This is a genomic window from Mycobacterium sp. DL99 (assembly GCF_004762045.1).
Classification (GTDB): domain Bacteria; phylum Actinomycetota; class Actinomycetes; order Mycobacteriales; family Mycobacteriaceae; genus Mycobacterium.
In genome coordinates this window covers 4,875,407-4,931,630 of the sequence record NZ_SJOM01000007.1, presented here as the reverse complement: position 1 = coordinate 4,931,630, position 56,224 = coordinate 4,875,407, and the positions used below count along the sequence as shown (strand labels likewise).

Genomic DNA, 56,224 nt, shown 5'->3' with positions numbered 1-56,224 from the left:
TGCCTGGCGCTGATCGGCGCCGGCGTCGATGACTGGGGCGGTGTGTCACCGCTGACCCCCGACCACGTCAACCCGGAGCGGCCCTGGCCGGCGCTGGACGATCTGGCCGACGTCACTGCCGAGGCAGGTTACGACCTGGTGCAGCGGCTGACCGCGCAACCGCAGTACGTGCAGGCGGGTGCGGCATGGATCGATCCGCGGGTGCGCGGGCATGTCGATGCGCTGGCCGATCCCGACACCGGGTTCGCGCTCGACGTCAAACCCGTGGGCCTGCAGTGGCAAGAACCCGACGAAGCGGGTTCGCTGGGCCGCATCGATCTGCACTCCGCGATCGACTCCGAGGGCCGGCTCACCGAGACCCGCAGCGACCTGGACAGTGCATTCGGCGACTGGGAGTCGATCCGCGCCAAGGTGCACGAGCTCGCCGCCCGCGCGCCCGAACGAATCGACACCGACGTGCTGGCTGCGCTGCGCTCCGCCGAACGGGATCCGGGCGGCTGCAGCGACGACGAGTACCTCGCGCTGGCCACCGCGGACGGTCCGGCACTGGAAGCCGTTACCGCACTGGCGGATTCGTTGCGTCGCGATGTCGTCGGGGATGACGTCACGTTCGTCGTCAACCGCAACATAAACTTCACCAACATCTGCTACACCGGCTGCCGGTTCTGCGCGTTCGCGCAGCGTAAGGGTGACGCCGACGCGTACTCGCTGTCCACCGACGAGGTCGCCGACCGTGCCTGGGAGGCGCATGTCGCGGGTGCCACCGAGGTCTGCATGCAGGGCGGTATCGACCCGGAGCTTCCGGTCACCGGTTACGCCGATCTGGTGCGTGCCGTCAAGGCACGGGTGCCGTCGATGCACGTGCACGCGTTCAGCCCGATGGAGATCGCGAACGGCGTGACCCGCAGCGGGCTGTCCGTGCGGGAATGGCTGACAAGTCTGCGTGAGGCCGGTCTCGACACCATCCCGGGCACGGCCGCCGAGATCCTCGACGACGAGGTGCGCTGGGTGCTCACCAAGGGCAAGCTGCCGACGTCAGAGTGGATCAACGTGGTGACGACCGCGCACGAGGTGGGCCTGCGCTCGTCGTCGACGATGATGTACGGACACGTGGACACGCCCAAGCACTGGGTCGGGCACCTCAACGTGCTCCGTGGCATCCAGGACAAGACCGGCGGCTTCACCGAATTCGTGCCACTGCCGTTTGTGCACCAGTCCTCACCGCTGTATCTGGCCGGCGGCGCGCGTCCCGGGCCCACGCACCGCGACAACCGCGCAGTGCACGCCTTGGCACGGATCATGCTGCACGGCCGGATCCCGTCGATTCAGACCAGCTGGGTCAAACTCGGCGTCGAACGCACCCAGGTGATGCTGCGCGGCGGTGCCAACGATCTCGGCGGCACGTTGATGGAGGAGACCATCTCCCGGATGGCCGGCTCGGAGAACGGGTCAGCCAAGACGGTGGCCGAACTCGTCGCGATCGCCGAGGGCATCGGCCGCCCCGCCCGTCAACGCACCACGGATTACTCGCCCCTCGCTGCCTGACTCCCTTCCCGCCGTGGATGCGCTGGCAGTACCCACACCATCGCGCTCGCTAGGATCAGATCGGCCACTGGACCAGCCATGGCTGGCCCATAGCTGGGTTCGTTCGCAACTGACACGGTGGTGCACATGTCGAGCCAGGCTGGCAGCTCTGGGCTGCGGGGACGCGAACGTGATTGCGCGGTCCTGACGGAACTGGTCGCCGCAGCCGGCTCGGGTCAGGGCCAGGTACTGGTGCTGCGTGGTGAGGCGGGTATCGGTAAGACCGCGCTGCTGGATCATGTGGCCGAATTCGCTTCGGCCTCGGCGGGGTTCCGAGCATTGCGGGTCGCCGGGGTGCAGTCCGACCTGGACCTCGCCTATGCCGGCCTGCAACAGTTGTGCTCGCCGCTGATGGGCCACCTCGATGGGTTGCCGGGCCCGCAGCGGGACGCGCTTACCGTCGCCTTCGGCTATGGCACCGGACCGACGCCGGACCGGTTTCTGGTCGGGTTGGCGGTCCTGAGCCTGCTGGCGGCGGCCTCTGCCGACCAGTCGGTGCTGTGCATCGTCGATGACGCACAGTGGCTCGACCAGGTATCGGTGCAGACGCTGGGTTTCGTCGCACGACGGTTACTGGCCGAACGGGTCGCTCTCGTCTTCGCGATTCGCGACGGGCATTCGGAGATACTGGCCGGACTTCCCGAACTCATTGTCACCGGGCTGTCCGATGCCGACGCGCGAGCCCTGCTCGAATCGGTGATGCTCGGCGGTATCGACCCGTTGGTGCGGGACCGGATCGTCGCCGAGACCCGCGGTGTCCCACTGGCGATTCTCGATGTACCGCAGACCGTTTCGGCTACCGAGCTGGCGGGCGGCTTCTGGATCTCCGGCAAGCGTTCTTCCACCGCGGCCATCGAGGAGGGTTTCGTGCAGCGCATTCAGGCGCTGCCGGAGAGCACCCGGTGGCTGCTGCTCGTCGCAGCGGCCGAACCAGTGGGTGATCCCGCTCTGTTTCTGCGGGCCACGGCCTCGCTCGGCATCCCGGCCGACGCGCTGGGCCCGGCCGAGGCGGCCGGTCTCATCGAGTTCGGCACCCGGATGCGGTTCCTGCATCCGCTGATGCGTTCGGCCGCTTACCGCGCTGCCGAACTGGGCGAACGCAGGACCGCTCATCGAGCGTTGGCGGATGCGACCGATCCGAGCGATCACCCCGACCGTCGCGCATGGCATGCTGCCGCGGCGGCGACCGGACCCGACGACACGGTGGCCGCCGAGCTGGCCGCCTCGGCTGACCGCGCGCAGAGTAGGGGTGGAATCGCCTCGGCTGCAGCATTTTTGGAGCGCTCGACCGTGCTCACCCTAGACCCCGAGCTGCGCGGCTCTCGCGCGATCGCCGCGGCCCAGGCCAAGCGCGAAGCGGCGTCACCCGATGCGGCCTACGCACTGCTGGCGATCGCGGATTCGGCCTCGCTGTCCGCGCTGCAGCGAGCTCAGGTCGCACGCATGCGCGCGCAGATGGACTTCGTCCGCAGCCGGGCCGGCGCAGCGGGAGCTCCGAAGGTCGGCGATGCGGCTGCGCACCTTCTCGCCGTCGCGCGGACCCTCGATGGACTCGACGATGACCTGGCCCGCGAGACGTACCTGGAGGCGCTCACCGCTGCGATGTACGCCGGGCGTCTCGCTGACCCCGGCCTGCTGGCAGAGGTGGCCGCGGCCGGCGGAACAGCGGTCGGCCGGGTGGCGCGGCTCGAACGTCCGCACGACTTCCTGCTGCGGGGCATGTCGTCGCGGATCATGAACGGACCCGGTGCGGGATCCGCCGATCTGCGTGCGGCCCTTGAACTCTGGAACACCCACGCAGAACAGAGCCCGGGTCAATGGCTGTTCTGGCCGTTCCCCGTCGCCCAGGAATCGGCCGCGCATGAGATGTGGGACGACAAGGTATTGGAGCGGATCGCCACCGACACCGTGCGTCGGGCCCGGGAGGCGGGAGCGCTGGCCGCGCTGCCGCCCGCTCTCGGGTACCGGGCCGGCGTGCATTTCTATCGCGGCGAATTCGATGCAGCGACAAGGCTTATCGAAGAATCGAATGCCATCAACGCATCGATGGGTTATGTGCCGGTGCGCTACCACAGTTTGACGGTGGCAGCGTGGCGGGGCATGCACGACGAGGCCCTCGCCATCATCGCGGGAGCCGCCGCCGACGGGGCGGCCAGGGGCGAAGGACGGCTGCTCGGGCTTTGCGGCTTCAGCACCACGGTGCTCTACAACGGTCTCGGCCGCTACGAGGAGGCCCTGGCGGCGGCACAGACGGCCTGCGAATACGAGGACCTCGGGTTCTACAGTTGGTGCTTGTACGAACTCATCGAGGCGGCGGTGCATCTCGGTGACCGGGAGTCCGCCATCGCTGCGCTGCCGGCATTTCGGGAGCGGGCGGAAGCCAGCGGTACTGACTGGGGCCTTGGTGCACTGGCGGCGGCGCAGGCACTACTGGCCGACAACGAGAACGCCGAGGCCAGATTCGTCGAGGCGATCGAGCGATTGGAACGCGCCGATATCGCCTTGCACCTGTCGAGGGCCCGGCTGTCCTACGGGGAATGGCTGCGCCGGGTGAACCGCCGCACCGAGGCCCGGCGCCAACTCGCTGCAGCCCACGACATCTTCACCAAGATGGGCGCGCAGGGATTCGCCGAACGAGCCCGCCGGGAGTTGCTGGTGACCGGGGAGAAGGTCCGCAAACAACCGGTGGTATCTGGTGATCAGCTGACCTCGCAGGAGGCGCAGATCGCCGGCCTGGCCCGCGACGGGCTGACCAATCAGGAGATCGGCACACAGTTGTTCATCAGCAATCACACCGTGGAATGGCACCTGCGCAAGGTTTTCGTCAAGCTCGGCATCACCTCGCGCCGCCAATTGCGCACAGTGTCGTGGTCTGGATAGTTCTCGCCGCCCGGGGGCGTTCTACGGGAAAGACAGGTCATGTCGACCGTGTCTCAGCCCTCAGAAGGAGAGAACATGAGCTTGGATAGCATTGCGCACCTTGGTAATCGGGGTCTCGATGAGTTGGTCCCGTCGCGCTACGCGGTGCAGGTCGGCGACATCGAGGTGCTGGTGATCAGCGATGGGGTGCTGCCGATCACCGCTTCGACGTTGGCCACCAACGCCGAACCAAGCGAGCTGGCGGGCTGGCTCGGCGACAATTTCCTGCCGCCCGAGGTGGTCGACTGGCCGCTGAATGTGGTGGTGGTGCGCACCGGCGAACGAACCATTCTCGTCGACGCCGGACTGGGGCTGGAGTTTCCGGATTTCCCGCGGGCCGGCAATACCGTGCAGCGACTCGAGGCGGCCGGTGTCGATCTGACGTCGGTGACCGATGTGGTGCTCACCCACATGCACATGGACCACGTCGGCGGGCTGATCACCAAGGGCGTCAAGGAAAGACTGCGCCCAGACCTGCGGGTCCACGCCGCGACGGCAGAGGCCGAGTTCTGGGAGTCACCCGATTTCTCCCGCACTGTCATGCCGCAGCCGATCCCGGACGTGCTGCGCCGGGTCGCCACGCAGTTCCTCGACGAGTACCGCGGGCAGTTGCGAACGTTCGAGACGGAGTACGAGGTCGCACCGGGCGTGCTCATCAGCCGCACCGGCGGACACACCCCCGGACACAGCGTGGTCCGCCTGGACTCCCGCGGCGAGAAGCTGACGTTCGCCGGCGACGCTGTGTTCGCGCCAGGTTTCGACAACCCCGAGTGGCAAAACGGATTCGAACACGACCCTGAGGAGGCGGCCCGCGTCCGGGTCGATCTATTGCGGGAGCTGGCGGCGACCGGCGAGTCATTGGTGGCCACCCACCTGCCGTTCCCGTCGGTCTGCCGCGTTGCGGACGCCGGAGACGCGTTCCGCTGCGTTCCGGCTGTCTGGGACTACTGAACGCCTGTCGGATCGGGCTCTACGTGGCCGCCACCACGGATCGGACTACGGATTTTCAGGGGTCCGCGTAGGGCCCGTACAGGTGAGGCTGGATCCAGCCCGGAAACCAACTCTCACCTGGAGGTTCTCAACATGGATGTACTCGACGCCAACACGCCGGCGGCGCAACAGTGACGCTGACATCTGTCCCGGACACATCGGACACCGACGAATCCGACGCCGAGATGGCGGCGCGGTTCACCCGGGAGGCCGGCCCGCTGCGCGATGTGCTTCAACGCGGGGCCCGCCGGCTGACCCGAACCGAAGCCGACGCCGAGGATCTGTTGCAGGACACCCTGTTGCACGCTTATGCGGGCTTCCGCAAGTTCCAGGCGGGTACCAATCTGCGGGCGTGGTTGTTCCGGATCATGTACAACCGGTGGGTCAGCAACCACCGGGGTACGCAACGGCGGTTGGCCGAGATCGCGGTGGAGGACGTCACCGACCGTGATCTGGCTCGTGCTGCCGTGTACCGCTCCGGCAGTCTGCATTCCGCGGAGACCGAGGTGCTGGGCGCACTGCCCGATCCCAGTCTCACCGAGGCATTGGCCGAACTCCCCGACGGCTACCCGGCGGTGCTGTATTACGCCTGCGTCGAGGGATACACCTACGCCCAAACCGCCGCCATCCTGAACATCCCGGTCGGCACCGTGATGTCGCGAGCATCACGTGGGCGGCAGCGGTTACGGGAATCGTTGGCGCCGCCCGAACAACGTATCGCCTAGTCAAGGAGGCGCAGTGGAATTATCCCAGCAATGCGCGCTGGTCACCGGCGGCACCGCCGGTATCGGGCTGGCTTCGGCACGGCTTCTGGCCCAGGCTGGCGCGTCGGTCATGATCACCGGCCGTGATGCCGACCGCGGTGCCGCCGCGGCCGCCGGAATCGGACCGCGCGCCCGATTCATCCAGGCCGATCTGTCCGACATCCGCGCGGTGAACGAGCTTGTGAAGCAGGTAGGCACGGTCGACGTCCTGGTGAACAACGCAGCGAGCTTCCCGGCCGCGCTGACCGTCGACCAGGAAGTCTCGTCCTTCGAGCGGACGTATGGCACGAACGTCCGTGGACTCTATTTCCTCACCGCGGGGTTGGTGCCCGGGATGCTGCAGCAGGGACGGGGCAGCATCGTGAATGTGACCACCATGGTGGCGACGAAGGGTATCGCCGGAGCGTCGGCCTACAGCGCCTCCAAGGCGGCGGTGGAATCCCTGACTCGCACATGGGCGGTGGAATTCGGCCCAGCCGGGGTGCGGGCGAACAGCGTAGCTCCCGGACCGACCAGAACCGAAGGCGTGCAGGCGGAATGGGGCGAGTCCAACGAGGAGCTCGGTAGGTCGCTGCCGTTGGGCCGCACCGCGGACCCCGACGAGATCGCCCAGGCGGTCCTCTTCTTGGCCTCGCCACGTTCGAGTTTCGTCACCGGTTCGACATTGCACGTCGACGGTGGCGGGAGTGCCCTGTGAACCGTTCGGCCGGTACCGGATTGAGGAGCAGCCATGACGAAGAAATATGACCCGGCTTGGGAAGGCGCACTGACCGTGGTGCACGAGGTGGTGCCTCCGTTCCTTCCCCACGGGGCACATGCGATGACGGTGGTCATCGAGTATCCGCCGGGCAGCGCAGGTGCACCCCCGCACAAACATCCCGGTGGCCCCGCGTTCGGCTACATGCTTGAGGGGGAGATGCTCTTCGAGCTGGAGGGTGAACCGCCCCGTGTCATCCGCGCGGGGGAGGCGTTCTGGGAGCCCGGCGGCGATGTCATCCACTACTCGGATGCCAACCACCGCGACGACATCCGCAGCAGGTTCCTGGTCACCATGTTGTGCGTACCAGGGCAACCGATGCTGACCCTCGTCGACGACGAAGAGCTCGCCGCGCGGGCGCACCTGCGCGTGGTCGCCGAAACCGAAGGGTGACGGCCCGTCGGCAGGAGGGCCTGGCGTATCGGCGGACGTGCCATGCGCCGAGGCGATTGCCAAGGGTATCGGCCGGCCGGCCCGTCAACGAACCACGGATTACTCGCCCCGCGCTGCGTGAGTAATGCCACGGGCGATCCCGCTGTACCGTGAGCGTGCGTGTCTGTCGGTGGACGCGGACTACGACAGTGCGCTCGCGCGGGTCAGGCAATTTACGTCGTGCCCGTCGCCGGCGATTCCCGAGTCTGTCAACCGCCCACTGAGGATCTCGCAGGCCAGGCTCCCGGCATCGCCGATGATCGGGTCCGCACCCACCATCTGGTCGCCGACCCCGCTACTGAACAACGTCGCCTGGCCGCCGCAATGCGTGCCGGTCAGCAGAGTGCCCGCCGGACCCGAGGGCGCTGTGATGTCGATGCAGTTCGCGCCGGTCCATCTGACCACGGTCGTGTAGCCGCCTCCAGCTGTGGTGGCGGGGACGGCCGGAACCGGTGCGGCCGGGCCGGTCGCGGCCGGACCGCTGCCATTCCCGTCGTAGAGCGGGAGCCCTCCGCCGCCGGATGCCGACCCTCCTCCGGTCTCGCACGCGACGCCGTCGCCGTCCCGGTCCAGTTTCGTGCTGTAACCGGGTTGGCCCGCATAGAGGGGAGCGGCGCCGGCGGCTCGGGCCGCTGCGCAATTCGGGTAGGCGTTGGCGATCGGCGCCGCGAGGAGTGAGCTTGTTGCTGCGGCAGACATCAGGATGAGGGCGAGTAGGCGCATACCAGTGGTTCCGATCTTCAAATTGACAACTACGCAAATTGCTGACCACCGCATGATGCGCCGCCGGACTCAAGATCGAGAAGAAATCCGCGAAAATCGGGAATTGAATCGGACCACGGTCCGGTTAGTGTTTGGTGAAGGTGCCGGACCGACCGGCTCTCGAACCAAGGAGACACCATGACCGTCGCAGTAGCCACCGACCTGACCGCAGGCACCTGGGCCATCGACCCCGTGCATTCGTCGATCAACTTTTCGGTTCGTCACCTGATGGTGAGCAAGGTCCGCGGCAGCTTCGAGGCGTTCAGCGGCGCCGTCACGGTTGCCGAAGACGGCACCCCGTCGGTCAACGCCACCATCGACGTCACCTCGATCAACACCCGCAACGAGCAGCGCGACGCCCACGTGCGGTCCGCAGACTTCTTCGACGCCGAGAACCACCCGACCGCCACCTTCGTCTCGACCGGTGTGCGTCCCGACGGCGACGACTACATCGTCGACGGCGACTTCACCCTCAAGGGCGTGACCAAGCCGGTCTCGCTGAAGCTCGAGTACAACGGCGTCAACCCGGGTATGGGACAGGGTGCAGTCGCGGGCTTCGAGGCCTCGGTGGTGTTGAACCGCAAGGATTTCGGCATCGACATCGACATGCCGCTGGAGACCGGTGGCACCGTCGTCGGCGACAAGATCACCGTCACCCTGGAGATCGAAGCCCTCAAGCAGGCCTGATCCCGTGCCTTGTCGCGCTGGAGTGGCGCCGGCCAACTGCGCCACTCCAGCGCGACAACGGCGAGCTACAGGCGAGCAGCCAACTCCGTGCCCTGCTTGATGGCCCGCTTGGCATCGAGTTCGGCTGCGACAGCGGCGCCCCCGATGATGTGGGGCTCGATCCCGGCGGTGCGCAACGCATCCTCAAGATCGCGCACCGACTCCTGCCCGGCGCAGATCACCACGTTGTCGACGGGCAGCACCCGTCGGTCGCGGCGCTCGGTACCGAAGCTGATGTGCAAACCCTCATCATCGATGAGCTCATAATTCACCCCGGAAAGCTGTTGTACCCCTTTGGCTTTCAGTGACGCGCGATGAACCCAGCCACTGGTCTTGCCGAGGTTGCGGCCCTGTGCGCCCTTGGTGCGCTGCAGCAGATACACCTCGCGGACCGCGGGGGCCGGCAATGCAGTGGTGAGTGCGCCGCGGGTTTCCTGGGGATCGGCCGCACCCCACTCGGCCTTCCACTCCTTGAGATTCAACGTCGGCGACTCGTCGGTTGTCAGGAATTCACTGACGTCAAAACCGATTCCGCCCGCGCCGATCACCGCCACCGACTTGCCCACCGGCGCACCGGCGATGGCCTGGGCGTAGGTGAGGACCTTCGGATGGTCGATGCCGGGAATGGCGGGAAGCCGCGGCGTCACCCCGCTGGCCAGGACCACGTCGTCGAAGCCGGACAGGTCGTCCACCCCGGCCCGGACCCCCAGTCGCACGTCGACCTCGAGCTTGTCGAGCATGGTGGTGTAGTACCGGATGGTCTCGTTGAACTCTTCCTTGCCGGGAATCCTTCTGGCCAGGTCGAATTGCCCGCCGATCGCCGACCCCGCCTCGAACAGGGTCACCCGGTGGCCGCGCTGGGCGGCGCTGACGGCGGCGGACAGTCCGGCCGGCCCGGCGCCGACGACGGCGACGGACCGGGCGCGGCGCGTCGGGCTGAGCACCAGCGAGGTTTCCCGCCCGGCCCGCGGGTTGAGCAGGCACGAAACCTTCTTGTGTACGAAGGCGTGATCGAGGCAGGCCTGATTGCAGGCGATGCAGGTGTTGATCTCATCGACGCGCTCCTCGGCGGCCTTGAGCACCCAGTCCGGATCGCTGAGGAAGGGCCGGGCCATCGAGATCAACCGCACGTGAGTCTCGGCCAAAGTCTGTTCGGCGGTCTGCGGCATGTTGATCCGATTGGACGCCACCACCGGGATGGAGATGTGCTCGGCCACCGCGCTACTGATGTCGACGAACGCGCTGTTGGGCACCGAGGTGACGATCGTGGGCACCCGTGCCTCGTGCCAGCCGAACCCGGAGTTGACCATCGTCGCTCCGGCCGCCTCGACTTCGGTTGCCAATGCGATGATTTCGTCCCAGCTCTGACCGTCCTCGACATAATCGGCCATCGACATCCGGTAGCAGATGATGAAATCGGAGCCCACCGCCTCGCGCACGCGGCGCACGATCTCGACCGGGAAGCGGCGACGTCTCTCCGGGGTGCCGCCCCACGCGTCGGTGCGCTTGTTGGTGCGCGGGGCCAGGAACTGGTTGAGCAGATAGCCCTCGCTGCCCATGATCTCGACTCCGTCATAACCCGCCTCGCGGGCCAGCAGCGCGCAGCGGACGAAATCGTCGATGGTGCCCTCGATATCGCGCAGCGCGCGTGGCCGGAACGGGTTGATGGGGGCCTTGATCGCGGAGGCGCTCACCGAAAGTGGATGGTAGGCATAGCGTCCGGCGTGCAGGATCTGCAACAGGATCTTGCCGTCGGCCTCGTGCACGGCGCCGGTGATCCGGCGATGCCGCCGTGCTTCTGACGAGGACACCAATTGCGAGGCGAACGGCAGCAGCCAACCAGTTTTGTTCGGGGCATAGCCGCCGGTGATGATCAGGCCGACGCCGCCGCGGGCCCGCTCGGCGAAGTACTCGGCCAGCTTCGCGGTATCACTCGCGCGATCTTCCAGGCCGGTGTGCATCGAGCCCATCACCACCCGGTTGCGCAGGGTGGTGAAGCCAAGGTCCAGCGGTGACAAAAGGTTCGGATACGCCAAGCCCATGTCGGCAGGGTAGGTGGGACCGTCGGTCCTATGCAACTAGTTGAATGACATTGCCGGGGGTCCGAGTAATTGTGGTGGCGACTAGGCGAGGTGTATCTGCAACGTTTAGTATCTGTTACCACGAGCCACCCTTAAATGGTGACGCGTGAAGTTAGGGCACACTGAGACGAGCGTCCAAGTATGGGCAACGCATACTGTGACGTCGACTCATCAGAGTCCCGAACACCGAGCCCAGCAGCCCACTGGACAGGAGAGACATCAGTGACGTACGTCATTGCCGAACCCTGCGTCGACGTCAAAGACAAGGCATGTATCGAGGAGTGCCCTGTCGATTGCATCTACGAGGGTGCACGCATGCTGTACATCCACCCCGACGAGTGTGTGGACTGCGGCGCATGTGAGCCGGTCTGCCCGGTCGAGGCCATCTACTACGAAGATGACGTCCCGGACCAGTGGAGCAGCTACACGCAGGTCAACGCCGACTTCTTCTCCGAGTTGGGCTCACCCGGCGGTGCCTCCAAGGTCGGCCTGACCGACAATGACCCGCAGGCGATCAAGGACCTGCCGGCCAAGGCCGAGGACTGAGCACGGTCGAACCCGGCTTCGAGACTGACGTGGTGCGACAGCGTCGTTCGGCGGTATTGCCAGAGTTCCCATGGGACACGCTGGCCGACGTCACGGCTCTGGCCCGTTCTCACCCCGATGGAATCGTCGACCTTTCGGTAGGCACTCCGGTTGATCCGGTGGCGCCGGTGATCCGGGATGCGCTGGCCGCCGCCAGTTCCGCTCCGGGCTATCCGACGACAGCCGGCACCCCGGCACTTCGTGGCTCCGCCGAAGCGGCGCTGCGACGCCGGTACGGCATCACCGACCTGGCGCCGGATGCGGTCCTGCCGGTGATCGGCACCAAGGAGCTGATCGCCTGGCTGCCGACGCTGTTGGCGATCGGTCCCGGCGACACCGTCGTCGTGCCCGAACTGGCCTACCCCACCTATGAGGTGGGCGCCCTGCTCGCCGGGGCGCAGGTCCTGCGGGCCGACTCGTTGACCCAGCTCGGGCCACAGCGTCCCGCGCTGATCTACCTGAACTCACCCAGCAACCCCACCGGCCGCGTGCTCGGGGTGGACCACCTGCGCAAGGTGGTGTCCTGGGCCCGTGACCGCGGCGTGCTGATCGCCTCTGACGAGTGCTACCTCGGCCTGAGCTGGGAAGCCGAGCCGTTCAGCGTGCTGCACCCGTCGGTCTGCGACGGTGACCACACCGGGCTGCTGGCCGTGCACTCCCTGTCCAAGACTTCCTCGCTGGCCGGCTACCGCGCCGGGTTCGTCGCGGGCGACCCTGCCGTGGTGGCCGAACTGCTCGCGGTGCGCAAGCACGCCGGGATGATCGTGCCGACGCCGGTGCAGGCCGCGATGGTGGCCGCGCTCGACGACGACGAGCACGAGGCCGTCCAACGCGAGCGGTACGCGAATCGTCGTGCGGTTCTGCTGCCCGCCCTGCAGGCGGCCGGATTCACCGTGGAGCACTCCGAGGCGGGCCTGTACCTGTGGGCCACCCGCGGCGAGCCCTGCCGCGACACCGTGAAGTGGTTGGCCGAGCGCGGGATCCTCGCTGCGCCGGGCGAGTTCTACGGTCCGGCCGGCGCCCAGTACGTGCGGGTCGCGCTGACTGCGACCGACGAGCGCATCGCCGCCGCGGTCCAGCGGTTGGCCGCCTGAACCCTCGCGAGAGAAACCTCAGTCGAGCAACCCGAGCGACATCGCCGTGGTGACCGCCGCCGTGCGGTCGGACACCCCCAGCTTGTGGAACGCGCGCAGCAGGTGCGTCTTCACCGTGGCCTCGCTGATGTGCAGGGCGCGGCCGATATCGGCATTGGTGGCACCCGTGCCCACCAGCGCCAGCACCTCCGCCTCGCGCGCCGACAGCGTCACCGACGGTGCACGCACCGCATGCACCAATCGGTCGGCGACGCCCGGGGCGAGCACCGTCTTGCCGCGCGCGGCGTCGCGAACTGCGCGAGCCAACTCGGCCCGCGACGCGTCCTTGAGCAGATAGCCGGTCGCGCCTGCCTCCACGGCGCGAAGGATGTCGGTGTCGCTTTCGTAGGTCGTGACGACGACGATGTGCGTCGACGGATTGTCGGCCAGGATTCGCGCGGTCGCGGTGACGCCGTCGATCCCGGGCATCCGCAGATCCATCAGGATGACGTCGGGCCGCAGCGTGTGGGCCAGCCTGATCGCCTCGGCCCCGGAGCCGGCCTCGCCGATCACGGTCAGGTCGTCCTCGGCGTCGATCATGCCGCGCAGCCCTTCACGGACCACGGGGTGGTCATCGACCAACAGAACCGTCGTCATGCCGGCACCGCCACGACGACCCGCACCCCGCCGCCCTCCGGCGCGGAAACCGTCAACGTGCCGCCGACCTGATCCAGCCGGGCCCGCATGCCGCGCAGGCCGAACCCGTCGACGTGATCGGTCTGTAGACCGATGCCGTTGTCGGACAAGGAAAGTCGTACTCCGTCCGCGGCCTTCTGCAGCCGCACGTGGAGCTTGCTGGCGTGGGCATGCCGGCGCACGTTCGCCATCGCTTCCTGCGCGCTGCGCAGCAGCACCACATCGGTGGCCATGCCCAGCTGCGGCAGGTCGTCGTCGATACGTACGTCGACGGCGATGCCGGTCTCGGCGGCGAGCCCCTCGGCCTGACGGCGCAGCGCGGCGGACAGGGTGCCCTCCTCCAACGCCGCGGGGGTCAGCCGGGTCACCATCGTGCGGGCCTCGGCCAGGTTGTCCCGCGCGGTGCTGCGGATCAGCTCGACGTGGCGGGTGGCGGCGGCCGGATCGCTCTCACTCTCGGCCTGCACGGCCTGAGCCAGCGCCACGATGCTGGTGAACCCCTGGGCCAGGGTGTCGTGGATTTCCCGGGCCAGCCGCTCCCGCTCCGCGGCAACCCCGGCCTCGCGGGACAGCTGAGCCAGCTGGGCCCGGCTCGCCGCCAACTCAGCGACCGTGTCGGCCAACTGCTGCCGCTGCCGCGTGGTCGTCATGATCGTCGTGCCGATGATCGGGGCCGCCACCGCGCCTACCAGCGTCACCGCGGCCACCGCGGGCAGACTCGGCCACCCCAGCCCGTGGATCGCCACGGCAAGGCCCAACGGCGCCAGGGTGACCACGAACGTCAGCGTCAGTGCCGCCGCCAGCGGCAGCGTGGCGAAGATCAGCGGGAAGAGTGCCGGAATCGCCGCGACGGCCGGCGCCGCGGCCAGCAGGGCGATCAGCCACAGGCCGATCATCACCGCCACGAACGTCGCGGTGCGTGCCCGCACCGGGCCGGTGATCGGATCCGCCTCATGAATGACGTTGCGTCCGAACACCAGAACGATCACGATCATCGCCGTGAGGGCGCCGCAAGCCACCGGTACGTTGCCGCCGAGTGTGTGCCGCAGCACCACGACCGCGACGATCGCCGCGATGCACAGCCCGCAGACGTAGGTCTCCCACATCCAATGCCAGTCCGACGGCTCGCCTACGGCCGGCCTCGACGTTGTGGGTTGACCGGTTTCGGTCATCTGCCGATGCTAACGGTCTGAGGCCACCCAGTTGCCGTGGAAGCCGTGTGGAACTCGGACCGGAATATGCACGGTGGCAACGGGTGCCAGGCTCGCGGCATCGAGCAGCACGAGATCGCTGCGGTTCTCGGCGCGGTTGTAGACGAATCCCATGACCACACCGTCGTTCTCGTCGGCGTCCGGACCGGACGGGACGAAAACGAACTCGCCGGGTTCGCGCCCCGGACCGAAGTCGACCCGATCGGTCGTGCCGTCACGCAGGTCGTGACGCAGGATGGCGGCCGGTGCCGCGTCCGGTTCCGATGGGAGGCTGACGGTGTAGCCATACCTGTGCTGCCGCCCCACGACGCGCTCGTCGACGCGGGGGAACTCCTGGGCGTCGTCGTCGAGTCGTTGCTCGGCCACCCGGCCGGTGCGAAGGTCAATGGTCCAGCGGTCCAACGTGATCGAATCGGTGAACAGCCGGTCGCCGGTGGTGAACACCGCCGGGTGCCGGACGACGTCGAGCACGATCTTCTCGCCGTCGGGCCCGGTCTGGTCGTAACCGTTGAGCGCGTGGAACACGTAGCACGGCGGCACGTCGAACCAGCGGATGCCGGTGGCCGAACCCTCGCGCGGCATCACCCCGAGACGGGCACCGTGCTCGGGTGCCCACCGGTAGGGCATCGTGGTCGTCGGAAGTGCGGCGCGTTCCGATCCGCGCATTGCCGCGCGCAATACGAAGTCCGGTGCCGCGTGCCGGGCGGCGAATCCGGTCAACAGTCGCGCCGCGGCCCGCGCCGGAGCGCTCTTGACCATGGTCGTCAGGTCCAGCAGCACCGGCAGGTCGTAGATCACCACGTACTTCTCAGTGAGCGTGAAGTCGTGCATCATCGTGTGCGCAGGCAAGGCGATGTCGACAGCGCGCCGGACCTTGCCGTCCACCCCGGTGACCGTGTAGGTCACCAGGTTGCCGCGCAGCGGGTTGTATGAGACGGCATGCAACTCACCGGTTTTCGGGTCGTGCTTGGGGTGGGCGGTGAATCCGCCGAACAGCGTGCCGCAGAAATCGGACGGGCCAACGGTGTCGAGTTCCTCGGTGAGTTCGTAGGGCCGCACGCCGGCCTCGGTGAGTACCAGGGTCTTGCCGGCGTGGCCGATGATGTTGGTGTTGGCGGGGAAATCGAATCCGCCCGCATGCGCGCCGCCGGCCCACTTCTCGCCGAGCTCGCGCGCCACCGAGCTCGACCGGATCCAGCGGTTGCGGTACCAGGTCGCCGCGCCGTCGCGCAGCCGGATCCCGTGCGCCATGCCGTCGCCCAGGAACCAGTGGTGGTGCCGCGGATCGGGAGCCCGCAGTGGGTTGGGTCCAGTGCGCAGATACCGCCCGTCGAGATAGTCCGGAATGGTTCCGGTAACCGTGAGGTCGGTGACGGTGACCTCGTCATGCACCGGCGCGAAGTTCCCGCTGAGATACGGATGCTCGGATTCCTGCTGAACCGCTTCGGTAGTCATACCCCTACCGTGCCCCTCCCGCCGCTTCGGCGCGACGACTTCACGGCTGATTCGTGTGTCAACCGAACGATGGACAGGGAGCGGTCAGCGCGGAGGAGCGACGGAGCACTCGACCGGGTCCGCCATCAGCCTCAGGTACGACGGCAAGCCGCTGTAATAGACCAGCATGTCGTGGTATTTCGGCAAGGTCGGGTCAGTTACCAACAAGTTGTCCGGGCGGCTGGGTGGCTTGCCCTTCAAACTGGGCGCGGACCCGGCCGTGATCTTGATTTCGACGTCGAGTTCCTCGGCGAGAGCTTGGAGTTCCTCGGGATTGGCAATGTGTCCGTCATCGGCCCACCTGATGGCCTCGTTGAACCGGGGCCTGACCTCAGAATCACACCGCTGCTCGGCGGCGGCATATAGGTCAGCTTGCTCCTTCTCCGCCCGTGCCTCGCTCTTCTCGCTGAAGTACTCACCGATACAGGCGATGCCCACGACCACGGCCACGACCGCGCCGATGATCCGTCCCGCCCCGTTGACCGCCACGTAGGTGTCCGACGGCTCGGTCTCATTGCGGAACTTCCATCCCTCATCGAGGTAGAAGGCAAGCTTCGGGCGCATGGCGAAGAACACCAGCACGGCGGCCAGAAGAAAAGACAGGATGCCCAGCCCCAGCATGGTTAACCCCTCGTCGAACGTGTCGCGTCAATCCTCAGGTGTCATCTTGGGGGACGAGAAGCACTGCCAATCGCACCAATTTCGGCCGCCTCACGCCGTCGCGCGCAGACTCAACGCGAGCAGCAGTCGCACATCGGCATCGTTGAGCGAGGCCCCCAACAGCTGCTCGACCCGGCGGATCCGGTAGCGCACGGTGTTGGGGTGTACGTGCAGATGCTGTGCCGCCGCAGCGACGTCACCGAAGCAGTCCAGGTACACGCCCAGGGTTTCGGCGAGGGTCGGCTCCTCGGCCCGCAACTGTTGCACCCGTGGATCGATCAGCCGCTCGTCGGCCGCGATCGCGGTGACGATCTCGTCGAGCAGCACGGTGGTGCGTGCCTCGGCCAGTGAAGTGACCGCGGCCAGTGTCCCGGGGTGGCGTTCGGCGGTGTCGAGCACCCGGTCCACGTCGGTGCGGGCAGCGGCGGCACCGGACAACCCGGCCACCGGGCTCGCGATGACGGCATGCAACTTCAGCCCCAATTCGGCCCGCAGAGCCGCCACGGTGCCGCGTACCCACGAAGTCACTGCCTTACCGGTACTGGGGAACAACACATAGACGCGCGAACCCACCGAGGCCATCTGTGCGTCATGGCGAAAAGCGCTGGCGCTCAACGCCAGAACATCAGCGAGCCGAGTGCCGGCAGTTCCGCCGTCGAAGCCGATCACCGCGGCTCGGCCGTCGACTGCCACCCCCAGTTCGCGGGCGATCAGGCCGATGTCGGACGCCTCGTCCGGCTCTCGCAAGCCCAGCAGTTCCTGCACCCGCACGGCATGCGTCGACGGGGCGGCGGCCAACCGGGCCATGATGCGTGCGGCCAGCACCGCGGCGCCGCGCAGCACCTCCTCGGAGTCGTCGGCGAGCGGGCGGCTGCCCTGCTGCACCCAGATGGTGCCGACAAACGCCGGGGCCCGGCGCTCGTCGACCGCGGGTGCGAAGATGCCGATCGCCAGCCGGGGGCGCAGTCCGAGTTCGGGACGCTCGGCCACCCGTACCGCCTCCGGCCGGGAGCGCAGCGCGTCGAAGATGCCCCACTGCGCGATCCAGGCCAGATGCTCCGGTGGCCCGGCCCGGCCGAGGATTGAGAGCCGCCGTAACTCGTCGGCCTCGTCGCTGGACGCCGAATAGGCCAGCACGTGTGACTGGGCGTCCTCGATGCTGACCATGCCGTGCGTGCGTTCGGCCACGGATTGGGCCAGGCTGAACAGATCGGTGCCCGAATCGTGCAGGCCGCCGTCACCGTGGTGCTCGAAGACATGGTTGACCAACCGGTAGAGCCGCTCCCAGCGGGCCCGCGGATCGACGGCGACCACCGCGGTGCCTGCGGCCACTGCACGGCTGACCACCGTCGCCGACGGCTCCTTGACGAAGATCGCGGTGGGTGCGCGGCGCGCACTCTGCTGCTCGACCCAGCGCAGCGCATCGTTCTCGGAGACGCCGAGCAGGAAGAACACGTCGGCGGCCCCCGCGGACGGTGCCAGGCCCAGCCGCACATCGTCGGAATCGATCAGCGCGGCCGAGGCCACCGGCAGATCCAGGCCGCGTGGTGCCTGCACCAGCCGGACCAGCGTGGCGTCCAGCGCCAACAGCAGTTGGCCCAGGCTGACACCCGTCGTCCGCATGTTGTCCGATTCTACTGCTGTACGCGGTTAGGCTTGTCTGATCGGACAAGTGTTGTGTGGGTCACGTCGGGGATTCTTGACTCATGGATGCCATCACCGACGTGCCCTCGCCGGCCAACGAGCCGGTCCACGACTACGCACCGGGCTCGGGCGAACGCGCCCGACTCATCACCGCGCTCGGCGACCTCGCCGGCGCCCCGATCGACCTGCCCCACGTCATCGGCGGCAAACAGACGATGGGCAGCGGCGCACGGATTGACGTCGTGCAGCCGCATCGCCACAGTGCGCCGCTGGGCACACTGACCAACGCCGAACACTCCGACGCGGGCGCGGCCATCGAAGCCGCCCTGGCCGCCAAACACGAGTGGGCGGCGATGCCGTTCGACGAACGCGCCGCGGTATTCCTACGGGCGGCCGACCTGCTGTCCGGACCGTGGCGCGAGAAGATCGCCGCCGCCACGATGCTCGGCCAGTCCAAGACCGCCTACCAGGCCGAGATCGACGCCCCCTGCGAGCTGATCGACTTCTGGCGGTTCAACGTCGAGTTCGCCCGCCAGATCCTGGCCCAGCAGCCGGTCAGCAGCCCCGGCGTCTGGAACCGCACCGACCACCGGCCGCTCGAGGGCTTCGTCTACGCCATCACCCCGTTCAACTTCACCGCGATCGCCGGCAACCTGCCCACCGCGCCCGCATTGATGGGCAACACCGTGGTGTGGAAACCCTCACCCACCCAAACCTTCGCGGCCTACCTGACCATGCAGCTCCTGGAGGTCGCCGGGCTGCCGCCCGGGGTGATCAACCTGGTGACCGGTGACGGAATCGCGGTTTCTGATGTGGCGCTGGCTGATCCGCGTCTGGCCGGCATCCACTTCACCGGGTCGACCGCCACGTTCCAGCACCTGTGGCGCGAGGTCGGCGCGAACATCGAGCGCTACCACACGTATCCACGGTTGGTCGGTGAGACCGGCGGCAAGGACTTCGTCGTCGCGCATGCCTCGGCCCGCCCGGATGTGCTGCGCACCGCTCTGATCCGCGGCGCCTTCGACTACCAGGGACAGAAGTGCTCAGCGGCCTCGCGGGCCTTCATTCCGCGGTCGGTGTGGCACGAGATGGGCGACGATTTCCTTTCGGCCACATCGGACCTCAAGTACGGCGATGTCACCGACCTGACCAATTACGGCGGAGCCGTGATCGATGAACGCGCCTTCGCCAAGAATGTCGCGGCGATCGAGCGGGCCAAGGGCGCCGCGGGCGTCACAATCGCCGCCGGCGGCGAATATGACGACAGCGAGGGCTATTTCGTGCGACCCACCGTGCTGTTGTCCGACGACCCAACCGACGAGGCGTTCTCCACGGAGTACTTCGGCCCGATCCTGGCCGTGCACGTCTATCCGGACGGGGAGTACGAGCGCATCCTCGACGTCGTGGACACCGGCGCCCGCTACGCCCTGACCGGCGCGGTGATCGCCGACGATCGCGCGGCGGTGCTCACCGCCGCCGACCGGTTGCGCAACGCGGCGGGCAACTTCTACGTCAATGACAAACCGACCGGGGCGGTCGTCGGCCAGCAGCCGTTCGGCGGATCACGGGCCTCGGGCACCAACGACAAGGCCGGCTCGGCGCTGAACCTGTTGCGCTGGACCTCGGCCCGCTCCATCAAGGAGACGTTCGTGCCGCCCACCAACCACACCTACCCGCACATGGAGGCCTGAGATGGGCGTGTTTCAGCGGGTTGCCCGCCCGACGATCCTGGCCGCATCGCACTCGTCGCGGCTGCGCCACACGGCCGAACGCCTCCCGATCACCCGAAAGGTGGTGGACCGCTTCGTCGCGGGGGAGACCGTGCCCGACGCGCTCGACACCGTTGGTGCGCTGCGGGATTCGGGCCGGTTCGTCACCGTCGACTACCTCGGCGAGGACACCGCGAGCAACGAGGACGCCGAACGTACCGTGCAGTCCTACCTGGCCCTGCTCGACGGGTTGGCACGCCGCGGTGACGGTGATGCGGCGGTGCGTCCGCTGGAAGTGTCGCTCAAGCTCTCGGCGCTCGGGCAGGCGCTGCCTCGCGACGGCGAGAAGATCGCCTACGAGAACGCGCACACCATCTGCGCCAAGGCCCGCGACGTGGGGGCCTGGGTGACCGTGGACGCCGAGGACCACACCACCACGGACTCGACCCTGTCGATCGTGCGTGACCTGCGCACCGAATTCGATTGGCTGGGAACGGTTCTGCAGGCCTATCTGCATCGCACCGAGGCGGATTGCCGCGAGTTCGCCGCGGCGGGGGCCCGGATCAGGCTCTGCAAGGGCGCCTACGACGAACCCGCCTCGGTGGCCTACCGCGACGCCGAGGAGGTCACCGGCTCCTACCTGCGGTGCCTACGGGTGCTGATGGCCGGGTCGGGCTACCCGATGGTGGCCTCACACGACCCGGTGATCATCGACGCGGTACCGGCACTGGCCTCTGAATTCGGCCGTGGCGTGGACGGTTTCGAGTACCAGATGCTCTACAACATCCGAGACGCCGAACAACGCCGGCTGGCCGAGGCGGGCAACCATGTGCGCGTGTACGTCCCGTTCGGCAACGAGTGGTACGGCTACTTCGTGCGGCGATTGGCCGAGCGGCCGGCCAACCTGATGTTCTTCCTGCGCGCCCTGGCCGAGCGGCACTGAGCCGGCCGCTATTTCAGCGTGTCGATCCGTGCCGAGAGCAGGTCGGTAAGGAGTTCGGTTTGCCGTGTCGTGAACCCGATTTCGCTGCAGCGATGAGGCCACTGTCGGGCCGCGTCAACGAGGTCGTCGGTCATCCGGGCCACCGCCCGGCTACGCAGCCCGAGCCGTTCGGCAGCATCGAGGAACCATGCCCGATCAAGACGGTTGGCACGGCCATACAGGCTCATGGCCATCGGATCCCGCCAACCGGTGTAGGGCTGCGTGGTCAGCAGGTCGTATGCCGGTGTTGGCCGCCAGAAGCCATCGGGGCAGTAGATCGACAAGTTCTTCCCGTGCAGGTCGCCGTTGCCGATCAACCACGAGAACATCACGATTCGCAACAACTCGAGGGTGGCAGCTGCCCGTGATCCGCCGCCGTGGGCGCAGGCGTCGGTGAGTGCATCGATCGCGGTCTCGGTGTGGATGCGGTATTTCGAGGCGGGATAGATCCCCGCGACCTGGCAGGCGTCCTCCTGCGCAATACGGAGGTCGCCCCGGCGGTCGAATCGTTCCACCAGCAGTGCACTGCGTCCCTCTGCGTCGTGCAGCAGATGTGTCTGCGCGGTTCTGAGTCCGCACGAGGCCGCCATCTGCATGAAGAAATGCTCGTTCTCGACCAGGCGGGGAAACCCGGTGGGCGGGTTGAGCTTGAGGATCGCGGGTCCCGAGGTTGTCGTCGCTGGAGTGGACCACATCGCCGCACTGACCTTGGGCTGAACTCCGGGCAACCCGACGGGGTCGTGCTCCAGCGATCCGGTGAGGCGTGCAAAGACCGCGCGAAAGTCATTGTTGTGCTTGGGGTCGAACATTGGCCCCGGCGTAGGCGGTGCCGTGCCGGCCGGCAGCACGCGCACGTTGCCGATGGTGTCGGCACCGATCGCGAGCAGCAAGGTGAAATGGTCGTCGGCCGATGTCTTCGTCGATGCGGTTACGATTCCGAGGCGCACCCCTTCGGGCAGGAGACCGGCGAAGAACGGCGGAACCGCACCGCCGTGTGTCACCAGTGGGTAGTCCGCATGGCGGGGCAGCGACCACGACACCGACCGGTCGCGGACCGCCTCGCCAGGTGCCGGTGCCGGACCGCGGTAGCCGAACACGACTTGGTCTCGGTCATCGCGGGTCAGGCTGGCAACCGCGTGATCGCCGAGATACACGTCGGCATGCGCGATTTCGCGTAGCGACTCAAAGTCGGTCATGTGGCGGTGACCTGAACCCGTAAGCCGAGGATGTCGGCGATTTCGATGACCGAGGCCAATTTGATTGAGCCGGTGCCATGTTCGAGGGCTTGAATGCTGTAGCGCGAGACGCCAGCGAGGTCGGCCAGCACCTGCTGGGTGAGCCCGAGCTGAATTCGCCTGGCCGCGAACGCCTCTCCCATCTGGGTGATGTCCGGCGTGGTGGATTTCAGGGTGGGCTTGGTCCGGCGCGGCTCGGGCATCTGCTTGCTCCTTATGCCAGGTAGTTCATGCATAAGGGAGGTGTGCGGGGCTGAGGTCTCCCCATCTTCCCTTATGCCTTATTTTTCAGGCATTAATGGCATGCTCCGGCTCAGCCGAGCATTTGTCAACCATTATGAGCGAAAATTCAGGCATAGTGCAACGTCAGCAGGGTCAACGCGGCGAGGCTCTGCGGCGCTGAGCCCCAACCTCAGCCGGGGGCCAGATCGTAGGCGATCTTGAACTTGTTGAGCAGATACGGCCCGGAGACCACCGGCTCGTAGCGCGGTGGATTGTCCGCAGTCGCGCAGGTGGGGATGCACTCGATCACCGCGTCGAAGTTGGGCTGGTGGAAGAACGGGAGGCTGAACCGCTCGGCTGTGGGTGCTCCGGTGCTCACCACGCGATGCACCGTGCTGACCCACCGGTCGTTGGTCCACCTGGCCAGTAGGTCTCCGATGTTGATGACGAACGCGCCCGGCACGACCGGCACGTCAAGCCACTCACCACGATCGTTGAGAACCTGTAGCCCGCTCTGGGAATCGTCCTGCAGCAGGATCGTGAGGTTGCCCCAGTCGCTGTGCTGGCTCAGCCGGATGTGGCCGGCCGGCTGATCGTCGGCCGGGTAGTGGTTGGCCATCAGGTTGGAGTTGTGCCGGTCGATCAAGGTGTCGAACCAGTCTTCGCGCAGGCCCAGGGCCAAGGCGAACAGCCGCGCCAATTCGGTGGCAAGGGAGGCCATCTCGTCGTAATAGCGTTGGTAGGCCGCGCGGAATCCTGGCACCTCGGGCCATCGCTCGGTGACGAACACGCGATCGTCGGGCCACCCGGGCCTGTCGAACCCCTCCGGATTACCTCGCGGAAAATACACGAATTTCTCGACGTGGTCCGGTGATTCGTGCTCAGCCGCGCGGTCGGCCCCATCGTTGGTGGCCGCCAGGCTGCCGGCACTGCTGAACCCTCGGGCCAGCGGATCGGCAGGATCCGACCCGACCTGTTCCTTCACCGCCTGCGGCAGCGAGAAGAACTCGCGTAGCGCGCGGTTGACGTCCTTGATCACGTCATCGGGTACCCCGTGGCCGACGAGTAGCAGGAACCCGCTGGTCTCGCAGCACCGGCCGATGGCATCGGCCACCGCCTGACGTTGACGCTGATCGCCGTTTTGCGCGCTGCTGATATCGATCAACGGGACGAAGCCATCGCGCAGGACGACTTGGTCGACTATCACCTCTGGTTGACTCACGCGGTCGACGCTAGAACCTCAACTTAAGTTGATGTCAACGCTGAATTCCGCTCTCGTGCAAAAGCAGATACGTCAATGCCGCCAAAGTCTGGGCATCGGTGATCTCACCGTCCCGGATCATCCGGTCCAGCTCCCCGCGGGAGAACCACGCGCTGTGCATGTCCTGTTCCTCGGGCTCGCGTTCGTGCTCACCCTCGGTGAGCCCGGTCGCCAGGAACACCCACCCCCGCTGGCTGCTCATCCCGGCAGCCACGTCGAGCTGGCCCAGACGTTCCATGCTCTCGGCGCGCAGCCCGGTCTCCTCACGAAGCTCCCGGTGGGCCAGCGCAGTCGGATCCAGATGTTGCTGTTCGGGTGCGGTGCCCTGCGGAAACTCCCAGCGCCGCAGCCCCAGCGGGTACCGGAACTGTTCAACGAGGTGAAACCGATCGTGAGCGGGGTCGTACGGGATCACCAGGGCATAGGTCGGCTTGTCGACCACGGCGTAGACGCCGGTGCTGCCGTCGGGCCGGACGATGTCGTCCTCGCGCAGCGTCAACCAGTTGTTCCGGTACACCTCGCGCGTCGCAGTCTGCCGGATCGTTCCCATCGTCTCCCTCATCCGTCCACGCGCAGGCGGACGTGTAGCCGCTGTGTTTCGACGTCGCCCTGGTCGATCTCATCGGCGAGCGTGGCGGCGAACTCGACCAGGTGGGCCACGTCGATGTCATGGGGCGCCGGTTGGTCGATGAGCGAAAGCCGTGCCGATGCGCGTCTCAACAGGGCCGCGGCCCCAGTCCGATTGCCGCGCTGCACATGGGTGATGCCCACGGCCAGCTGTGCCAATCCCTGCCAGAGCGCACGCTCGTGCTCCGGGCCGTTCTTCCACGCCGCTTCGAGTACTTCGTGAGCACCGAACGCCTGACCACGGTCGAGCAGATCCTGGGCGTACGCGAGAGTTTCAGCCGGTGAGAGCTCCAGGTCATCAGGAATCCGGTCGACGCCTTCACTGCCGTACGGCAACGGTCGGCCGAGTGCGTCACGCGGGCGGGTGCTGCGGGGCCGGCCGGAGTCATCGCGATCGCGCATAGCTGTGCCCATGGGCACCAGCCTCGCGCCAACTCCGCATCCTGTCGAGTGCGTGGGATCGACGGACGGCACGCCGGTAGCCTCACAAGAGTGTTGCTGGCCTCCCTGAACCCCGCGGCCGTCGCCGCCGGCGCCGAGCTCGCCGACGCCGTTTCCATCGACGGTGCTGTGTTGAGCCGCAGTGATCTCATCGGCGCGGCCACCTCGGTGGCCGAGCGCGTGGCTGTCGCGCAACGTGTCGCCGTCCTGGCGACACCGACCCCGACGACCGTCCTCGCCGTCATCGGATGCCTGATCGCCGGTGTGCCGGTGGTACCGGTACCTGCCGACGTCGGCGCGGCAGAGCGTCGGCACATCCTCGCCGACTCCGGTGCCCAGGCCTGGCTGGGGGAGCGGCCCGAGGAGACCGAGGGACTGCCGCACATCCCGGTGCGGCTGCACGCCCGGTCCTGGCACCGCTATCCCGAGCCGGCACCGAATTCGACCGCGATCATCATGTACACGTCCGGGACCACCGGAGCGCCCAAGGGCGTACCGATCAGCCGCCAGGCCATCGCCGACGACATCGACGCGCTGGCCGCGGCGTGGCAGTGGACCGCTGCCGACACCCTGGTGCACGGGCTGCCGCTGTTCCACGTGCACGGCCTGGTGCTGGGTCTGCTCGGCTCGCTGCGGATCGGAAACCGCTTCGTACACACCGGGAAACCGACACCGGCCGCGTACGCGCAGGCACAGGGCACGCTCTACTTCGGGGTGCCGACGGTGTGGTCGCGGGTGGTCAAGGACCTCGACTCGGCGCTGGCGCTGTCCACCGCACGGCTGCTCGTCTCCGGCAGCGCGCCGCTGCCGGTGCCGGTGTTCGACGAGCTGGTCCGACTGACCGGGCACGCGCCGGTGGAGCGCTACGGCAGCACCGAATCGCTGATCACCCTCAGCACCCGGGTCGACGGTGAGCGCAGGCCCGGCTGGGTCGGGCTGCCGCTGGCCGGAGTACAGACCCGGCTCGTCGACGACGACGGCGCGCCGGTGCCGCACGACGGCGAGACGATCGGACGGCTGCAGATCAAGGGCCCCATGGTGTTCGGTGGCTACCTCAACCGGCCCGAGGCCACCGCCGACGCCTTCGATTCCGACGGCTGGTACCGCACCGGCGACGTCGCGGTCATCGATGCCGACGGTATGCATCGCATCGTCGGGCGGGAGTCGGTGGACCTGATCAAATCGGGCGGGTACCGCATCGGCGCCGGTGAGATCGAGACCGTGCTGTTGGGTCATGACGGCGTCGACGAGGTGGCCGTGGTCGGGGTGCCCGACGACGATCTGGGGCAGCGCATCGTTGCGTTCGTTGTCGGCAATGCCGCACCCGATACGCTGATCGAGTATGTCGCCCAAGAACTTTCAGCGCACAAACGTCCTCGCGAAGTGCGGCTCGTGGACAGCCTGCCCCGCAACGCGATGGGCAAGGTGATGAAAAAGGAACTGGCGCAATGGGGTTGAGGTTCTCCGAGATCTGCATCGACGCACACGATCCCGAAGCGTTGGGCGCCTGGTGGTCGGAAGCGCTGGGCTGGCCCGCACATACCGATGCCGACGGCGACGTGCTGCTAACCCCGCCGCCGGGCGCCGGCCCGATCTGGCTGTTCACTGCCGTGCCGGAGGACAAGGTGGTCAAGAACCGTCTGCATCCGGACTTCACCCCCGACGATCAACAGGCCGAGGTGGACCGGTTGATCGGCCTCGGCGCCCGCCACGTCGACGTCGGCCAGGGTGACGAAACGTGGGTGGTGCTGGCCGACCCAGAGGGCAACGAGTTCTGCGTGCTCGCTGCCGAGTAGGCGCCGGTAACCACCGCGTACGTGCACGGAATGGCGGCAGCATGCGAGCTGTTGGAACCGCCTGGGGTATCTGGCAGAGGCGTATCGTCAGACATACAGGTTGTGAGTTGGTACGCCGTTTGGTGAATCTGGAACGGCAGGTCGTCAACGCCTCGCCTCGACTTGGGGCTGCGAAGACGAACAGGAGGAGACTCCACATGAGTCTGAAGAAAGTCGCAGGAACGGTAATGATCGCCGGTGCGCTCGGCCTTGGCTCACTCGGATTGGGTGCGGGTACGGCGCAGGCTGACCCTGGATGGGGCCCGAACATTCCATGGGTTCCGGGACCGGGTTGGGTCGATTGGAATCCTGGGGTCAACTGGGGCCCGCCCGGGCAGGTCAAGAAGTGGTGCCCGTGGCAGTCGCCGCCAGGTCACTGGGTCGGTGGCCCGCACGGGATTCCTTGCACCTAGGCTGCGCTGACCCTCGAATGTTGGCTTGTGTGCCGGTTTTTCGCGAAGTTTGACACACAAGCCGACATTCGGCGGCCGAATCTAGTTGGCGTGCAGCGCTTCGTTGAGCGTGATGCCGGTGCCGTCACGCTTGACCACCTCGACTGCGCCTGAAAGCGAGTTGCGGCGGAACAGCAGGTTGTTGGCCCCGGAGAGTTCGACGGCCTTGGTGGTCTGCCCGTCAGCGGTGGTCACCTTGGTGCCGCCGGTGACATAGAGCCCGGCCTCGATCACACAGTCATCGCCGAGCGAGATGCCCAGGCCGGCGTTGGCGCCCAGCAGGCAGCGCTTGCCCACCGAGATCACCTCTTTGCCGCCACCGGACAGGGTGCCCATGATCGACGCGCCGCCACCGATGTCGGAGCCGTCGTCCACGACGACACCGGCCGAGATCCGGCCCTCCACCATCGAGGTGCCCAGCGTGCCGGCGTTGAAGTTCACGAAGCCTTCGTGCATGACCGTCGTCCCAGCGGCCAGGTGCGCACCCAGGCGGACGCGGTCGGCGTCGGCGATCCGCACGCCCGACGGCAACACGTAGTCGACCATCCGCGGGAACTTGTCGACGCCGTACACCGCGACCGCGCCGCGGCGGCGCAGCTTGGCGCGCACGGTCTCGAAGCCCTCGACCGCGCACGGCCCGAAGTTCGTCCACACCACGTTGGCCAGCGCTCCGAAGATGCCGTCCATGTTTGCCTCGTGCGGCTTGGTCAGCCGGTGCGAGAGCAGGTGCAGCCGCAGGTAGGCGTCATGCGCGTCGGCCGGCTTGTCCGCGAGGTCGGTGATCGTGGTCCGCACCGCCACCACCTCGACACCGCGGTCGGCATCGGGGCAGGTCAGGCCCGCGAACTCAGCGGGGATGTCATCGCCGCTGAGCTTCACCGTGCCGGCATCGCCGGAGGCGCTCAGCTCGGGAGCGGGAAACCAGGTGTCCAGGACGGTCCCGTCGGCGGTGATGGTGGCCAGGCCGACGCCAGATGCTGCAGTCACGTTGGCCAAGGTTACTGGACTACCGTTGAGCATCGTGGGCCTGGATTTGACTGCTGATCCGATCGCGCTGACGGCTGCTTTGGTGGACATCCCCAGCGAGTCACGTCATGAGCAGCGCATTGCCGACGAGATCGAGGCCGCGCTACGTGCGCAGGCGCCGTGGTTCGAGGTGATCCGCAATGGTGACGCGGTGCTGGCCCGCACCCACCTGGGCCGCTCGTCGCGGGTGATGCTGGCCGGACACATCGACACCGTGCCCGCTGCCGACAACCTGCCCAGCCACATCAAGAATGGCGAGATGTGGGGCTGCGGCACCTCGGACATGAAGTCGGGTGACGCGGTGTTCCTGCACCTGGCAGCCACCATTGCCGAGCCGAGCCACGACATCACCCTGGTGATGTACGACTGCGAGGAGATCGAGTCCAGCGCCAACGGGCTGGGCCGCATCGAACGCGAGCTGCCGGACTGGCTACAGGCCGACGTCGCGATCCTCGGTGAACCGTCCGGCGGCTTCATCGAGGCGGGCTGCCAGGGCACGATCCGCGTCGTCGTCGGCGCCACCGGCACCCGCGCGCATTCCGCACGTTCCTGGCTGGGCGACAACGCCATTCACAAACTCGGTGCGGTACTTGACCGGCTCACGGCCTATCAGCCCCGCAATGTCGACATCGACGGGTGCGTCTACCGGGAAGGACTGTCGGCAGTACGTATCGACGGCGGCATCGCCGGCAATGTCATCCCCGACGCGGCATCGGTGACCGTCAACTTCCGGTTCGCCCCCGACCGCAGCGTCGAGCAGGCCCTCACCCACGTGCATGAGGTGTTCGATGGCCTCGACCTTGACATCGAATTGACCGACGCCGCCGCGGGCGCCCTGCCGGGGCTGGCCAAACCGGCCGCCGCCGCGCTGGTGGCCGCAGCTGGGGGACAGGTCCGCGCCAAGTACGGCTGGACGGATGTGTCCCGGTTCGCCGCGCTGGGGATACCCGCCGTCAACTACGGTCCGGGCGACCCCAACCTCGCCCACAAGGTCGACGAACGGGTCGAGATCGCCCAGATCACCGCGGTCACCGACATGCTGCGGCGCTACCTGACATGAGCACCGTCCGCGTCGACAGCTGGATCTGGGCCGTGCGCCTCACCAAGACCCGGTCCGCGGCGGCGGCCGCCTGCCGCGGCGGACACGTCCGGGTCAACAACGTGCCGGCCAAACCGGCGCAGCACGTGAGCCCCGGTGACGAGGTGCGGGTCCGGCTCGACGGACGTGAACGAATCGTGGAGGTCATCCGGCCCATCGCCAAGAGAGTCGGTGCCGCCATCGCATCGGAATGCCTGATCGACCGCAGCCCGCCACCGCCGCCCAAGGAGATGGTGGCGTCCGTTCCGGTCCGCGATCGAGGCGCCGGCCGACCCACGAAACGTGAACGGCGACAACTGGATCGATTGCGCGAGACGTTCTGAACCGTAAATCGGTTGCATGCATGCGTAGTATGGGTCTCGCATCTGCTGTCAACCAAGGTGGGCCGAAAACATGCTGGGAGACGACATCTCCGGGTGATCCCGAGAGTCGATTCGTTCCTGCCCCTCAATGCGGTGCCTGTTGCCCGCATCACTTTGGAGTACCAGCATGTCTATCGTCTGTTCCCATTTGTCGTTCTCCTGGCCCGATGACGTCGAGCTGTTCTCGGACCTGTCGTTTTCCATCGGGCCCGGCCGCACCGGCCTGGTCGCACCCAACGGCGCCGGAAAGAGCACGCTGCTCAAACTGATTGCCGGCGAGTACCGACCCTCCGCGGGCTCAGTGGTCGCCGATGGCGCCGTCGGCTACCTGCCCCAAAGCCTGCCGTTCACAGCCGATCTCACCGTGGCCGCGGTGTTGGGGATCGCTCCGGTGCTCGACGCACTGGCAGCGCTGGCCGATGGTGACGCCAGCGAGGAGGTGTTCACCGCCATCGGCGAGGACTGGGACATCGAGGAACGCTCCCGTGCCCAGTTGGACCGGCTCGGCCTGGATGACCTGGCGTTGGACCGCCGGTTGGGAACCTTGTCCGGCGGGGAAGTGGTGTCTTTGGGGCTGGCTGCCCAACTGCTGAAGCGGCCCAGTGTGCTGCTGCTCGACGAGCCCACCAACAACCTGGACAGCGAGGCCCGGCACCGCCTGTACGACGCGCTCGACAGCTACACCGGTTGCCTGCTGTTGGTCAGCCATGACCGGGTGCTGCTGGACCGGATGGATCAGATCGCCGAACTGTACCGCGGCGAAATCGTCTTCTACGGAGGCAATTTCACCGACTACCAGGAGACCGTGGAGGCTGCTCAACAGGTGGCCGAGGGCAATATCCGTAACGCCGAACAACAGCTCAAGCGGGAGAAGCGACAGATGCAGGAGGCCCGCGAGCGGGCCGCCCGACGCTCGTCGACCGCGGCGCGCAACCTCAAGGACGCCGGGCTGCCGAAGATCGTGGCGGGCAAGCTGAAACGCGATGCCCAGGAATCGGCGGCCCGCGCCGACGACGTACACGCTCGGAGAGTCGACGATGCCCGGAGCCGGCTCGACGAAGCTGAACGAGCGTTGCGTGACGACAAGGTGATTGCGTTGGATCTGCCCGACACCGTGGTGCCGGCCGGGCGCACGGTGTTCGCCGGAGACGGCTTGCAGATCAGCCGCGGCGGCCGGAAACTGTTCGCCGACAATGGGATCGACCTCTCCATCCGCGGGCCGGAACGTATCGCCCTGACCGGTCCCAACGGAGCCGGCAAGTCGACACTCTTACGCATCATCGACGGCACGCTGGAACCCGACTCGGGAACGGTGCAACGGGTTGACGGGCGTATCGCCTCGCTGTCGCAGCGCCTCGACCTGCTGGCTGAGGACCGCACGGTGGCCGAGAGCCTGGCTGCGGCTGCACCGAGCCTGTCGCACACCCGGCGCATGCATCTGTTGGCGCAGTTCCTGTTTCGCGGCGACCGGATCCACCTGCCGGTGGCCGCCCTGTCGGGCGGGGAGCGGTTACGGGCGACGCTGGCGTGCGTGCTTTATGCCGAACCCGCGCCCCAACTGCTGCTCCTGGATGAGCCGACCAACAACCTCGACCTGGTCAGTGTGGGACAACTGGAATCCGCGCTGAACGCCTACCGGGGGGCGTTCGTGGTGGTCAGCCACGATGAACGGTTCCTGGACGCCATCGGCATCGACCGGTGGCTGCGGCTGGATGGTGGAGAGTTGGCTACTGCCGTCGCGGGTTGATGTTGTGGATCTGGGTCGGCACAGTGCCGACGCCGTAGCCGTCCTCAGCTGCGGCACCGGCTGAGGCGCGATTGCCGAGTTGCTCGTAGCTGCGGTCAGCGGCGGCCCCGGCCTCGCCCACAGGAGCGCGATCACCGTCATGCTTGCGGGGCTCGGCGTCGTCCCTGCCGTCGTGCTTGGCGTCGGGCTGATCCGCTGGGCCGCCCCCAGCACCATCGCCGGGCCCCTGGTGGTCGGCGGCTTTGATGGCGTTCTCGGCTCCCGCGCCACCGGTGTCCGCGGCCGTGGCTGCAGCGTCCCCGCCGCCTCCGGCTGCCTGGGTAGCGGCTTCGACAATGCCCTGCACACCCTGCATGACTTGCTGTGGCGCCTGGGTCATCGCCTGGGTGAGGCCCTGCAGCGGCTGGGTGATCGACTGCGCCATCTGCGAAGCCATCTGGCCGAACTGGCCCAGCACCTGGCCCGCACCGCCCGCTCCTGCGCCCGCGGGATCGGCGCCGCCGCCGGCGCCGGACGCCGCGGAGCCTGCGCCCTCGAGCTGATCGGCCTGGGCCTTGAGCCGGCTGGCGGATTCCATATCGCCACGGGCATATGCCTGTGAGGCCTGGCCGAGCAATTCGGCCATCCTGCTCGCGGCAAACTGGGTGGCAGCTAAGGCGCCAGCACGGGACGACTGGGCACCGCCGTGCGAATTTTGGAACGGAAAGCCGATCTGGCCGTGGCTGGACGCGAGGTCCGACGGGCCGGAGAACGCATTCTTGAAGTTGTTCATGTCTTCACTGACGCTGCCGACGGTCCCTTGCAGGCCTGTGATGGCGGCCGTGTCGGCGACGAACTGGTTCATCGAGCCCCCTGGAGATCGTGCGGTCTAACTGCGCATCCTACGTTCGGCGCGGGTGGGTGCCGAGCGGGAAGTTCACTCGGCTTTTGGCAGTCACGGTCTGTGTAGACCTCACGCCGAGGCTTGGCGCGCCGCATCGTCCGCAGCGGCGAGCATCCCAACGTCGCGGTACCGAGCCGAAACCTCGGCCAGCGCCGCACCATCCCCGGCCGCCAACGCGCGGGCATGATCCAACGTCAGCTGCCCGAACACGCAGTCCAGATCCACCCTCGTCAGCGCGTCGACGGCCCGGGTGTCGCCCAGCCGCACGCCGTCGTGCAAGGCCCGCAGCATCACCGCGGATTGGCCGCCGCGCTCGGCGGCCTTGGCGGCCTCGCGCGCCGCGGTCACCGCGCCCACCGAATCCTTGCGGGCAGAGCAAGTCCAGGCTCGGGCCAGTGCCAACTCAGGTGCGAACAGCATCGACTTGAGCCCGTGCCGGGACTCCGCACGGGACAGTGCTTTTCCAGCCTCGACCGGCATGCCACGCTGACCGACGGCCTGCGCCAACAACATCCAGGCCAATGGTCCCCAGGAATACCCGGTCGGTGCCAGTGCGGCGGTTGCCTTGCGCAACAACGCAATCGCCTCGTCGAAACTGCCGCGGACCAGCAGCACGTCGGCCATCAACACCTCGCCGATGGCGCGGCCGGGCTGCAGCAGCTGGGTGAAATCGGTGATGCTCTTGGCCATTTCCTGCGCCTGGTCCAGCTGGCCGGTCATCATCAGCGCCGTGGTCTGGCCGAAGCCGCTGGTGAACCGCAACAGGCCCGGATGCCCTGCCGCGAGTGCACGGTGTGCCATCGCGTCCACCTGATCGAACTGGCCGATCCGCGCGCAACTCAGCGCTGCCGTCGACCCGGCCCAACCGACCGCGGTGTCATCGGCGGCAGGGGAGGCGAGTACTTCCAGTGCCAGTCCCAAAGCCCGTTGTGGCGCACCGGCATTCATCGCGAAAGTGGCCGCCAGCGCGTCGAGCGTGATCTGGGCCGTCGGTGTCGATACCCGGCGGCGGGTGGCGCGCAGGAACGCGGTGGCGCGTTCGGGCTCCGACAGCATCCAGAACTGATTGGCCGCCTGCGGCAGTGCCCACGCCATCAACTGGTCCTCGGTCAGGTCGGCGGGGTCGATCTGCGCCAGGACGGCATCGGCCTCACGGCCGCGGCCCTGCCAGGCCAACGCGTACGCCAGGGTGAGCAGCCCCTGGAATTCACCACCCGACGCCGTCGCGGCCCGCGCCAGTCGCTCACTCAATTCCAGGTCGCCCAGTCGAAGTGCCTCGCCGGCAGCGTCCACGAGTTCGGCCGCGGGCAGTGGGGAGTCGCTGTCGAGCGCCAGCACCGCCACCCGCAGCCGGTCCACCACACCGGGGCGGGGCGCCGCAGACAGCTGCTCGACCAGCGTGCTGCGCAGCCGCCGCAGGCCGGGCCCGCCGATCGTGGCGCGTATCGCGTTGAGAAACAGCGGATGCACACAACGCGCCACCGCCTCGTCGACGCACACGACGCCGCACTGTTGTGCCTCCTGCACCGCCTCGGTGCTGGTCAGGGCTGTCAGATCGGCAAGTGGCAGCGGATCGTGCACCGCCAGTTGACGCAATACGGCTCCCGCACCGTTGGGCAGATCGGCGAGAAACGTGGCCACCTGATCGGCCAGCCGGGCGTCATCGTGGCCCGGCGGGGAGATGTCGACACGACTCACCAAGCCGTCACCCCACAACGCCGCGACGTCATCGGGTGCCTGTGCCGCGGACGCGGTGACGATGAGTTTGGCCGCGCCGCTCACCGTGAGTTGGTACACCAGGGCTGCCGACAACCGGTCCAGCAGGTGCGCGTCGTCGACGACCAGCAACAGGTCGGACCCGAGCGCCTCGCGCGCGGATCGCAGCACTTCGGCGGTCTTGCCCGCCGAGGGGATATCGATCAGGTGCGCCACCGCGGCGAACGGGACCGCCGCAGCCGATTCGGTGCCGGCGATCCACACGACCCGGCGGAAATCGCTGGCGAGATGTTCGGCCGCGGTGCGGGCGACGGACGTCTTGCCCACACCGGCCGGGCCGAGAAGAGCCGCGCCGCGGCGCTCGTGCAGGCCGGCCTCCAGACCGTCGAGCACGCGGTCACGCGGTGCGATCACCCAGTCGACAGCCATCCACCGGATCCTATGGCGGGGGGTGGCCGTTCAACGCCGAATCGAGGTCCGGGTGCGCCGACACCGCGTCGTCCAGGCCGCATTCGGTGATGATCCGCCTGATGCTCTGCTGACGGATGACCAGCCGGACCGTGATCCCTTGCTGACGGCTGTCGACGGTCTGCTTGGCCAGGGCGACGAGTGCCCCACAGCTCATGAAGTCCAGGAATCCGGCGTCGACGATGAGCATCGAGGATTCGGGCGCGGCAGCTGCCGACTCGCTGAGCATGCGTTGCCAGGCGGATTCGTTGTGGGCATCGACCTGTCCGGAGACCTGAACGATGAGGCCTTCGGGTGTGGTGCGAGCCGTCCAGTGCAGCTCGTGATTCTGCTGGGTCGATTCCACGGTGAAACCGAGCATAACCGCCGAAGTTTACGTTGTAAACGCCCCTGTTCGGGTGCCTGGTCAGGAGCCTGACCACGTTTCGATGCGGTCGAGCAGGGCCTCCAACGCGTCCTCGAACTCGTCGGTGCTGTGGTCCTCGGCCAGCATCGATTGCAGCCGACGCAGGTTCGGGTAATCGGCCAGCGACGTATCGGGCCGTGGCTCGGTGTCGAGCACGGCCTCGTCGGGACTGAGTGCGACACCGCGGGCGGACACCTCGAGCAGCAACTGGCCCACCAGGAATGTGGTGTACGTCCGGTACGCGGCCACGGCGGCGTCATCGCTGAACCCGTAGGAGATCAGTGTCTCCAGGAACGTCTCCATCCAGCGCAGGCTGCGCAGCGGCGGCCGCACCCACGGGGCTTCCGGGGCCTCAGTTGCCACAAGTGGGAACACCTCGGGGTGTTCGATCGCGATCTGGCGCACGCCATGGCCGAGCCGGAGCAGGAAGTCCTGCCAACCATCCTCCTGGCGGCGGGCGGCGAGCTGATCGGCGTAGAGGCGGTCCACGATGTGGTTCACGATGCCGGTCAGCAGGTCACCCCGACTGTGCACATAGCGGTAGAGCGCCATCGCCTCGACACCGCAGGCCGTACCCAGCCGTCGCATGGTCAATTTCGTCAGACCGTCGCGATCGATCAGCCCGATCGCGGTGTCCAAGATGAACTCGCGGCTCAACCGTGTCGGTTGATCGACATCGTCAGTCACCAGGATCGTCCCTCCACGTTCCGTTCAGTCTCCCTGCGAGCCGGGGCTGAGTCCATCACCGGCGGACATTGCCCACCCGTCATCGGCGGTTCACCAGCACCCTCTAGTTTGTGTAGGTGTCCGGTGAAACTGACCGCGAGTTTGCGGTGTGTGTCTATTGCGCTTCGGGGCCTACCCATCCCGAGCTGCTGGCATTGGCCAGTGAGGTCGGGGTGGCGATCGCCAAGCGCGGATGGACGTTGATCTCCGGCGGCGGCAACGTCTCGGCCATGGGTGCGGTCGCCCGTGCGGCGCGCTCGGCGAACGGCCGCACGGTCGGCGTGATCCCCAAGGCGCTGGTGCATCGTGAACTCGCCGACGTGGACGCCGAAGAACTCGTGGTGACCGACACCATGCGGGAACGCAAGAAGGAGATGGAGGACCGCTCCGACGCGTTCATCGCCCTGCCCGGCGGCATCGGCACGTTGGAGGAGTTCTTCGAGGCCTGGACGGCGGGCTATCTGGGGATGCACGAGAAGCCCGTCGTGCTGCTGGACCCGTTCGGCCACTACGACGGATTGTTGAACTGGTTGCGTGGGCTCGTCGACTCCGGCTATGTGAGCAGCCAGGCCCTCGACCGGCTGATCGTTGTCGACGAGGTCGCCGCAGCGCTCGACGTGTGCGCGCCGCTTATGTAGAACCGGCGGTAACGCCCGGTTACCCGCGCGGCTATGGTGTTGCCCACACGAGGGCCATCTCGAGACCCACACAACGCGCAGGGGGAGACCGCATGACCGACCAGAAATCGGGCACCAGGAGCAGCGTCGGCCTACTCGACCTCGCCAGCCAGGTACCCGGTCTGCTGATGGACGCGCCGGTCATCGCGCGGGGCGTCCTCACCGGAATGATGGCCCGGCCGACGGCCAAGACCTCGATCGGCAAGGTGTTCCAGGAGCGGGCTGCCCAGTACGCCGACCGGGTTTTCCTCAAGTTCGGCGACGAGCGCATCACCTACCGCGAGGCCAACGAGACGGTCAACCGCTACGCGGCGGTGCTGGCGGCCAAGGGCGTCGGCCACGGTGACGTGGTCGGGGTGATGCTGCGCAACTCGCCCGACGCGGTGCTGCTGATGCTGGCGATCGTCAAATGCGGCGCGGTCACCGGCATGCTCAACTACAACCAGCGCGGCAAGGTCCTGGCCCACAGCATCGGGCTGCTCAATGCCACGGCAGTGGTCGCCGAGTCCGACCTGATCGAGCACATCAGCGAATGCGGGGCCGAGCCCAACGGCCTGATCACGGTCGAGGAGCTGCGTCGGCTCGCGGCCACCGCGCCGACCACCAACCCGGCCAGCGCGGCGGCCGTACTGGCCAAGGACAAGGCCTTCTACATCTTCACCTCGGGCACCACCGGCATGCCTAAGGCAAGCGTCATGAGCCACTACCGCTGGCTGCGGGCCCTGGCCGGATTCGGCGGCCTGGGACTGCGCCTGCACAGCGATGACACCCTGTACTGCTGCCTGCCGCTCTATCACAACAACGCCCTGACCGTCTCGATTGGATCGGCGCTGAACTCGGGGGCCGCACTGGCCCTGGGCAAGTCGTTCTCGGCATCCCGGTTCTGGGACGAGGTCATCGACTACGGCGCGACCGCGTTCGCCTACATCGGCGAGATCTGCGGCTACCTGCTCAACCAGCCGCCCAAGCCGACCGACCGGGCGCACAAGGTCCGCGTCATCGTCGGCAACGGGCTGCGGCCGGCCATCTGGGATGAGTTCACCCAGCGGTTCGGCATCCCGCGGGTCTGCGAGTTCTACGCCTCCAGCGAGGGCAACACCGCCTTTGTCAACGTCTTCAACGTCTCCAAGTCCACCGGCATCTGCCCGAGCCCCGTCGCATTCGTCGAGTACGACGCCGCCAGCGGCGAACCGGCCCGCGCCGCCGACGGCCGGCTGCGCAGGGTGAAACGTGGCGAGCCGGGGCTGGTGCTGTCCAAGATCAGCGCGCTGCAGCCGTTCGACGGGTACACCGATCCGTCGGCCAGTGAGAAGAAGCTGGTGCGCAACGCGTTCAAGGACGGCGACGTCTGGTTCAACACCGGCGACCTGATGCGTTCTCAGGGGCTGGGCCACGCCGCATTCGCCGACCGGCTCGGTGACACCTTCCGGTGGAAGGGCGAGAACGTGGCCACCACGGAGGTGGAGGCCGCGCTCGCCGGGGACCCGGTAGTCGACGAGTGCACGGTGTTCGGTGTCGAGGTGCCCGGTGCGGGCGGCCGCGCCGGCATGGCCGCCATTCAGCTCAAGGCCGACCACGAGTTCGACGGGAAGGCGATCGCCGACGCGTTCTACGGACACCTGCCGGCCTACGCCGTGCCGTTGTTCGTTCGCGTCGTCACCGAGCTGGCCCACACCTCGACGTTCAAGAGCCAGAAGGTGGACCTGCGCAAGCAGGGCTATGGATCGGAAATCAAGGACCCGGTGTACGTGCTGTCAGGCCGGGCGGACGGCTACGTGCCGTTCTACCCCGAGTACCCCGACGAAGTGACGGCCGGTCAGCGGCCCAAGTAGTAGACGCCAGGTTCCGCGCCGATTTCTACGCCTGGGTTGTCGATCGTGTCGGGCGACGACCAACAGGTAGAAACGGCGCGGAATCTGGCGCCAATGCTGCCGTGCATGCCGCACCAGGCACTATGGAGGCGTGTTGTCGACGTGCAATGGCCTGTTCTGCGGGCGCCCGGTCGCGGGTGACCGTGCGCTGATCATGGCGATCGTCAACCGGACGCCGGACTCGTTCTATGACCGCGGGGCCACCTTCACCGACGACGCGGCCAAGGCCGCAGCGCAGCGGGTGATCGACGAGGGCGCCGATGTGATCGACGTGGGCGGGGTCAAGGCCGGCCCGGGCAGCATGGTCGACGCCGAGGAGGAGATCGCCCGCGTCGTGCCGTTCATCGAATGGCTGCGCACCACCTATCCCGACCAGCTGATCAGCGTCGACACCTGGCGCGCCGCGGTGGCCAAACAGGCCTGTGCGGCCGGAGCCGACCTGATCAACGACACCTGGGCGGGCGCGGATCCCGGGCTGCCCGAGGTTGCCGCCGAATTCGGCGCCGGGCTGGTGTGCTCACACACCGGCGGCGCCGTGCCGCGCACCCGGCCGTTCCGGGTGAACTACGGGATCACCGAACGCGGTGTCGTCGACGACGTCATCGCCGAGGTGACCGCCGCGGCCGAACGGGCGGTAGCAACGGGTGTGCCGCGAGACCGGATCCTGATCGACCCAACCCATGATTTCGGTAAAAACACTCATCACGGTCTTAGTTTGTTGCGCCACGTAAAAGATCTTGTTAAGACCGGATGGCCAGTCCTGATGGCGCTGAGCAACAAGGATTTTGTCGGGGAGACTCTGGGTGTGGATCTGACCGAACGCCTGGAGGGCACCCTGGCCGCGACGGCGCTGGCCGCCGCAGATGGTGCCGCGATGTTCCGGGTACACGAGGTCGGACCCACGCGGCGCGTGCTGGAGATGGTCGCGTCGATCCAGGGAGTGCGGGCACCCGCACGAACAGTGAGGGGACTGGCATGACTGCACTGCCTGAACTGGATGTCACCGATGGAGTGGTGGGCCACCGCTGGCTGACCGACCACAGCTGGAACCGGCCGAGCTGGACCATCTCCGAACTGAAGGCCGCCAAAGCCGGCCGTACGGTCTCGGTGGTGCTGCCCGCCCTCAACGAGGAAGAAACCGTCGCCTCCGTCGTCGAGACCATCACCCCGCTGCTGGGCGGGCTGGTCGACGAGCTGATCGTGCTCGATTCGGGTTCCACCGACGACACCGAGATCCGCGCGGTCGCCGCGGGGGCCCGGGTGATCAGCCGTGAGGTCGCGCTGCCCGAAGTTGAGCCGCAGCCGGGCAAGGGCGAGGTGCTGTGGCGGTCGCTGGCTGCCACCACGGGCGACATCATCGCCTTCGTCGACTCCGACCTGATCGACCCCGATCCGATGTTCGTTCCCAAGCTGCTGGGCCCGCTGCTGACCACCGACGGTGTGCATCTGGTCAAGGGGTTCTACCGGCGGCCGCTCAAGGTCAGCGGCGCCGAGGACGCCAACGGCGGCGGCCGGGTCACCGAACTGGTGGCGCGCCCGCTGCTGGCCTCGCTGCGCCCCGAGCTGAACTGCGTGTTCCAGCCGCTGGGCGGCGAATACGCGGGTACCCGCGAGCTGCTGACCTCGGTGCCGTTCGCGCCCGGCTACGGCGTGGAGATCGGCCTGCTGGTCGACACCTACGACCAGCTCGGCCTGGATGCCATCGCGCAGGTGAACCTGGGCGTACGGGCGCATCGCAACCGGCCGCTGACCGAGCTGGCATCGATGAGCCGGCAGGTCATCGCGACCCTGCTGTCGCGCTGCGGGATCGCCGATTCGGGGGTGGGGCTGACGCAGTTCTACGCCGACGGGGACGACTTCACCCCGCGGGTGTCGTCGGTGTCGCTGGCCGACCGCCCGCCCATGGTGACCCTGCGCCCGCGCTAGGTGTCGTATGCGTGAGGCAGTATCGAGGACGTGACACTGATACTGCTGTACCTGGTGGTGCTGGTTCTGGTGGCCACGGTGCTGTTCGGTCTGGGCAGCGTCATCTTCGGCCGGGGTGAGACGCTGCCGCCTCTTCCGCGGGGGACGACCGCCACGGTCCTGCCTGCCTCGGGCGTCACCGGTGCTGATGTGGATGCCATCAAGTTCGCCCAGGTCGTACGCGGGTACAAGACCAGCGAGGTGGACTGGGTGCTGGATCGGCTGGGCCGCGAACTCGATGCGGTCCGTGGGGAACTGGCGGCAGTTCGCGCGGCCTACGGTGTGCCCGCCGACTTCGACGACGATGACGACGATGACGACGATGACCTGACTGTCGGCACCGCCGACGCCGAGGTGTCGGCCACCGCAGGCGAGGTCCGCACCCCGGAGGAGCCATGACCGACGACGGCCGGATCCGGTGCGGTTGGGCGGTCCAATCCAGTAGTGCCGCCGCGGGCGACACTCTGTACCGCGACTATCACGACACCGAGTGGGGCCGGCCGCTGCGGGATTCCGGCGCGCTGTTCGAGCGGATCAGCCTGGAGGCCTTCCAGAGCGGGCTGAGCTGGCTGACCATCCTGCGGAAGCGGGAGAACTTCCGCGCCGCATTCGACGGGTTCGACGCGGCCACGGTCGCGAAGTACACCGACGACGACGTCGAGCGGTTGATGGCCGACACCGGCATCGTGCGCAACCGGGCCAAGATCCTCGCGACCATCGCCAATGCCAGGGCAGTCACCGAGCTCGACGTCGATTTGGGTGAGCTGCTGTGGTCATTCGCCCCACCGGCCCGGCCGCGGCCCGCTGACCTGGCCCAAGTGCCTGCGGTGACCACCGAATCGACCGCCATGGCCAAGGAACTCAAGCGCCGGGGCTTCAAATTCGTCGGCCCCACCACGGCATATGCGTTGATGCAGGCCACCGGGATGGTCGATGACCACATCGCGGCCTGCTGGGTCCCGGCACAATAATTGTGACCGGTAAAACATGCCTTCGGTCGGTATCCGACGGGTCTTTGCACAACCATCGCCGCGGATAAGGAACAATAGGGGTAGTTCAGTAGCATTTCAACGCCGGGTGTCGCCAACGAGTGGGCGGCTTCGGCCCCAACCTGGCCCGCTGACGCGGGTCGGCGAAGTTGGAGGGAGCACTCGATGGCGGCGATGAAGCCCCGGACTGGTGACGGTCCACTGGAAGCAACCAAAGAGGGGCGAGGGATCGTGATGCGAGTACCGCTGGAAGGCGGTGGGCGCCTCGTTGTCGAACTGACTCCAGACGAGGCCGCTGCGCTGGGCGACGAACTCAAGGCCGTCACCAGCTGATCGACCTCGCAAGGTGTCCGCTCAGGCGGACACCTTGCGGTATATCTCCAGGGTCTGCTCAGCGATGTGCGCCCAGGAGAATTCTGCGATGCAGCGCTGGCGTCCTGCCTCGCCGTACTTCCTGGCGGTTTCCGGCTCGGCCACCAGTGAGTTGACCGCGTCGGCCAGCCGCATCTCGAAGAAGCGTGGGTCAGTCGCGTCGTAGTGCACGAGAAGCCCGGTCTGCCGGTCGGCGACGACCTCGGGGATGCCGCCGACGTCGGAGGCGACCACCGGCGTCGAGCAAGCCATCGCTTCCAAATTCACGATACCCAATGGCTCGTACACCGAGGGGCACACGAAAACCGTTGCAGCGGAGAGTATTTCGCGGATCTTGTTGATCGGCAGCATTTCGCGCACCCAGAACACGCCGGTGCGGGCCCGGGCCAGTTCGGCCACCGCCGAGGACACCTCCGCCGCGATCTCAGGGGTGTCGGGGGCGCCGGCACACAACACCAGCTGCACCTCGGGGCTGAACCGGTGGGCCGCGGCCACCAGGTGGGCCACGCCCTTCTGGCGGGTGATGCGCCCGACGAACGCCACGATCGGGCGGCTCATGTCCACCCCGAGCTCGGCGAGCACCGAGTCCTGGTCGGCCGGCGAAGTCGGGTACCAGACGTCGGTGTCGATCCCGTTGCGCACCACATGGACCCGGTTGGGATCGAGCGCCGGGTACGTGCGCAGCACGTCGTCACGCATACCGGAGCTCACGGCGATCACCGCGTCGGCCGCCTCGACCGCGGTGCGCTCCACCCACGAGGACACCCGGTAGCCCCCGCCGAGCTGTTCGGCCTTCCACGGGCGCAGAGGCTCCAGTGAATGCGCGGTCAGCACATGGGGGATGCCGTAGAGCAGACCGGTCAGGTGCCCGGCCATCCCGGCATACCAGGTGTGCGAGTGCACCACCGTGGCCGCCGCCGCGGAGTTGACCATGTTGAGGTCCGCCGACAATGTCGACAGCGCCGCGTTGGCCCCGCGCAGCGCAGGATCGGGCTGCGCCACGAAAGCCCCGTCCCGCGGGGCTCCCATGCAATGGACGTCGACTTCGCAGAGCTGACGCAACTGCGCGACAAGTTCGGTCACGTGCACACCGGCACCGCCGTACACCTCGGGTGGATATTCCCGAGTCATCATGGCCACCCGCATATCCGAGACGGTAGTAGGTCGCCGTGGGTCCAGCTACACGCCGCACACTTCTGTTGCCATTGGCTGGCCGCGGTGCTGGTTGGCGGATAGGTTTGGACGCATGAGGGAGTTGCCACATGTGCTGGGCATCGTTCTGGCCGGGGGAGAGGGCAAACGGCTGTATCCGCTGACGGCCGATCGCGCCAAGCCGGCAGTTCCCTTCGGCGGCGCCTACCGGCTGATCGACTTCGTGTTGTCCAATCTGGTGAACGCCCGATATCTACGGATCTGCGTTCTGACGCAATACAAGTCGCATTCATTGGACCGTCACATCAGCCAGAACTGGCGCCTGTCGGGCCTGGCCGGTGAGTACATCACCCCGGTGCCGGCCCAGCAGCGGCTCGGCCCGCGCTGGTACACCGGATCGGCGGATGCGATCTACCAGTCGCTCAACCTGATCTACGACGAAGACCCGGATTACATCATCATCTTCGGTGCCGACCACGTGTACCGCATGGATCCCGAGCAGATGCTGCGGTTCCACATCGACAGCGGAGCCGGCGCAACCGTCGCCGGGATCCGGGTGCCGCGCGCGGAGGCCAGTGCGTTCGGCTGCATCGACGCCGACGACTCGGGGCGCATCAGGGACTTCGTGGAGAAGCCCGCGGATCCGCCGGGCACGCCCGACGATCCCGAACAGACCTTTGTGTCGATGGGCAACTACATCTTCACCACCAAGGTGCTCATCGACGCGATCCGCGCCGACGCCGACGACGACCACTCCGACCACGACATGGGTGGCGACATCATTCCGCGGCTGGTGTCCGACGGGATGGCGGCGGTCTACGACTTCAACAACAACGAGGTGCCAGGGGCCACCGAACGCGATCACGGTTACTGGCGCGACGTCGGAACGCTGGACGCGTTCTACGACGCGCACATGGATCTGGTGTCGGTGCACCCGGTGTTCAACCTCTACAACAAGCGCTGGCCGATCCGCGGTGAATCGGAGAACCTGGCGCCGGCCAAGTTCGTCAACGGCGGTTCGGCACAGGAGTCGGTGGTCGGTGCCGGAAGCATCATTTCGGCTGCCTCGGTGCGCAACTCGGTGTTGTCTTCCAACGTCGTGATCGATGACGGCGCCATCGTGGAGGGCAGTGTGCTGATGCCCGGGGTCCGGATCGGCCGCGGGGCGGTGGTGCGCCACGCGATCCTCGACAAGAACGTGGTGGTGGGTCCGGGCGAGATGGTCGGCGTGGACCTCGACAAGGACCGGGAACGGTTCGCGATCAGCGCGGGTGGTGTGGTCGCCGTCGGCAAGGGTGTGTGGATCTGACCCGTCTGGACGTCAGTCCGGGTTCATTCCCAGGGGTCGACCGCGGCCGGTCGGGGTGCCGCATTGCTGCGGGCGTTGACGCCGATCTTGGCCTCGCCCCGTCGCTTTCGCCACCGCCAGAGCCGGAAGGCGCCCCAGATCAACACCAGCAGCGCCACGAGCACCAGGATCGGTAGCAGGATCGCCACGAAGACCAGACCGACGCTCGTGACGTCTTCGACGGTGGACAGCACGGGTGCGGCGACCCCGGCAGTGGCGACGTTGGCGGCTGGTCGCACCGTCGACTTGGTCAACGACACGACCAGAGCGGTGACGGCGCCGATCGCCACCGGAATCCATTGGCCGGAATGGGCGAATGCGCCCGGGTCGGCCACGGCGGCGGTCTGGGACGCGGTGCCCGATCCGAACACGATGCCGCCCGCGGTCGGGCGGATGAAGGTCTGGATGGTGTCGTTGACGGAGTCGAGCGCGGGGATCTTGTCGGCGACCACTTCGACGATCAGCAGCACCGCGACGATCGCCATCACCCAGCCGTTCTCCAGCCAGGACCATCCCGACGGCAGTGACACCAGATGGGTGAAGCGTGACAGCAGACCCAGCGCCAGCAACGGGATGTAGGCATTGAGCCCCGCCGCAGTCGCCAGGCCGAAGCCGGTCAACAGTTCCATCACTGCAGTATGCGGCTAACTCGCACTGGTGCCGGGCGGTTCGCCGTTATCCGCTCTGGGTCGCGTTGCGCCAAGCCAGCGGGTTCAGTTCGCGGTAGGGATCCTCAGCCCGGAGGGTCAGCAGTTCGTCCAGGCTCTGCTCCAGCGATTCCTGGGTGCGCTGCTTGACGGTGGCCACCCAGTTGTCGTTCGCCACCCGTGCCGGTTTCGCGGTGCCGATCGGCTCGGCGAAGCGCAGATACATGCGCTGCGGCCGCGGGATCAGGGTGGGGCCGAGGCCGCGGACCAGCGGTATGGCCATGTCGCGCTGACCGGTCAGCTTCTCGCCGACGGTCCGGCTGAGCCGGCCCAGCCAATGGTCACGGGTCGTCACTCCCACGTAGACGTCGTCGCCGCCGACGAGCGCCACGGGGACGATGGGATAGCCGTGTTCGACGGCGACGCGCGCGAATCCCGCGCGGCCCTCCCAGCGCAGTTTGTATTGCTCGCCCTTGAACTTGCCGATCTCGCGGCCACCGCCGGGAAACACCATGACCGGCTCGTCGTGTTGCATCAGTTCGCCGGCGCCCTCGGGTGATCCGACGACGGCCCCGCACGCCGCCATGAGGTCGGAGACAGGCCGGGGCATGTCACCGAACCGGCGGTCGGTGAGTGGCCGTACCCGTATCCCGATCTCGCGGCGCACCACGTACGGGATCAACAGGGTCTCGGTACCGAACTGGGTGTGGTTGCCCACCAACAGAAATCGTCCGTCGCGGGGCAGATTCTCCAAGCCGTCCACATAGGGCCGGTAGAGATTGACCAGCGGGTCAACGCCGTCGGCGACGGTCTCGACCGCGCGGCGCAGGGTCTGGACGTGGCTGGGTTGATTCATGATCTCGTCGATCTTGGTGACGGACATCGCCGCGGCTCCTCGGGCTGTGTTGATTCGAGTAGGGCTGGTGCCGTCCGGTCGGGGGATTCGCCGATGCGTTCGGACCTGTTGGCACCACGGTACCGAACGAACTAGTTCGTCTGGTTATGATTCTGCTGTGAGAAGCACGACGGAACTGCGTGGTGAGATCCTGGCGGCGGCGCGCGCCGAGTTCGCCCGGTACGGACTGGCCGGGGCGAGGATCGACCGGATCGCCCGTGCCGCACACGCCAGCAAGGAACGCCTCTACGCACACTTCGGTGACAAGGAGGCCCTGTTCCGCGAGGTGTTCGCCGCCGACGGGGCCGAGTTCTTCCGATCGGTCACCCTGCGTGCGGACGATGTCCCCGAATTCGTCGGGGACATCTACGACCTGGCCTGCCGTCGGCCCGAGCATCTGCGCATGATCACCTGGGCCCAGCTGGAGGGTTTCACCCTCGATGAGCCCCAGGCCGACGGCGCACCCGTGCACGCGCAGGCGGTGGCCGCCATCGAGGCGGCCCAGGCCGGCGGCCACGTCGACCCGGCCTGGAACCCGGCCGATCTGATCGCGATGTTGTTCGGGATCGGCCTGGCGTGGGCCCACCTACCGCATCCCGACGCGGCCACCGATGATCCGGCCGTCCTGACCTCGCGCCGGGCGGCCGCCGTCGAAGCCGCCACCCGCGTCGTGGCTCACCAGACGTAGGGCAGAAGCCGGTCGCGGACCTTCCGGGCGTACGCGTCGTAGCCGTCGAGCTCGGCGCGCAGCAGCTTCTCCTCGTCGACGATGCGCATGGCGAGTACCGCCATGCCCGGGAGCATGAACAGCAGCCCCCAGTACGAACCGAGGGCAAGCGGGATGCCGGCCATCATGACGACGTTTCCGGCGTACATGGGATGGCGGACGAACCGGTACAGGCCGGTGGTCACCACGGTTTGACCGGACTCCACGATGACGTTGGCGGCCGCGTAGCTGTTCTGGCTCACCACCAACATCGCGATCCCGAGTCCGGTGGCCACCAACGCGTTTCCCACCACCGACACCCAGGCGGGCACCACCGACCAGCCGAACCGGTGGTCCAAGACGCTCACGATGATCATCGCCGCAAGGAACGTGAATGCCAGTGCGCTGGCGATCTTCTGCACCGGTCTGGTCTCGGCGGCCGGTCCGGCCCGCATTCGTCGTCGCAGTGCGTCCGGATTGTGCACCGACAGGTATCTGCTCGGAACGAGGGTGGTCAAGGCGAACACCACGATGAATGCCCACCCCTGCCAGTAATGGAACGTTCCGGCCGGGCCGAACACCAGCGCACCGAATACGACCAGTCCGATGACGGCCGACACGGCGGTCAATAGACCGATTTTCACCTCACCCTCCTCACCAGACGTAGGGCAACAGCCGGTAGGGGACCTTCTGGGTGTACTCGTCGTAGCCGTCGAGTTCGGCGCGCAGCATCTTCTCCTCGTCGGCGATCCGTACTCCGAAAACCGGTATCGAGACGATGGACACGAGCAACGCCCAGTAGGACCCCAGCGCCAGCGGGGTGCCGAACATCATCAACACCGCGCCGAAGTACATCGGGTGACGGACCAGTCCGTAGAGACCCGTAGAGACAAGCTGTTGTTCGTCCTCCACCTGGATGCTGGCGCCGGCGAAGCTGTTCTGGAAGACCACTGTCTGCGCCAGGACGAGGCCGACCGCGACCAGGGCGTTGCCGAGGACGACCACCGCGGTCGGCACGCTGGACCAGCCGAACCGGTGGTCGAGGGCGCTGAGGACGAACGCTGCGACGGCCGAGCCCGTGACGGCCCAGATGACGATCTTCTGCACGATCCTGGTTTCCGCGGTCGGCCCGCCGTGTAGGCGCCGCTGCAGGGCCGCGGGGTCCTTGACGGCGAGGTACATGCTCGGCACCACGGTGGTGGCCATGAACACGGCGATGAAAACCCAGGCCTGCCAATAGTGGAACGTGCCGGCCGGCCAGAACAGCGTCGCGGCGAAGAATGCCAGACCGAGCACTCCCGATGCGATTGCCTGAAGTACGAGTTTCACCAGTTGTCTCCTATCGGGTTCACACCGCGTCACGGTTGCGATAGATCCAGCCCGCAACGGCTGCCAAAGCCGTTGCGGCGATGAGCATCACCACCAGTGCCATGGCGGGGAACTGGCTCGGCACGGTGGTCTGCCCCACCGGGGACAGCTCGATCAGCCATCGCGGCAGCCGCAGCAGCGCCCCGAGATACAGCGCGGTGATCACGAACGTGACTGCCAGCCAGGCGATCCAGGGCGCGCGCAATGCCACGGCCAGCGCCGCGACCGAGGCCACCACGGCCAGCGCGGGCAGAAAGGCCAGCGCGGCCAGGGTGAGGCGGATGATCGTGCCCGGCTCGCCGAGCGTCAGTCCGGCGCCCAGGCCGTTGCCCAGGCCGGCGCAGAACATCAGGATCGCCGCCCCCGCCAGTGCACACCACACCGCACCCAGCAGCCACCGCCACCGCGACACCGAACCGGCCAGCACCGGCTCGCCCAGCCCGTTCTGCTCGTCGGCGTACACCCGCAGCACCACCGAGGCGACGTACGCGCTGGCCGCCGCGGCCAGGAACTGGGTCATGGTGGTGTAGATGCCGTCGTTGCCCGTCGTGGACAGCAACCGGGCGATCAACTCGTTGGTCTTGGCGGCATCGAGCAGCGCCTTGGTCATCGAGCCGAATACCAGCCCAGCCGCGAACAGTCCCGCCGCCCAACCTATGGTCTGGCCGCGCTGCAGCGTCAGGTGCAGCCGCAGCGGGCCGGTGATCGTGGGCGCGTCGGGCTTCTCTCCCGTCGATGCGATGGTGCCCGCGTCGTATTGACGACGACTCTCCAACACCGCGGCCAAGGTCATCAGCCCGACGGCCAGGATGACCAACAGCCCGAACGGCCACCAGCGCAGATCGGTGAACGGACGCATCTGCTGTGCCCACGCGATGGGGGAGAACCAGCTCAGGGCGCTGCCGGAGTTGTTGATGACGTCCCCGGCCCCGCGTACCAGCGCGGCCACCGCGAGCGTCCCCATCGCTGCGCCCGACGCGGTGCGGGCCTGGCGCCAGAGTTGGGCGGTCACGGCGGCGACCGCGCCGAACACCATGGCTACCCCGGTGATGCCCAGACACATGGCGGCGGTGTCGACCACCGCGAAACCGGTGGATGCCATCGCCAGGGTCATGGTGAGTGCCAGCACGGCGTTGAGCCCACCGACCAGGATCAGTGCGGCCGCGGTCCGGGCGTACCGACCCACCACCGAGGAGAGCACCAGTTCGGCGCTGCCGTTCTCCTCCTCGGCCCGGGTGTGGCGAATCACGGTGAGAATGGCCAGGATCGAGGTCGCGATGGTCAATGTGAGAGTCAGCTCGTTGGCCATCATCACGCCGAGGTCGGTCTCGTTGACGCCGAACATCGGGCCGCCCAGCATCGTCCCGGCAGGTGTCTTGAGAAGGTTGACCCGGGCCAGCCTCTGCTCCTCGCCGGGGTAGGCCAACCGAATAGCGTTGGGCGCGTACACCATCATCAGGGTCAGCGCGCCGGCCCACACGCTGAGCCGTACCCGGTCCCGGCGTAGCGCCAGCCGCAACAGTGTCGCGGTACCGGTGAACGGCGATGTGGTACTGCGGACCGGACCGGTGGGCCTGACCGGAGCGCTCGCGGTGGTCACCGGCTCGCCTCCTGGTACTCGCGCAGGAACATGTCCTCCAGGGATGCCGGTGCGACGGTGAGATCTTCGATTCCGAGGTCGGCCAGGTGCTCCAGGACGAACTCCAGTTCGGCCCGGTTCACCGAGAAGCTCACTGTGCCATCGCGGCTCGTGAAGTCATGCACGTACGGGGTGTTCTGCAGTGCGCGGCCATCGGAGCGGGTGCGCGCCGTGACCTTGGTGCGCATCAGGTGCCGCAGTTCGGCGAGGGAGCCGGAACGCACCGTGCGCCCGGACCGGATGATCGTCACGTTGTCGCAGAGCTTTTCCACTTCGGCCAGGATGTGGCTGGACAGCAGGACCGCGGCGCCCTGGCCGGCGACCTCGGCCACACACTGCTGAAATGCCCTTTCCATCAACGGGTCCAGTCCTGATGTCGGCTCGTCGAGAATGTAGAGCTCGGAATGGCAGCTGAACGCCGCGACGATGGCGACCTTCTGCCGGTTGCCCTTGGAGTAGGTGCGGGCCTTCTTGTGCGGGTCCAGTTCGAACCGTTCGATCAGGTCGTCGCGGCGCCGGGTGTCCACGCCGTTGCCGCGCAGCCGGCACAGGAAGTCGATGGCCTGCATGCCGGTCAGGTTGGGCCACAACGTGACATCGCCGGGGACGTAGGCGATTCGGCGGTGTAGGGCGACCGCGTCGCGCCATGGGTCGCCGCCGAGCAGTCTCGCGGAACCCCCGTCGGCGCGCAGCAGACCGAGCAGCACCCTGATCGTGGTGGACTTGCCCGCGCCGTTGGGCCCGAGGAAGCCGGTGACGTCGCCGGGGGAGACCGTCAGGTTCAGTCCATCGAGGGCCTTGGTGTGCCCGAAAGACTTTGACAATCCGCGGATTTCGACGGAGTTGTTCACGCTGGCTCCTTGGTGTCGGTCTTGGTTTCGGTCTCTGAGCTGAACGGGATGCCTTGTTCGCGTTGGTGCAGGAACGCCTCGTACATGGTCGAGTCGGTCATCAGGCCCTCGGTGTAGAGCTCAAGGGCGGGCAGCATCATGTCTTCGCCGTAGTCGCGCAGCACCCGGCGCAGATCCGTTGGGTCGTCATGCATCTGGAGGTACAGCAGAAACCCGCCGCCACTGCAGATCGCCATGAACCGCGCCCGGGCCCGCGGGTCGCGGCTGGGTTTGAGCACTCCGGTGCGAACGCCCTCTTCCAGGTATTCCTCGGCGTTGGCAACCATGGTGCGCCAGAATGTCGTCGCCAGGTCACTGCCGGACTGCATGCTGCGGACCAGGTAGGCCATCAGCGGCGCATAGGACTCGATCTCGGACATCTGGGCCAGCCAGGTCGCGGGGTCACTGCTCTGCAGGGATTCGGTCTTGGCCTCGCGCACCACCTCTGCCACGTAGGCGTCGCACGCCTTGCGTAGCCCTTCCTTGGAGCCGAAGTGGTGGATCACCAGGGCGGCGCTGACGCCGGCGGCCTCGGCGATGGTGCGCAGCCCCACGCTGAATCCGCGCTGCCCGTACTGCTCGATCGCGGCGTCACGGATCCGGGCCATCGCTGTTCGATCATCGACTGAACGCATGTTTAATACACTAAACATGCGTTCAGTTCGCGGTCAAGGGGATGCCGCGTCAGGAATCTGTAAAGAAAAATCCGGCCTCACCCCAAAGCGAGGGGTGAGGCCGGGAGGGAAGCGAGGAAAGTCAGTCTCGAGCGGCGGCCAACAGGCCGTCGCCCAACGGGATCAGCACCGGGGTGAGTCGTTCGTCCTCGGCGATGAGCCGGGCCGCTTCGCGCACGGCGCTGACCTCGGCATCATTGGCCGAGGCGTCGCCGGCCCGGCCGCCGAGCGCGGCCCGGTGCAGCACGATCGCGCCGCCGGAACGTAGGAGGCGCACCCCCTCGGTCACGAACTGCGGCTGGTCGATCGGCTCGGCATCGATGAACACCAGGTCGTAGGACTCGTCGGCCAGGCGGGTCAGCACCTCCTGGGCGCGCCCGCTGATCAGGCGGGTCCGCCCGGGGCCGACACCGGCCTCGTGGAACCCCTGCTTGGCGATGCGCTGATGCTCGGGTTCGACGTCGATCGTGGTCAGCACGCCGTCGTCGCTCATACCGGACAACAGCCACAACCCGCTGACGCCGGCGCCGGTGCCGACTTCGACGACCGCCTTGCCCCCGGTGAGCCGCGCGAGCACGCTCAGCAGGGCTCCCACCGCCGGGGTTACGGCGCCTGCGCCGAGTTCTTCGGCCCGCTCACGCGCAGCCGCGACGATCTCGTCTTCGGAGATCGACCGTTCGGCATGCGTGACGATCGCCTCGGCGTGACCGGGGTTGGAGCTGACCATGCCCGCAGCGTAGGCCAGACCCCGGGGGCGCCGTCGCGACACGCCCGTGCGTGGCGGTTATCACCGACGGATATTCGCTGGTTCGGGCAGGTGACCGGACGTATCGTCGGCATTCTCAGGGAAAGTTCAGATTGCTCATATATCCGCCACACCGGGATCAGGAACGGTATCCGCATGGAACACGGCGCCCGCTGGCGCACTGCCCAGCACAACCAGGACAGCAATCGGAATAACGAAGTGATCAGTCGTGTTGAGCTGAGTGAAATCTGTGATCAGGAGGATCCGACGAGCACCACCGCTGTTACCTCGAACCCCGCCACCCAACACGCCCCGGTGTCAATGGCACATCTGGAGCAGTTCACCGCGGGCGAGTGGGTCGAGCCGTCCGATGAATTGACCGGTACCGCGGTTTTCGACGCCACCGGCGACCAGGCCGCCATGCCGTCATGGGACGAGCTGGTGCGTCAACACGCGGACCGGGTGTACCGACTGGCCTACCGGCTCTCGGGTAACCAGCACGATGCCGAGGACCTGACCCAGGAAACCTTCATCCGGGTGTTCCGCTCGGTGCAGAACTACCAGCCGGGAACCTTCGAGGGGTGGTTGCACCGCATCACCACCAACCTGTTCCTGGACATGGTCCGTCGCCGTGGCCGCATCCGGATGGAAGCGCTGCCCGAGGACTACGACCGGGTGCCCGCCGACGACCCGAACCCCGAGCAGATCTACCACGACTCGCGGCTGGGGGCCGACCTTCAGGCCGCGCTGGACTCACTGGCGCCGGAGTTCCGCGCCGCGGTGGTCCTGTGCGACATCGAGGGTCTGTCCTACGAGGAAATCGGTGCCACGCTGGGCGTGAAGCTCGGAACCGTGCGCAGCCGCATTCACCGCGGTCGTCAGGCGTTGCGCGATTATCTGGCGAAGAACTCGCCGGAAACCGCCAAATCCGCCTAGCGGTGGTTGGTGTCCAGCGCGCTCGGTCGCGCTACATTCGGGTCAGGACATTTGGTCGTGGCGAGAGGAGCTGGGCGATGGTCGACCCGGGACATGTGTTCCGTCGGGCATTCTCCTGGCTGCCCGCGCAGTTCGCTTCCCAGAGCGGTGCGCCGGTCGGCGCGCCTCGCCAGTTCGGTTCCACCGAGCACCTCTCGACCGAGGCCATCGCGGCCTTCGTCGATGGTGAGCTGCGGATGAGCGCTCACCTTCGGGCCGCACACCACTTGTCCCTGTGCCCGGATTGCGCGGCCGAGGTCGATGCCCAGGGCCAGGCCCGGGCCGCATTGCGGGACTCCTGTCCGATAGCCATTCCGAATTCCCTGTTGGGACTGTTGTCGCAGATACCGCACCACAGCCCGCAGCCTTCGGCCGAGGTCGATGAACAGCCTCCCTTTGCTGATGACCCGACGCAGAGTCGGCGTAAGCGCCGGTAGGCTGGACACAAGGCGATCAGTGACCGGCGTCGGCCTATCTGGCTGGGGCGGGCGCTCCAACAGAGAGTGATACACCGGTGACCAACCAGGACCAGTCCGACGAGAGCGGCCGTCTGGAACCGCGCCCTGTCGAGCGGCCTCCCGTCGACCAGTTGTCGCAGCGGACGTTCGGCCGTCCCACCGGCGTCGATGGCTCGTTCCTCGGTGCGGACAAGTACCAGGACCAGGGCGAGTACGCCCCCAAGGACCAACCTCCGGATCCGGTACTGGCCGAGGCGTTCGGACGTCCCGGGGGTGCCGGTGACTCACTGCAGCGCCACCCCACCGACGCCGGCGCGCTGGAGGCCGAGAAGTACGCCGGTGACGACGATTTCGACGATCCCTGGCGCGATCCGGGCGCCATGCCGGCGCTGGGCGTACCCGCACAGGCCCCGGCCGCACCCGTGATCGTGGCGGCCCCGATCGGCAAGCTGGGCGCCCGCGAGGTGCTGTTCGGCGGCCGGGTGTCGTGGCCGTCGCTGTTCATCCTGTTCATCGTCGCCGGATTGATCGCCTTCATCGGCGGCTGGGTCGGGCAGAAGACGGCAGGCACCGTGCAGGCGTTCACCACCTCCAAGGTGACGCTGGAGACCGGTGACCTCCCGTCGCCGGACGCCGGCCGGTTCGCCACGGTCGCCGCGGCGGTCGAGGACTCGGTGGTGACCATCGAGGCCAAGAGCAAGACCGAGGGCTCACAGGGCTCCGGCGTCGTCGTCGACGGCAAGGGCTACATCGTCACCAACAACCACGTGATCTCCGATGCCGCGAGCAAGCCGGCGGACTACCAGATCACCGTCGTGTTCAACGACGGCAAGGAAGTACCGGCCAACCTGGTCGGCCGTGACCCCAAGACCGACCTGGCGGTGCTCAAGGTCGACAACGTCGACAACCTCGTCGTGGCGCGGATGGGTGATTCCGAGAAGGTGCGCGTCGGCGAGGAAGTCATCGCGGCCGGCGCCCCGCTGGGGCTGCGCAGCACGGTCACCCACGGCATCATCAGCGCGCTGCACCGGCCGGTGCCGCTCTCGGGTGAAGGTTCCGACACCGACACCGTGATCGACGGGCTCCAGACCGACGCCTCGATCAACCACGGCAACTCCGGTGGCCCGCTGATCAACATGTCCTCCGAGGTGATCGGGATCAACACGGCCGGAAAGTCGTTGTCGGACAGCGCCAGTGGCCTCGGCTTCGCGATCCCGGTCAACGAGGTCAAGCAGGTTGTCGAGAACCTGATCAAGGACGGCAAGGTCGCGCATCCGACGTTGCTGCTCAGCGCCGTCACGGTGAGCAACAGCGTGGCCTCGGGTGCTCAGGTCCGCAACGTCAACGCCGGTGGCCCGGCCGACAAGGCCGGCATCCTGGAGAACGACGTCGTGGTCAAGGTCGGGGACCGCAAGGTCGCCGACGCCGATGAGATGGTGGTTGCGGTACGTCAGCTCAAGATCGGGCAGGAAGCCCCGATCGAGGTGCTCCGCGACGGTCGGCCGATGACGTTCATGGTCACGCCGATCGGCGACGATCAAAAAGCGCAGTAGCAATGTTTGCGAACATCGGGTGGGGAGAGATGTTGGTCCTGGTGATCGCCGGTTTGGTGATCCTGGGGCCCGAGCGCCTGCCCGGTGCAATCCGATGGACATCGAATGCCCTGCGTCAGGCACGTGACTACGTCAGCGGTGCCACCAGCCAGTTGCGCGAGGACCTCGGCCCGGAGTTCGACGATCTTCGACAGCCCCTTGCCGATCTGCAGAAGCTGCGCGGCATGACCCCGCGGGCCGCGATCACCAAGCATCTGCTCGATGGTGACGACTCGTTCCTGACTGGTGCCTTCGATGACCGCAAGACGGACCAGCCGTCGGTGCCGGGCGACCGGCCGGCGGATGCGCTCAACGGGCAGCCCGCGGCCGAACCGCCCGCCACGCCGGCAGACAAGCCGGCCGGCACGACGTTCGACCCCGACGCCACCTAGCGGCGGGTGGTATCCAGACCCAGCGACATCCCGGCCAGGCCGCGTTTGCGGGCCGACAATCCCTCGGCGATCTTGCGCAGCTCGGCGCCTGCCGCTGACTCGGGTGCCGACAACACGAGCGGCACACCGGAATCACCGGCCGCCACGAGCGCCGGGTCCAGCGGAACCTGGCCCAGCAGCGGCACCTCGGCGCCCACCGAGCGGGTCAGCGAGTCGGCCACCTGACGGCCGCCGCCCTCACCGAACAGTTGCATGACCGTGCCGTCGGGCATCTGCAGGCCCGACATGTTCTCCACCACGCCCGCGATGCGCTGGCGCGTCTGCAGGGCGATCGCACCGGCCCGCTCGGCCACCTCGGCGGCAGCCATCTGCGGAGTGGTCACCACCAGGATCTCGGCACCCGGGATCAACTGGGCCACCGAGATGGCGATATCGCCGGTGCCAGGTGGCAGGTCGAGCAGCAGCACGTCCAGATCGCCCCAGTACACGTCGGCCAGGAACTGCTGCAGGGCCCGGTGCAACATCGGCCCGCGCCACACCACAGGGGTGTTCCCCTGGGTGAACATCGCGATCGAGATGACCTTCACGTCATGGGCGATCGGCGGCAGGATCATCGAGTCGACCTGCGTGGGCCGGTCGCCGGTGCCCATCATGCGCGGCACCGAATGGCCGTAGATGTCGGCATCCAGCAGGCCGACGGACAGCCCGCGGGCGGCCATCGCGGCGGCCAGGTTGACTGTCACGCTCGACTTGCCGACGCCACCTTTCCCGGAGGCCACCGCGTAGACCCGGGTCAGTGAGTTGGGCTGGGCGAACGGGATCACCGGCTCGCGGGAATCGCCGCGCAGCATTTTGCGCAATTCGCCGCGCTGCTCGTCGTTCATCACGTCCAGGCTCACCTTGACGGCGCCGGTGCCGGGAACGTCGGTGACGGCAGCCTTCACCAGGTCGGCGATCTCGTTCTTCTTGGGGCAGGCCGCGGTGGTCAGGTAGATCTCGACGTGCACGCCCTGGTCGGCCTCGATCGAGATGTTCTTGACCATGCCAAGTTCGGTGATCGGCTTCCGCAATTCGGGGTCGATCACCTTGGCCAGCGCGGCGCGAACCGCGGATTGCAGCTCAGTGGCAGATTCGGACATCACCGCCGAGTCTACGGCGACGGCACTGCCACCAGGATTCAGCCCGGCCTCAGGCCGGTCCCGGGGCGGGCCCAGGGGCCGGTCCGGGCATCGGACCGAGTACCGGTGCCGAAGGCGCAGCCTCGATCGGCGGGCCAGCCGGAGCCGGAGCCGGG

General features: G+C 67.4%; 56 protein-coding genes (1 of these 56 only partly in view). 29 read left to right on the top strand and 27 right to left on the bottom strand.

The genetic code is table 11. The features are described 5' to 3' along the window. The 6 genes from EYZ64_RS24015 to EYZ64_RS23990 form a co-directional block, all read left to right on the top strand. A protein-coding gene (locus tag EYZ64_RS24015; protein ID WP_167857944.1) for a bifunctional FO biosynthesis protein CofGH crosses the window boundary here: on the top strand, positions 1–1,545 show its 3' portion. 1,044 nt of this gene lie to the left of the window's left edge; the window shows 1,545 of its 2,589 coding nt (coding positions 1,045–2,589); its start codon lies off the left edge, out of view; its stop codon occupies positions 1,543–1,545. A gap of 126 nt (positions 1,546–1,671) precedes the next feature. Further along, complete coding sequence (locus EYZ64_RS24010; protein ID WP_135457353.1) at positions 1,672–4,464, top strand: helix-turn-helix transcriptional regulator; 2,793 nt, start codon at positions 1,672–1,674, stop codon at positions 4,462–4,464. 75 nt (positions 4,465–4,539) lie between these two features. After that, positions 4,540–5,454, top strand: coding sequence for an MBL fold metallo-hydrolase (locus tag EYZ64_RS24005; RefSeq protein ID WP_135457351.1), 915 nt, complete (start codon positions 4,540–4,542; stop codon positions 5,452–5,454). Positions 5,455–5,624: 170 nt separating this feature from the next. Then, positions 5,625–6,218: a sigma-70 family RNA polymerase sigma factor gene (locus EYZ64_RS24000; protein ID WP_502702986.1), complete on the top strand. Its 594-nt coding sequence runs from the start codon at positions 5,625–5,627 to the stop codon at positions 6,216–6,218. A 13-nt stretch (positions 6,219–6,231) separates the two neighbouring features. Further along, the gene (locus tag EYZ64_RS23995; RefSeq protein WP_135457349.1) at positions 6,232–6,954 is read left to right on the top strand and encodes an SDR family NAD(P)-dependent oxidoreductase; all 723 of its coding nucleotides are present in this window, start codon (positions 6,232–6,234) and stop codon (positions 6,952–6,954) included. Between the two features lie 33 nt (positions 6,955–6,987). Next, positions 6,988–7,407, top strand: a complete 420-nt coding sequence (locus EYZ64_RS23990) for a cupin domain-containing protein (RefSeq protein ID WP_135457347.1) — start codon at positions 6,988–6,990, stop codon at positions 7,405–7,407. Between the two features lie 180 nt (positions 7,408–7,587). Here EYZ64_RS23990 and EYZ64_RS32260 read toward each other — a convergent pair whose 3' ends face one another. Further along, a complete protein-coding gene (locus EYZ64_RS32260; RefSeq protein WP_286175111.1) occupies positions 7,588–8,145 on the bottom strand; it encodes an excalibur calcium-binding domain-containing protein in 558 nt (185 codons plus the stop codon). A gap of 201 nt (positions 8,146–8,346) precedes the next feature. Between EYZ64_RS32260 and EYZ64_RS23980 the strand changes: the two genes are divergently transcribed. Further along, the gene (locus tag EYZ64_RS23980) at positions 8,347–8,895 is read left to right on the top strand and encodes a YceI family protein (protein ID WP_135457345.1); all 549 of its coding nucleotides are present in this window, start codon (positions 8,347–8,349) and stop codon (positions 8,893–8,895) included. A 65-nt stretch (positions 8,896–8,960) separates the two neighbouring features. On the opposite strand, the gene EYZ64_RS23975 is transcribed toward EYZ64_RS23980, so the two are convergent. Beyond that, positions 8,961–10,976, bottom strand: coding sequence for an NADPH-dependent 2,4-dienoyl-CoA reductase (locus tag EYZ64_RS23975; RefSeq protein WP_135457343.1), 2,016 nt, complete (start codon positions 10,974–10,976; stop codon positions 8,961–8,963). A gap of 261 nt (positions 10,977–11,237) precedes the next feature. Between EYZ64_RS23975 and fdxA the strand changes: the two genes are divergently transcribed. Beyond that, on the top strand, positions 11,238–11,561 hold the full coding sequence (gene fdxA, locus EYZ64_RS23970) for a ferredoxin (protein WP_135457341.1): 324 nt from the start codon (positions 11,238–11,240) through the stop codon (positions 11,559–11,561). Between the two features lie 29 nt (positions 11,562–11,590). After that, on the top strand, positions 11,591–12,694 hold the full coding sequence (gene dapC, locus EYZ64_RS23965) for a succinyldiaminopimelate transaminase (RefSeq protein ID WP_135457339.1): 1,104 nt from the start codon (positions 11,591–11,593) through the stop codon (positions 12,692–12,694). A gap of 18 nt (positions 12,695–12,712) precedes the next feature. On the opposite strand, the gene EYZ64_RS23960 is transcribed toward dapC, so the two are convergent. The 5 genes from EYZ64_RS23960 to EYZ64_RS23940 all read right to left on the bottom strand — a co-directional run bounded on the left by EYZ64_RS23960 (position 12,713) and on the right by EYZ64_RS23940 (position 18,357). After that, entirely contained in the window at positions 12,713–13,330 is a 618-nt protein-coding gene (locus EYZ64_RS23960) for a response regulator (RefSeq protein WP_135457337.1), read from the bottom strand. After that, complete coding sequence (locus EYZ64_RS23955) at positions 13,327–14,541, bottom strand: sensor histidine kinase (RefSeq protein WP_286175110.1); 1,215 nt, start codon at positions 14,539–14,541, stop codon at positions 13,327–13,329. The genes EYZ64_RS23960 and EYZ64_RS23955 overlap by 4 nt, the downstream gene beginning before the upstream one ends. 9 nt (positions 14,542–14,550) lie before the next feature. Next, positions 14,551–16,035, bottom strand: a complete 1,485-nt coding sequence (locus EYZ64_RS23950) for a carotenoid oxygenase family protein (RefSeq protein WP_135457335.1) — start codon at positions 16,033–16,035, stop codon at positions 14,551–14,553. An 84-nt stretch (positions 16,036–16,119) separates the two neighbouring features. Continuing rightward, positions 16,120–16,695 carry a DUF6199 family natural product biosynthesis protein gene (locus EYZ64_RS23945; protein WP_135457333.1) on the bottom strand — a complete coding sequence of 192 codons (576 nt, stop codon included), beginning with the start codon at positions 16,693–16,695 and terminating at the stop codon, positions 16,120–16,122. Between the two features lie 90 nt (positions 16,696–16,785). Next, complete coding sequence (locus EYZ64_RS23940; RefSeq protein WP_135457332.1) at positions 16,786–18,357, bottom strand: PucR family transcriptional regulator; 1,572 nt, start codon at positions 18,355–18,357, stop codon at positions 16,786–16,788. An 83-nt stretch (positions 18,358–18,440) separates the two neighbouring features. Between EYZ64_RS23940 and pruA the strand changes: the two genes are divergently transcribed. Next, positions 18,441–20,069, top strand: coding sequence for an L-glutamate gamma-semialdehyde dehydrogenase (gene pruA, locus EYZ64_RS23935; protein ID WP_135457330.1), 1,629 nt, complete (start codon positions 18,441–18,443; stop codon positions 20,067–20,069). A gap of 1 nt (position 20,070) precedes the next feature. After that, entirely contained in the window at positions 20,071–21,030 is a 960-nt protein-coding gene (locus EYZ64_RS23930) for a proline dehydrogenase family protein (RefSeq protein WP_135457328.1), read from the top strand. A gap of 8 nt (positions 21,031–21,038) precedes the next feature. Here EYZ64_RS23930 and EYZ64_RS23925 read toward each other — a convergent pair whose 3' ends face one another. From EYZ64_RS23925 to EYZ64_RS23905, 5 genes are all read right to left on the bottom strand, one after another. Continuing rightward, on the bottom strand, positions 21,039–22,265 hold the full coding sequence (locus EYZ64_RS23925) for a type II toxin-antitoxin system HipA family toxin (protein WP_135457326.1): 1,227 nt from the start codon (positions 22,263–22,265) through the stop codon (positions 21,039–21,041). After that, on the bottom strand, positions 22,262–22,507 hold the full coding sequence (locus EYZ64_RS23920; RefSeq protein WP_286175109.1) for a helix-turn-helix domain-containing protein: 246 nt from the start codon (positions 22,505–22,507) through the stop codon (positions 22,262–22,264). Before EYZ64_RS23920 ends, EYZ64_RS23925 begins: the two co-directional genes overlap by 4 nt. Before the next feature lie 209 nt (positions 22,508–22,716). Next, complete coding sequence (locus EYZ64_RS23915) at positions 22,717–23,748, bottom strand: isopenicillin N synthase family dioxygenase (protein ID WP_135457324.1); 1,032 nt, start codon at positions 23,746–23,748, stop codon at positions 22,717–22,719. A gap of 34 nt (positions 23,749–23,782) precedes the next feature. Next, entirely contained in the window at positions 23,783–24,337 is a 555-nt protein-coding gene (locus tag EYZ64_RS23910; RefSeq protein WP_135457322.1) for an NUDIX domain-containing protein, read from the bottom strand. Between the two features lie 8 nt (positions 24,338–24,345). Next, positions 24,346–24,828 (bottom strand): DUF309 domain-containing protein, encoded by a 483-nt coding sequence (locus tag EYZ64_RS23905; RefSeq protein ID WP_167857943.1) that lies wholly within the window; start codon positions 24,826–24,828, stop codon positions 24,346–24,348. Between the two features lie 78 nt (positions 24,829–24,906). Between EYZ64_RS23905 and EYZ64_RS23900 the strand changes: the two genes are divergently transcribed. Together EYZ64_RS23900 and EYZ64_RS23895 are read left to right on the top strand one after the other, a co-directional pair. After that, positions 24,907–26,313 (top strand): acyl-CoA synthetase, encoded by a 1,407-nt coding sequence (locus tag EYZ64_RS23900; protein WP_135457320.1) that lies wholly within the window; start codon positions 24,907–24,909, stop codon positions 26,311–26,313. Beyond that, a complete protein-coding gene (locus tag EYZ64_RS23895; RefSeq protein ID WP_135457318.1) occupies positions 26,304–26,651 on the top strand; it encodes a VOC family protein in 348 nt (115 codons plus the stop codon). Before EYZ64_RS23900 ends, EYZ64_RS23895 begins: the two co-directional genes overlap by 10 nt. Before the next feature lie 533 nt (positions 26,652–27,184). On the opposite strand, the gene dapD is transcribed toward EYZ64_RS23895, so the two are convergent. Further along, the gene (gene dapD, locus EYZ64_RS23885) at positions 27,185–28,129 is read right to left on the bottom strand and encodes a 2,3,4,5-tetrahydropyridine-2,6-dicarboxylate N-succinyltransferase (RefSeq protein ID WP_135457313.1); all 945 of its coding nucleotides are present in this window, start codon (positions 28,127–28,129) and stop codon (positions 27,185–27,187) included. A 34-nt stretch (positions 28,130–28,163) separates the two neighbouring features. Between dapD and dapE the strand changes: the two genes are divergently transcribed. The 3 genes from dapE (at position 28,164) to EYZ64_RS23870 (ending at position 31,376) form a co-directional block, all read left to right on the top strand. After that, a complete protein-coding gene (gene dapE, locus EYZ64_RS23880; protein WP_135457311.1) occupies positions 28,164–29,228 on the top strand; it encodes a succinyl-diaminopimelate desuccinylase in 1,065 nt (354 codons plus the stop codon). Beyond that, a complete protein-coding gene (locus EYZ64_RS23875) occupies positions 29,225–29,590 on the top strand; it encodes an RNA-binding S4 domain-containing protein (RefSeq protein ID WP_135457309.1) in 366 nt (121 codons plus the stop codon). The genes dapE and EYZ64_RS23875 overlap by 4 nt, the downstream gene beginning before the upstream one ends. A gap of 166 nt (positions 29,591–29,756) precedes the next feature. Then, on the top strand, positions 29,757–31,376 hold the full coding sequence (locus EYZ64_RS23870) for an ABC-F family ATP-binding cassette domain-containing protein (RefSeq protein WP_135457307.1): 1,620 nt from the start codon (positions 29,757–29,759) through the stop codon (positions 31,374–31,376). On the opposite strand, the gene EYZ64_RS23865 is transcribed toward EYZ64_RS23870, so the two are convergent. The 4 genes from EYZ64_RS23865 to EYZ64_RS23850 form a co-directional block, all read right to left on the bottom strand. Next, complete coding sequence (locus tag EYZ64_RS23865) at positions 31,357–32,220, bottom strand: type VII secretion target (RefSeq protein WP_135457305.1); 864 nt, start codon at positions 32,218–32,220, stop codon at positions 31,357–31,359. The genes EYZ64_RS23870 and EYZ64_RS23865 overlap by 20 nt on opposite strands. A gap of 108 nt (positions 32,221–32,328) precedes the next feature. Further along, the gene (locus EYZ64_RS23860; protein ID WP_135457303.1) at positions 32,329–34,404 is read right to left on the bottom strand and encodes an AAA family ATPase; all 2,076 of its coding nucleotides are present in this window, start codon (positions 34,402–34,404) and stop codon (positions 32,329–32,331) included. Positions 34,405–34,414: 10 nt separating this feature from the next. Continuing rightward, entirely contained in the window at positions 34,415–34,804 is a 390-nt protein-coding gene (locus tag EYZ64_RS23855; protein WP_135457301.1) for an anti-sigma factor antagonist, read from the bottom strand. Positions 34,805–34,849: 45 nt separating this feature from the next. Beyond that, positions 34,850–35,536: a TetR/AcrR family transcriptional regulator gene (locus EYZ64_RS23850; RefSeq protein ID WP_210115563.1), complete on the bottom strand. Its 687-nt coding sequence runs from the start codon at positions 35,534–35,536 to the stop codon at positions 34,850–34,852. Positions 35,537–35,652: 116 nt separating this feature from the next. Here EYZ64_RS23850 and log point away from each other — a divergent pair, with 116 nt between their 5' ends. From log to EYZ64_RS23815, 7 genes are all read left to right on the top strand, one after another. After that, positions 35,653–36,213, top strand: coding sequence for a cytokinin riboside 5'-monophosphate phosphoribohydrolase (gene log / locus EYZ64_RS23845; protein ID WP_135457299.1), 561 nt, complete (start codon positions 35,653–35,655; stop codon positions 36,211–36,213). A gap of 92 nt (positions 36,214–36,305) precedes the next feature. Beyond that, positions 36,306–38,084 (top strand): long-chain-acyl-CoA synthetase FadD6, encoded by a 1,779-nt coding sequence (gene fadD6 / locus EYZ64_RS23840; protein ID WP_135457297.1) that lies wholly within the window; start codon positions 36,306–36,308, stop codon positions 38,082–38,084. Positions 38,085–38,277: 193 nt separating this feature from the next. Continuing rightward, positions 38,278–39,102 carry a dihydropteroate synthase gene (gene folP, locus EYZ64_RS23835; RefSeq protein ID WP_135460211.1) on the top strand — a complete coding sequence of 275 codons (825 nt, stop codon included), beginning with the start codon at positions 38,278–38,280 and terminating at the stop codon, positions 39,100–39,102. Next, positions 39,099–40,049, top strand: coding sequence for a glucosyl-3-phosphoglycerate synthase (locus tag EYZ64_RS23830; protein ID WP_167857942.1), 951 nt, complete (start codon positions 39,099–39,101; stop codon positions 40,047–40,049). Before folP ends, EYZ64_RS23830 begins: the two co-directional genes overlap by 4 nt. 30 nt (positions 40,050–40,079) lie before the next feature. Beyond that, positions 40,080–40,487 (top strand): DivIVA domain-containing protein, encoded by a 408-nt coding sequence (locus tag EYZ64_RS23825; protein WP_135457295.1) that lies wholly within the window; start codon positions 40,080–40,082, stop codon positions 40,485–40,487. Continuing rightward, positions 40,484–41,059 (top strand): DNA-3-methyladenine glycosylase I, encoded by a 576-nt coding sequence (locus EYZ64_RS23820; RefSeq protein ID WP_135457293.1) that lies wholly within the window; start codon positions 40,484–40,486, stop codon positions 41,057–41,059. The genes EYZ64_RS23825 and EYZ64_RS23820 overlap by 4 nt, the downstream gene beginning before the upstream one ends. Positions 41,060–41,242: 183 nt before the next feature. Further along, positions 41,243–41,410, top strand: a complete 168-nt coding sequence (locus tag EYZ64_RS23815; RefSeq protein WP_003885506.1) for a DUF3117 domain-containing protein — start codon at positions 41,243–41,245, stop codon at positions 41,408–41,410. Positions 41,411–41,431: 21 nt separating this feature from the next. Here the strand turns inward: EYZ64_RS23815 and glgA are convergent, their stop codons facing one another. Further along, positions 41,432–42,595, bottom strand: coding sequence for a glycogen synthase (gene glgA, locus EYZ64_RS23810; RefSeq protein ID WP_135457291.1), 1,164 nt, complete (start codon positions 42,593–42,595; stop codon positions 41,432–41,434). 100 nt (positions 42,596–42,695) lie between these two features. On the opposite strand from glgA, the gene glgC reads away from it, so the two are divergent. Further along, the gene (glgC, locus tag EYZ64_RS23805; RefSeq protein WP_066898792.1) at positions 42,696–43,910 is read left to right on the top strand and encodes a glucose-1-phosphate adenylyltransferase; all 1,215 of its coding nucleotides are present in this window, start codon (positions 42,696–42,698) and stop codon (positions 43,908–43,910) included. A 23-nt stretch (positions 43,911–43,933) separates the two neighbouring features. Here glgC and EYZ64_RS23800 read toward each other — a convergent pair whose 3' ends face one another. Both EYZ64_RS23800 and EYZ64_RS23795 read right to left on the bottom strand, forming a co-directional pair. Further along, positions 43,934–44,578: a DUF4126 domain-containing protein gene (locus EYZ64_RS23800; RefSeq protein ID WP_135457289.1), complete on the bottom strand. Its 645-nt coding sequence runs from the start codon at positions 44,576–44,578 to the stop codon at positions 43,934–43,936. A gap of 46 nt (positions 44,579–44,624) precedes the next feature. Next, positions 44,625–45,479 carry a lysophospholipid acyltransferase family protein gene (locus tag EYZ64_RS23795; RefSeq protein WP_135457287.1) on the bottom strand — a complete coding sequence of 285 codons (855 nt, stop codon included), beginning with the start codon at positions 45,477–45,479 and terminating at the stop codon, positions 44,625–44,627. A 130-nt stretch (positions 45,480–45,609) separates the two neighbouring features. Here EYZ64_RS23795 and EYZ64_RS23790 point away from each other — a divergent pair, with 130 nt between their 5' ends. Beyond that, the gene (locus EYZ64_RS23790; RefSeq protein ID WP_135457285.1) at positions 45,610–46,179 is read left to right on the top strand and encodes a TetR/AcrR family transcriptional regulator; all 570 of its coding nucleotides are present in this window, start codon (positions 45,610–45,612) and stop codon (positions 46,177–46,179) included. Here the strand turns inward: EYZ64_RS23790 and EYZ64_RS23785 are convergent. The 6 genes from EYZ64_RS23785 to EYZ64_RS23760 all read right to left on the bottom strand — a co-directional run bounded on the left by EYZ64_RS23785 (position 46,167) and on the right by EYZ64_RS23760 (position 51,495). After that, on the bottom strand, positions 46,167–46,841 hold the full coding sequence (locus EYZ64_RS23785; protein ID WP_135457283.1) for a methyltransferase family protein: 675 nt from the start codon (positions 46,839–46,841) through the stop codon (positions 46,167–46,169). The two genes, EYZ64_RS23790 and EYZ64_RS23785, sit on opposite strands and share 13 nt — an antisense overlap. A gap of 10 nt (positions 46,842–46,851) precedes the next feature. Continuing rightward, positions 46,852–47,526 (bottom strand): methyltransferase family protein, encoded by a 675-nt coding sequence (locus EYZ64_RS23780; protein WP_135457281.1) that lies wholly within the window; start codon positions 47,524–47,526, stop codon positions 46,852–46,854. Positions 47,527–47,545: 19 nt separating this feature from the next. Further along, positions 47,546–49,165, bottom strand: coding sequence for an ABC transporter permease (locus EYZ64_RS23775; protein WP_135457279.1), 1,620 nt, complete (start codon positions 49,163–49,165; stop codon positions 47,546–47,548). Continuing rightward, positions 49,162–50,055, bottom strand: coding sequence for an ABC transporter ATP-binding protein (locus EYZ64_RS23770; protein WP_135457277.1), 894 nt, complete (start codon positions 50,053–50,055; stop codon positions 49,162–49,164). The genes EYZ64_RS23775 and EYZ64_RS23770 overlap by 4 nt, the downstream gene beginning before the upstream one ends. Next, the gene (locus EYZ64_RS23765; RefSeq protein WP_135457275.1) at positions 50,052–50,729 is read right to left on the bottom strand and encodes a TetR/AcrR family transcriptional regulator; all 678 of its coding nucleotides are present in this window, start codon (positions 50,727–50,729) and stop codon (positions 50,052–50,054) included. Before EYZ64_RS23765 ends, EYZ64_RS23770 begins: the two co-directional genes overlap by 4 nt. A gap of 121 nt (positions 50,730–50,850) precedes the next feature. After that, positions 50,851–51,495, bottom strand: a complete 645-nt coding sequence (locus EYZ64_RS23760; RefSeq protein WP_064932061.1) for an O-methyltransferase — start codon at positions 51,493–51,495, stop codon at positions 50,851–50,853. Positions 51,496–51,669: 174 nt separating this feature from the next. On the opposite strand from EYZ64_RS23760, the gene sigE reads away from it, so the two are divergent. From sigE to tatB, 4 genes are all read left to right on the top strand, one after another. After that, positions 51,670–52,449 (top strand): RNA polymerase sigma factor SigE, encoded by a 780-nt coding sequence (sigE, locus tag EYZ64_RS23755; RefSeq protein WP_353653690.1) that lies wholly within the window; start codon positions 51,670–51,672, stop codon positions 52,447–52,449. 77 nt (positions 52,450–52,526) lie between these two features. After that, entirely contained in the window at positions 52,527–52,925 is a 399-nt protein-coding gene (gene rseA, locus EYZ64_RS23750; protein WP_135457271.1) for an anti-sigma E factor RseA, read from the top strand. A 77-nt stretch (positions 52,926–53,002) separates the two neighbouring features. Beyond that, on the top strand, positions 53,003–54,499 hold the full coding sequence (htrA, locus tag EYZ64_RS23745; RefSeq protein ID WP_135457269.1) for a serine protease HtrA: 1,497 nt from the start codon (positions 53,003–53,005) through the stop codon (positions 54,497–54,499). Between the two features lie 2 nt (positions 54,500–54,501). Then, positions 54,502–54,930 carry a Sec-independent protein translocase protein TatB gene (gene tatB, locus EYZ64_RS23740; RefSeq protein WP_135457267.1) on the top strand — a complete coding sequence of 143 codons (429 nt, stop codon included), beginning with the start codon at positions 54,502–54,504 and terminating at the stop codon, positions 54,928–54,930. Here the strand turns inward: tatB and EYZ64_RS23735 are convergent. Continuing rightward, positions 54,927–56,069: an Mrp/NBP35 family ATP-binding protein gene (locus EYZ64_RS23735; protein WP_167857941.1), complete on the bottom strand. Its 1,143-nt coding sequence runs from the start codon at positions 56,067–56,069 to the stop codon at positions 54,927–54,929. The two genes, tatB and EYZ64_RS23735, sit on opposite strands and share 4 nt — an antisense overlap. Positions 56,070–56,224: the final 155 nt, after the last annotated feature.

What these genes read in the sequence shown, in the direction of transcription:
- EYZ64_RS24010 (WP_135457353.1), top strand. Translation starts at nt 1,672, where the DNA reads ATGTCGAGCCAGGCTGGCAGCTCTGGGCTGCGGGGACGCGAACGTGAT.
- EYZ64_RS24005 (WP_135457351.1), top strand. Translation starts at nt 4,540, where the DNA reads ATGAGCTTGGATAGCATTGCGCACCTTGGTAATCGGGGTCTCGATGAG.
- EYZ64_RS23990 (WP_135457347.1), top strand. Translation starts at nt 6,988, where the DNA reads ATGACGAAGAAATATGACCCGGCTTGGGAAGGCGCACTGACCGTGGTG.
- EYZ64_RS32260 (WP_286175111.1), bottom strand. Translation starts at nt 8,145, where the DNA reads ATGTCTGCCGCAGCAACAAGCTCACTCCTCGCGGCGCCGATCGCCAAC.
- EYZ64_RS23980 (WP_135457345.1), top strand. Translation starts at nt 8,347, where the DNA reads ATGACCGTCGCAGTAGCCACCGACCTGACCGCAGGCACCTGGGCCATC.
- EYZ64_RS23975 (WP_135457343.1), bottom strand. Translation starts at nt 10,976, where the DNA reads ATGGGCTTGGCGTATCCGAACCTTTTGTCACCGCTGGACCTTGGCTTC.
- EYZ64_RS23960 (WP_135457337.1), bottom strand. Translation starts at nt 13,330, where the DNA reads ATGACGACGGTTCTGTTGGTCGATGACCACCCCGTGGTCCGTGAAGGG.
- EYZ64_RS23955 (WP_286175110.1), bottom strand. Translation starts at nt 14,541, where the DNA reads ATGACCGAAACCGGTCAACCCACAACGTCGAGGCCGGCCGTAGGCGAG.
- EYZ64_RS23950 (WP_135457335.1), bottom strand. Translation starts at nt 16,035, where the DNA reads ATGACTACCGAAGCGGTTCAGCAGGAATCCGAGCATCCGTATCTCAGC.
- EYZ64_RS23945 (WP_135457333.1), bottom strand. Translation starts at nt 16,695, where the DNA reads ATGCTGGGGCTGGGCATCCTGTCTTTTCTTCTGGCCGCCGTGCTGGTG.
- EYZ64_RS23940 (WP_135457332.1), bottom strand. Translation starts at nt 18,357, where the DNA reads ATGCGGACGACGGGTGTCAGCCTGGGCCAACTGCTGTTGGCGCTGGAC.
- pruA (WP_135457330.1), top strand. Translation starts at nt 18,441, where the DNA reads ATGGATGCCATCACCGACGTGCCCTCGCCGGCCAACGAGCCGGTCCAC.
- EYZ64_RS23930 (WP_135457328.1), top strand. Translation starts at nt 20,071, where the DNA reads ATGGGCGTGTTTCAGCGGGTTGCCCGCCCGACGATCCTGGCCGCATCG.
- EYZ64_RS23925 (WP_135457326.1), bottom strand. Translation starts at nt 22,265, where the DNA reads ATGACCGACTTTGAGTCGCTACGCGAAATCGCGCATGCCGACGTGTAT.
- EYZ64_RS23920 (WP_286175109.1), bottom strand. Translation starts at nt 22,507, where the DNA reads ATGCCCGAGCCGCGCCGGACCAAGCCCACCCTGAAATCCACCACGCCG.
- EYZ64_RS23910 (WP_135457322.1), bottom strand. Translation starts at nt 24,337, where the DNA reads ATGGGAACGATCCGGCAGACTGCGACGCGCGAGGTGTACCGGAACAAC.
- EYZ64_RS23905 (WP_167857943.1), bottom strand. Translation starts at nt 24,828, where the DNA reads ATGGGCACAGCTATGCGCGATCGCGATGACTCCGGCCGGCCCCGCAGC.
- EYZ64_RS23895 (WP_135457318.1), top strand. Translation starts at nt 26,304, where the DNA reads ATGGGGTTGAGGTTCTCCGAGATCTGCATCGACGCACACGATCCCGAA.
- EYZ64_RS23875 (WP_135457309.1), top strand. Translation starts at nt 29,225, where the DNA reads ATGAGCACCGTCCGCGTCGACAGCTGGATCTGGGCCGTGCGCCTCACC.
- EYZ64_RS23870 (WP_135457307.1), top strand. Translation starts at nt 29,757, where the DNA reads ATGTCTATCGTCTGTTCCCATTTGTCGTTCTCCTGGCCCGATGACGTC.
- EYZ64_RS23865 (WP_135457305.1), bottom strand. Translation starts at nt 32,220, where the DNA reads ATGAACCAGTTCGTCGCCGACACGGCCGCCATCACAGGCCTGCAAGGG.
- EYZ64_RS23860 (WP_135457303.1), bottom strand. Translation starts at nt 34,404, where the DNA reads ATGGCTGTCGACTGGGTGATCGCACCGCGTGACCGCGTGCTCGACGGT.
- EYZ64_RS23855 (WP_135457301.1), bottom strand. Translation starts at nt 34,804, where the DNA reads ATGCTCGGTTTCACCGTGGAATCGACCCAGCAGAATCACGAGCTGCAC.
- fadD6 (WP_135457297.1), top strand. Translation starts at nt 36,306, where the DNA reads ATGACCGACCAGAAATCGGGCACCAGGAGCAGCGTCGGCCTACTCGAC.
- folP (WP_135460211.1), top strand. Translation starts at nt 38,278, where the DNA reads ATGGCGATCGTCAACCGGACGCCGGACTCGTTCTATGACCGCGGGGCC.
- EYZ64_RS23830 (WP_167857942.1), top strand. Translation starts at nt 39,099, where the DNA reads ATGACTGCACTGCCTGAACTGGATGTCACCGATGGAGTGGTGGGCCAC.
- EYZ64_RS23820 (WP_135457293.1), top strand. Translation starts at nt 40,484, where the DNA reads ATGACCGACGACGGCCGGATCCGGTGCGGTTGGGCGGTCCAATCCAGT.
- EYZ64_RS23815 (WP_003885506.1), top strand. Translation starts at nt 41,243, where the DNA reads ATGGCGGCGATGAAGCCCCGGACTGGTGACGGTCCACTGGAAGCAACC.
- glgA (WP_135457291.1), bottom strand. Translation starts at nt 42,595, where the DNA reads ATGCGGGTGGCCATGATGACTCGGGAATATCCACCCGAGGTGTACGGC.
- glgC (WP_066898792.1), top strand. Translation starts at nt 42,696, where the DNA reads ATGAGGGAGTTGCCACATGTGCTGGGCATCGTTCTGGCCGGGGGAGAG.
- EYZ64_RS23800 (WP_135457289.1), bottom strand. Translation starts at nt 44,578, where the DNA reads ATGGAACTGTTGACCGGCTTCGGCCTGGCGACTGCGGCGGGGCTCAAT.
- EYZ64_RS23795 (WP_135457287.1), bottom strand. Translation starts at nt 45,479, where the DNA reads ATGTCCGTCACCAAGATCGACGAGATCATGAATCAACCCAGCCACGTC.
- EYZ64_RS23765 (WP_135457275.1), bottom strand. Translation starts at nt 50,729, where the DNA reads ATGCGTTCAGTCGATGATCGAACAGCGATGGCCCGGATCCGTGACGCC.
- EYZ64_RS23760 (WP_064932061.1), bottom strand. Translation starts at nt 51,495, where the DNA reads ATGGTCAGCTCCAACCCCGGTCACGCCGAGGCGATCGTCACGCATGCC.
- sigE (WP_353653690.1), top strand. Translation starts at nt 51,670, where the DNA reads ATGGAACACGGCGCCCGCTGGCGCACTGCCCAGCACAACCAGGACAGC.
- rseA (WP_135457271.1), top strand. Translation starts at nt 52,527, where the DNA reads ATGGTCGACCCGGGACATGTGTTCCGTCGGGCATTCTCCTGGCTGCCC.
- tatB (WP_135457267.1), top strand. Translation starts at nt 54,502, where the DNA reads ATGTTTGCGAACATCGGGTGGGGAGAGATGTTGGTCCTGGTGATCGCC.
- EYZ64_RS23735 (WP_167857941.1), bottom strand. Translation starts at nt 56,069, where the DNA reads ATGTCCGAATCTGCCACTGAGCTGCAATCCGCGGTTCGCGCCGCGCTG.